At 68.6% G+C, this 55,891-nt stretch carries 53 protein-coding genes and 4 pseudogenes (1 of these 57 cut by a window edge); 25 read left to right on the forward strand and 32 right to left on the reverse strand.

The features are described 5' to 3' along the window. The 3 genes from AC4IJH_RS06560 to AC4IJH_RS06570 form a co-directional block, all read left to right on the forward strand. A protein-coding gene (locus AC4IJH_RS06560) for a TniQ family protein (RefSeq protein WP_490850574.1) crosses the window boundary here: on the forward strand, nt 1–438 show its 3' portion. The gene continues 393 nt to the left of window position 1, outside the view; the window shows 438 of its 831 coding nt (coding positions 394–831); its start codon lies beyond the left edge, outside the window; the stop codon is at nt 436–438. A 388-nt stretch (nt 439–826) separates the two neighbouring features. Next, nucleotides 827–2,194 (forward strand): glycoside hydrolase family 16 protein, encoded by a 1,368-nt coding sequence (locus AC4IJH_RS06565; protein WP_490850575.1) that lies wholly within the window; start codon nt 827–829, stop codon nt 2,192–2,194. Nucleotides 2,195–2,393: 199 nt separating this feature from the next. Next, nucleotides 2,394–3,053, forward strand: a complete 660-nt coding sequence (locus AC4IJH_RS06570; protein ID WP_490850576.1) for a hypothetical protein — start codon at nt 2,394–2,396, stop codon at nt 3,051–3,053. Nucleotides 3,054–3,189: 136 nt separating this feature from the next. On the opposite strand, the gene AC4IJH_RS06575 is transcribed toward AC4IJH_RS06570, so the two are convergent. Further along, on the reverse strand, nt 3,190–3,681 hold the full coding sequence (locus AC4IJH_RS06575; protein ID WP_490850577.1) for a DUF6188 family protein: 492 nt from the start codon (nt 3,679–3,681) through the stop codon (nt 3,190–3,192). 262 nt (nt 3,682–3,943) lie between these two features. On the opposite strand from AC4IJH_RS06575, the pseudogene AC4IJH_RS06580 reads away from it, so the two are divergent. Continuing rightward, nucleotides 3,944–4,195: pseudogene (locus AC4IJH_RS06580) on the forward strand (polyprenyl synthetase family protein); the annotation flags it as partial. Nucleotides 4,196–4,768: 573 nt separating this feature from the next. On the opposite strand, the gene AC4IJH_RS06585 reads toward AC4IJH_RS06580, so the two are convergent. Further along, the gene (locus AC4IJH_RS06585) at nt 4,769–5,950 is read right to left on the reverse strand and encodes an acyl-CoA dehydrogenase family protein (protein ID WP_490850578.1); all 1,182 of its coding nucleotides are present in this window, start codon (nt 5,948–5,950) and stop codon (nt 4,769–4,771) included. 461 nt (nt 5,951–6,411) lie between these two features. On the opposite strand from AC4IJH_RS06585, the gene AC4IJH_RS06590 reads away from it, so the two are divergent. After that, nucleotides 6,412–6,585: a hypothetical protein gene (locus AC4IJH_RS06590; protein ID WP_490850579.1), complete on the forward strand. Its 174-nt coding sequence runs from the start codon at nt 6,412–6,414 to the stop codon at nt 6,583–6,585. Nucleotides 6,586–6,663: 78 nt separating this feature from the next. After that, nucleotides 6,664–7,380 carry an SDR family oxidoreductase gene (locus tag AC4IJH_RS06595; protein WP_490850580.1) on the forward strand — a complete coding sequence of 239 codons (717 nt, stop codon included), beginning with the start codon at nt 6,664–6,666 and terminating at the stop codon, nt 7,378–7,380. Nucleotides 7,381–7,531: 151 nt separating this feature from the next. Here the strand turns inward: AC4IJH_RS06595 and AC4IJH_RS06600 are convergent, their stop codons facing one another. Both AC4IJH_RS06600 and AC4IJH_RS06605 read right to left on the reverse strand, forming a co-directional pair. Further along, nucleotides 7,532–7,726: a hypothetical protein gene (locus AC4IJH_RS06600; RefSeq protein ID WP_490850581.1), complete on the reverse strand. Its 195-nt coding sequence runs from the start codon at nt 7,724–7,726 to the stop codon at nt 7,532–7,534. Between the two features lie 178 nt (nt 7,727–7,904). Beyond that, nucleotides 7,905–9,131 (reverse strand): cytochrome P450, encoded by a 1,227-nt coding sequence (locus AC4IJH_RS06605; protein WP_490850582.1) that lies wholly within the window; start codon nt 9,129–9,131, stop codon nt 7,905–7,907. Nucleotides 9,132–9,383: 252 nt separating this feature from the next. Between AC4IJH_RS06605 and AC4IJH_RS06610 the strand changes: the two genes are divergently transcribed. Then, on the forward strand, nt 9,384–9,755 hold the full coding sequence (locus AC4IJH_RS06610; protein ID WP_490850668.1) for an NUDIX domain-containing protein: 372 nt from the start codon (nt 9,384–9,386) through the stop codon (nt 9,753–9,755). Nucleotides 9,756–11,091: 1,336 nt separating this feature from the next. Next, nucleotides 11,092–11,661, forward strand: a pseudogene (locus tag AC4IJH_RS06615) (transposase); the annotation flags it as partial. Between the two features lie 127 nt (nt 11,662–11,788). Here the strand turns inward: AC4IJH_RS06615 and AC4IJH_RS06620 are convergent. From AC4IJH_RS06620 to AC4IJH_RS06645, 6 genes are all read right to left on the reverse strand, one after another. Then, nucleotides 11,789–12,142 (reverse strand): TNT domain-containing protein, encoded by a 354-nt coding sequence (locus tag AC4IJH_RS06620; RefSeq protein ID WP_490850583.1) that lies wholly within the window; start codon nt 12,140–12,142, stop codon nt 11,789–11,791. Continuing rightward, nucleotides 12,139–12,582, reverse strand: coding sequence for an Imm63 family immunity protein (locus AC4IJH_RS06625; protein WP_490850584.1), 444 nt, complete (start codon nt 12,580–12,582; stop codon nt 12,139–12,141). Before AC4IJH_RS06625 ends, AC4IJH_RS06620 begins: the two co-directional genes overlap by 4 nt. Nucleotides 12,583–12,763: 181 nt before the next feature. Next, entirely contained in the window at nt 12,764–13,600 is an 837-nt protein-coding gene (locus AC4IJH_RS06630; RefSeq protein WP_490850585.1) for an LLM class F420-dependent oxidoreductase, read from the reverse strand. Nucleotides 13,601–13,971: 371 nt separating this feature from the next. After that, nucleotides 13,972–14,670, reverse strand: a complete 699-nt coding sequence (locus AC4IJH_RS06635; protein WP_490850586.1) for a flavin reductase family protein — start codon at nt 14,668–14,670, stop codon at nt 13,972–13,974. Between the two features lie 325 nt (nt 14,671–14,995). After that, on the reverse strand, nt 14,996–15,835 hold the full coding sequence (locus AC4IJH_RS06640; protein WP_490850587.1) for an SDR family oxidoreductase: 840 nt from the start codon (nt 15,833–15,835) through the stop codon (nt 14,996–14,998). A gap of 42 nt (nt 15,836–15,877) precedes the next feature. Beyond that, entirely contained in the window at nt 15,878–16,675 is a 798-nt protein-coding gene (locus AC4IJH_RS06645) for an MFS transporter (protein ID WP_490850588.1), read from the reverse strand. A gap of 391 nt (nt 16,676–17,066) precedes the next feature. Here AC4IJH_RS06645 and AC4IJH_RS06650 point away from each other — a divergent pair, with 391 nt between their 5' ends. Continuing rightward, nucleotides 17,067–18,404: a cytochrome P450 gene (locus tag AC4IJH_RS06650; protein WP_490850589.1), complete on the forward strand. Its 1,338-nt coding sequence runs from the start codon at nt 17,067–17,069 to the stop codon at nt 18,402–18,404. 1,600 nt (nt 18,405–20,004) lie between these two features. Beyond that, complete coding sequence (locus AC4IJH_RS06655; RefSeq protein ID WP_490850590.1) at nt 20,005–20,880, forward strand: class I SAM-dependent methyltransferase; 876 nt, start codon at nt 20,005–20,007, stop codon at nt 20,878–20,880. 20 nt (nt 20,881–20,900) lie between these two features. Here the strand turns inward: AC4IJH_RS06655 and AC4IJH_RS06660 are convergent, their stop codons facing one another. From AC4IJH_RS06660 to AC4IJH_RS06670, 3 genes are all read right to left on the reverse strand, one after another. After that, the gene (locus AC4IJH_RS06660; protein WP_490850591.1) at nt 20,901–21,686 is read right to left on the reverse strand and encodes a glycosyltransferase family protein; all 786 of its coding nucleotides are present in this window, start codon (nt 21,684–21,686) and stop codon (nt 20,901–20,903) included. Next, nucleotides 21,683–22,534, reverse strand: a complete 852-nt coding sequence (locus AC4IJH_RS06665) for a transposase family protein (protein WP_490850592.1) — start codon at nt 22,532–22,534, stop codon at nt 21,683–21,685. The genes AC4IJH_RS06660 and AC4IJH_RS06665 overlap by 4 nt, the downstream gene beginning before the upstream one ends. A 491-nt stretch (nt 22,535–23,025) precedes the next feature. Continuing rightward, nucleotides 23,026–23,208 carry a hypothetical protein gene (locus tag AC4IJH_RS06670; RefSeq protein WP_490850593.1) on the reverse strand — a complete coding sequence of 61 codons (183 nt, stop codon included), beginning with the start codon at nt 23,206–23,208 and terminating at the stop codon, nt 23,026–23,028. 14 nt (nt 23,209–23,222) lie between these two features. On the opposite strand from AC4IJH_RS06670, the gene AC4IJH_RS06675 reads away from it, so the two are divergent. From AC4IJH_RS06675 to AC4IJH_RS06685, 3 genes are all read left to right on the forward strand, one after another. Next, the gene (locus AC4IJH_RS06675) at nt 23,223–23,948 is read left to right on the forward strand and encodes a dienelactone hydrolase family protein (RefSeq protein WP_490850594.1); all 726 of its coding nucleotides are present in this window, start codon (nt 23,223–23,225) and stop codon (nt 23,946–23,948) included. Between the two features lie 1,336 nt (nt 23,949–25,284). Continuing rightward, entirely contained in the window at nt 25,285–25,773 is a 489-nt protein-coding gene (locus AC4IJH_RS06680; protein ID WP_490850595.1) for a DinB family protein, read from the forward strand. Nucleotides 25,774–26,057: 284 nt separating this feature from the next. Further along, nucleotides 26,058–26,960, forward strand: a complete 903-nt coding sequence (locus tag AC4IJH_RS06685) for an META domain-containing protein (RefSeq protein WP_490850596.1) — start codon at nt 26,058–26,060, stop codon at nt 26,958–26,960. A 504-nt stretch (nt 26,961–27,464) separates the two neighbouring features. Here the strand turns inward: AC4IJH_RS06685 and AC4IJH_RS06690 are convergent. Further along, nucleotides 27,465–28,106: a gamma carbonic anhydrase family protein gene (locus tag AC4IJH_RS06690; protein WP_490850597.1), complete on the reverse strand. Its 642-nt coding sequence runs from the start codon at nt 28,104–28,106 to the stop codon at nt 27,465–27,467. 228 nt (nt 28,107–28,334) lie between these two features. On the opposite strand from AC4IJH_RS06690, the gene AC4IJH_RS06695 reads away from it, so the two are divergent. Together AC4IJH_RS06695 and AC4IJH_RS06700 are read left to right on the forward strand one after the other, a co-directional pair. Continuing rightward, entirely contained in the window at nt 28,335–28,877 is a 543-nt protein-coding gene (locus tag AC4IJH_RS06695; RefSeq protein WP_490850598.1) for a hypothetical protein, read from the forward strand. A 603-nt stretch (nt 28,878–29,480) separates the two neighbouring features. Then, nucleotides 29,481–30,263 carry an acyl carrier protein gene (locus AC4IJH_RS06700; protein WP_490850599.1) on the forward strand — a complete coding sequence of 261 codons (783 nt, stop codon included), beginning with the start codon at nt 29,481–29,483 and terminating at the stop codon, nt 30,261–30,263. Nucleotides 30,264–30,354: 91 nt separating this feature from the next. Here the strand turns inward: AC4IJH_RS06700 and AC4IJH_RS06705 are convergent, their stop codons facing one another. The 3 genes from AC4IJH_RS06705 to AC4IJH_RS06715 form a co-directional block, all read right to left on the reverse strand. Beyond that, nucleotides 30,355–30,492: a hypothetical protein gene (locus AC4IJH_RS06705; RefSeq protein ID WP_490850600.1), complete on the reverse strand. Its 138-nt coding sequence runs from the start codon at nt 30,490–30,492 to the stop codon at nt 30,355–30,357. A 213-nt stretch (nt 30,493–30,705) separates the two neighbouring features. After that, the gene (locus tag AC4IJH_RS06710) at nt 30,706–31,026 is read right to left on the reverse strand and encodes a branched-chain amino acid transporter permease (RefSeq protein WP_490850601.1); all 321 of its coding nucleotides are present in this window, start codon (nt 31,024–31,026) and stop codon (nt 30,706–30,708) included. After that, a complete protein-coding gene (locus AC4IJH_RS06715) occupies nt 31,019–31,762 on the reverse strand; it encodes an AzlC family ABC transporter permease (protein ID WP_490850602.1) in 744 nt (247 codons plus the stop codon). The genes AC4IJH_RS06710 and AC4IJH_RS06715 overlap by 8 nt, the downstream gene beginning before the upstream one ends. A gap of 81 nt (nt 31,763–31,843) precedes the next feature. Here AC4IJH_RS06715 and AC4IJH_RS06720 point away from each other — a divergent pair, with 81 nt between their 5' ends. Both AC4IJH_RS06720 and AC4IJH_RS06725 read left to right on the forward strand, forming a co-directional pair. Next, on the forward strand, nt 31,844–32,284 hold the full coding sequence (locus AC4IJH_RS06720; protein ID WP_490850603.1) for an Lrp/AsnC family transcriptional regulator: 441 nt from the start codon (nt 31,844–31,846) through the stop codon (nt 32,282–32,284). Nucleotides 32,285–32,793: 509 nt separating this feature from the next. Further along, entirely contained in the window at nt 32,794–33,309 is a 516-nt protein-coding gene (locus AC4IJH_RS06725; RefSeq protein ID WP_490850604.1) for a prepilin peptidase, read from the forward strand. On the opposite strand, the gene AC4IJH_RS06730 is transcribed toward AC4IJH_RS06725, so the two are convergent. The 4 genes from AC4IJH_RS06730 to AC4IJH_RS06745 all read right to left on the reverse strand — a co-directional run bounded on the left by AC4IJH_RS06730 (nt 33,281) and on the right by AC4IJH_RS06745 (nt 36,349). After that, nucleotides 33,281–33,682, reverse strand: coding sequence for a hypothetical protein (locus tag AC4IJH_RS06730; RefSeq protein ID WP_490850605.1), 402 nt, complete (start codon nt 33,680–33,682; stop codon nt 33,281–33,283). The two genes, AC4IJH_RS06725 and AC4IJH_RS06730, sit on opposite strands and share 29 nt — an antisense overlap. Then, on the reverse strand, nt 33,679–34,452 hold the full coding sequence (locus AC4IJH_RS06735; RefSeq protein WP_490850606.1) for an SDR family oxidoreductase: 774 nt from the start codon (nt 34,450–34,452) through the stop codon (nt 33,679–33,681). Before AC4IJH_RS06735 ends, AC4IJH_RS06730 begins: the two co-directional genes overlap by 4 nt. A gap of 556 nt (nt 34,453–35,008) precedes the next feature. Beyond that, a complete protein-coding gene (locus tag AC4IJH_RS06740; protein ID WP_490850607.1) occupies nt 35,009–35,482 on the reverse strand; it encodes a GDSL-type esterase/lipase family protein in 474 nt (157 codons plus the stop codon). A gap of 258 nt (nt 35,483–35,740) precedes the next feature. Further along, nucleotides 35,741–36,349 (reverse strand): aromatic-ring hydroxylase C-terminal domain-containing protein, encoded by a 609-nt coding sequence (locus tag AC4IJH_RS06745; RefSeq protein ID WP_490850608.1) that lies wholly within the window; start codon nt 36,347–36,349, stop codon nt 35,741–35,743. On the opposite strand from AC4IJH_RS06745, the gene AC4IJH_RS06750 reads away from it, so the two are divergent. Beyond that, a complete protein-coding gene (locus AC4IJH_RS06750; RefSeq protein WP_490850609.1) occupies nt 36,348–37,256 on the forward strand; it encodes a hypothetical protein in 909 nt (302 codons plus the stop codon). The two genes, AC4IJH_RS06745 and AC4IJH_RS06750, sit on opposite strands and share 2 nt — an antisense overlap. A 474-nt stretch (nt 37,257–37,730) precedes the next feature. Here AC4IJH_RS06750 and AC4IJH_RS06755 read toward each other — a convergent pair whose 3' ends face one another. After that, the gene (locus tag AC4IJH_RS06755; RefSeq protein WP_490850610.1) at nt 37,731–38,402 is read right to left on the reverse strand and encodes a TetR/AcrR family transcriptional regulator; all 672 of its coding nucleotides are present in this window, start codon (nt 38,400–38,402) and stop codon (nt 37,731–37,733) included. Between the two features lie 151 nt (nt 38,403–38,553). Between AC4IJH_RS06755 and AC4IJH_RS06760 the strand changes: the two genes are divergently transcribed. The 5 genes from AC4IJH_RS06760 (at nt 38,554) to AC4IJH_RS06780 (ending at nt 44,593) form a co-directional block, all read left to right on the forward strand. Beyond that, nucleotides 38,554–39,480, forward strand: a complete 927-nt coding sequence (locus tag AC4IJH_RS06760) for an NADP-dependent oxidoreductase (protein WP_490850611.1) — start codon at nt 38,554–38,556, stop codon at nt 39,478–39,480. Between the two features lie 632 nt (nt 39,481–40,112). Further along, nucleotides 40,113–40,655 (forward strand): hypothetical protein, encoded by a 543-nt coding sequence (locus tag AC4IJH_RS06765; RefSeq protein WP_490850612.1) that lies wholly within the window; start codon nt 40,113–40,115, stop codon nt 40,653–40,655. Nucleotides 40,656–41,408: 753 nt separating this feature from the next. Further along, the gene (locus AC4IJH_RS06770; protein ID WP_490850613.1) at nt 41,409–42,779 is read left to right on the forward strand and encodes a TolB family protein; all 1,371 of its coding nucleotides are present in this window, start codon (nt 41,409–41,411) and stop codon (nt 42,777–42,779) included. A gap of 140 nt (nt 42,780–42,919) precedes the next feature. Then, a complete protein-coding gene (locus AC4IJH_RS06775) occupies nt 42,920–43,099 on the forward strand; it encodes a hypothetical protein (protein WP_490850614.1) in 180 nt (59 codons plus the stop codon). 354 nt (nt 43,100–43,453) lie between these two features. Continuing rightward, the gene (locus tag AC4IJH_RS06780) at nt 43,454–44,593 is read left to right on the forward strand and encodes a methyltransferase domain-containing protein (protein WP_490850615.1); all 1,140 of its coding nucleotides are present in this window, start codon (nt 43,454–43,456) and stop codon (nt 44,591–44,593) included. A gap of 235 nt (nt 44,594–44,828) precedes the next feature. On the opposite strand, the gene AC4IJH_RS06785 is transcribed toward AC4IJH_RS06780, so the two are convergent. Continuing rightward, the gene (locus tag AC4IJH_RS06785; RefSeq protein WP_490850616.1) at nt 44,829–45,416 is read right to left on the reverse strand and encodes a TetR/AcrR family transcriptional regulator; all 588 of its coding nucleotides are present in this window, start codon (nt 45,414–45,416) and stop codon (nt 44,829–44,831) included. A gap of 70 nt (nt 45,417–45,486) precedes the next feature. On the opposite strand from AC4IJH_RS06785, the gene AC4IJH_RS06790 reads away from it, so the two are divergent. After that, entirely contained in the window at nt 45,487–46,380 is an 894-nt protein-coding gene (locus tag AC4IJH_RS06790; RefSeq protein ID WP_490850617.1) for an NADP-dependent oxidoreductase, read from the forward strand. A 97-nt stretch (nt 46,381–46,477) separates the two neighbouring features. Then, nucleotides 46,478–47,599: an FAD-dependent oxidoreductase gene (locus tag AC4IJH_RS06795; RefSeq protein ID WP_490850618.1), complete on the forward strand. Its 1,122-nt coding sequence runs from the start codon at nt 46,478–46,480 to the stop codon at nt 47,597–47,599. Between the two features lie 36 nt (nt 47,600–47,635). Here AC4IJH_RS06795 and AC4IJH_RS06800 read toward each other — a convergent pair. The 9 genes and pseudogenes from AC4IJH_RS06800 to AC4IJH_RS06840 form a co-directional block, all read right to left on the reverse strand. Further along, nucleotides 47,636–47,845, reverse strand: a pseudogene (locus AC4IJH_RS06800) (MerR family transcriptional regulator); the annotation flags it as partial. Between the two features lie 53 nt (nt 47,846–47,898). Further along, nucleotides 47,899–48,420: a hypothetical protein gene (locus AC4IJH_RS06805; protein WP_490850619.1), complete on the reverse strand. Its 522-nt coding sequence runs from the start codon at nt 48,418–48,420 to the stop codon at nt 47,899–47,901. 192 nt (nt 48,421–48,612) lie between these two features. Next, entirely contained in the window at nt 48,613–49,206 is a 594-nt protein-coding gene (locus tag AC4IJH_RS06810; RefSeq protein WP_490850620.1) for a YbhB/YbcL family Raf kinase inhibitor-like protein, read from the reverse strand. Nucleotides 49,207–49,312: 106 nt separating this feature from the next. Continuing rightward, nucleotides 49,313–49,511 (reverse strand): annotated as a pseudogene (locus AC4IJH_RS06815) (hypothetical protein); the annotation flags it as partial. Between the two features lie 478 nt (nt 49,512–49,989). Beyond that, the gene (locus AC4IJH_RS06820) at nt 49,990–51,099 is read right to left on the reverse strand and encodes a hypothetical protein (RefSeq protein WP_490850621.1); all 1,110 of its coding nucleotides are present in this window, start codon (nt 51,097–51,099) and stop codon (nt 49,990–49,992) included. 2 nt (nt 51,100–51,101) lie between these two features. Then, nucleotides 51,102–52,169: a hypothetical protein gene (locus tag AC4IJH_RS06825; RefSeq protein ID WP_490850622.1), complete on the reverse strand. Its 1,068-nt coding sequence runs from the start codon at nt 52,167–52,169 to the stop codon at nt 51,102–51,104. Between the two features lie 700 nt (nt 52,170–52,869). After that, nucleotides 52,870–53,325, reverse strand: a complete 456-nt coding sequence (locus tag AC4IJH_RS06830; RefSeq protein ID WP_490850623.1) for a hypothetical protein — start codon at nt 53,323–53,325, stop codon at nt 52,870–52,872. 767 nt (nt 53,326–54,092) lie between these two features. Further along, a complete protein-coding gene (locus tag AC4IJH_RS06835) occupies nt 54,093–54,887 on the reverse strand; it encodes an NAD(P)H-binding protein (RefSeq protein ID WP_490850624.1) in 795 nt (264 codons plus the stop codon). A 264-nt stretch (nt 54,888–55,151) separates the two neighbouring features. Further along, on the reverse strand, nt 55,152–55,715 hold the full coding sequence (locus tag AC4IJH_RS06840) for an EF-hand domain-containing protein (protein ID WP_490850625.1): 564 nt from the start codon (nt 55,713–55,715) through the stop codon (nt 55,152–55,154). Between the last annotated feature and the right edge of the window lie 176 nt (nt 55,716–55,891).

A 55,891-nucleotide genomic window follows, 5' to 3' on the forward strand; every position in this document is an offset into this window, starting at 1 on the left:
GAAGGGGTCTGCCTGCGGCACCAGCGCTGGCTCCACGGCGGCGACCAGCACCACCTGGACGCGCTCCCCGAGATACTCCACGCCGACCTGCGGCACCGTCGGCTCGTCCGCCGCAGCACGGCCCCCTTCATCGCCGTGGACTACCTGTGCGCCCGCACGATCACAGCGAACTGGTTCCGAGCGTCCGAGCCACCCACCCTTCGGCAGCGCTGGACCCGACGCCTGGACGCCCTCGCAGAGGACCCCTACGGAGATCCCCACCGCCCCACCGAGGACCGCATCGAACTCGCCACCTACCCCGAAACCGTCGCTCTGACCGGCCTGTTCGCCTCACCCCACTGGCACGAGCGCAACGACCTGCACACTGAAGCCGCACGCCGCCTGGCGATCGAAACCCAGGCCCTGCCGCCCGACCTCACCGCAGGCCGGCCCGGCTAGATGTGCTGTCTACGGAGGTTGGTGCCGCGTTCGTGCGCCCGGTGCATGGGACTGACCCACCGGTACGGCGACGGCGGCTCCCCGCTGTGCCGCTCGTGCCAGAAGCCGGTCCGCGCCGCACAACGCAAGCCGATGCCCACCTGACCGTCGCTCCTCCCGGAGCTTGCGGCCGAGCAGCGGCACCAGGGCCATCGCCGCGTCGCACGCCTTGCATGCCCGCGCGCCGGGTCGCTCCAGTGTGGTGAGCGCTTCGTCGAGATTCAGCTCGGGTTCACTGCGGCTGTCCTCCAGGCACTTTCGCCGAATGGACCGGCTGAGTGGTGGAAATTCGAGGTTCTGCCCACCGTGGGAGGGCACACAGTCGTCCCCTGACAGGTGGTGAACCCCGGTGTCCGTCCCTCATCGTCCGGCCACACTCTGCACGGCCCTCTTCCTCGCCCTGGCCGCAGCGCCCGCCGCACCGGCGAGCGACGGGGCGGCGCAGCGCGACCCCCTGCTGGTCCAGGACGCTCTCACGGCCTACAAGGACGACCGCACCCCCGGCGTCCGGGTGACGCTGAATGTGCGCGTCCCCAAGAACAAGGACGGCACGAAACGGTGCGTCGAGGTACTGAAGGTGGGGGTGGCGGTGCGCGGAGCCGAGCCAGGGGACTGGGACTACCACCCCTCGATCGATAAGAAGACCCGGATCTGCTCCGACGACGCCAACAAGGTCTTCACCACCGAGCCCAAGAAGGCCCCGACGAAAGCGACGTACTTCGGCTACTACCAGGCCCTTAAAAAGAAGGGGGAAAAGTGGGAAAAGTACTGGTACCCCCTCAGCAACGCGGCGCCTCTGACCGTGACCCCTACACCGGACACCGGCCGTAAGGAGGTATTCAAAGAGGAATTCAAGGGCTCGGAGATCGACCGGAATCGGTGGAACAACACCAAGAGCGGCTCCTACAAGTACTTGAGCCCCAACGAGGCGGACCACGGCACCACCAACGTAGAGGACAACAAGCTGGACCGGATCACCCCCGACCAGGTCAAGGTGGGGAACGATCAGGCGAGGTTCACCGCCGTACCGGGCGGCGCACCCCTGCCGCAAGTGGTGAACCCGAAGACGGAAGAGGTCCTGGAAGAGAGCTGCCTGGACAGGAAAAACCGGCGGAACGACGCGGGCGTTACTGAGAGTTGGAAAACCGGACTGCTGACGACCCAGGATTCCAACGATCACAGCGACGACTTCGTGTTCCGGCGCGGCTTCACGGTCAAGCGCGGCGACTACGTGGAGACCCGAGTCGAGATGCCCACCCAGGAAGATGCCTACCCGACAGGCGCCTGGCCGGCTCTGTGGACGTGGGGTGCCCGCACGAAGAGCAAGGAGCCCGGAAAGTGGGAAGGGACTAGTGGTGAGATCGACTCCTACGAGTACCACCCGGGCCCGCGCTCGGGGAACCACCCGGGCCACCCGAACCGGCTGGAGCTCACCAACCGCCTGTGGAATCCCCATCCGACGGCGGACTACATCAACGAGCAGGACATCAAACCGGGCACGTACGTGACCATCGGCACGTACTACGGCGAGAAGTCGGTCAAGTGGTACGTCAACGGCAACGAGGTCTTCGCCGACGAGAAGGGCGTGCCCGAAGACTGGAGGGGCTTCCTGATCCTGAACCTGTCCGTGAGTGGCGACTGCTTTGGCCGACAGCCCAAGGCCGAGGACAGGGGTGAGATCGGCTTCTCCGCCGACTACGTGCGGGTCTATCGCTGAGCGACCGGCTCTACCGGTGCGCATGAGGAAGGGCCTTCGCTGCGGTGATGCCGGCGGCGAGGGCCCTGCGCTTTGTCCAAGGGGAGGGGGCTGCTTCGCTCGATCCACCGCCGCGCCACCACCCGCCGCTCACGCGGCACCAACCTCCGTAGACAGCACAGCTAGAGCTCGCACGGCAAAGCGGCGCACAATGATCCGCATGACAGCCGCATCCCCCGCTTCCCGCCTGGTCACGGCGGCCGCCCGCGAGGTCCTCCGGCCGCTCGGTCTCCAGCGGCGCGGAAGATCACGCACATGGATCGATGACCACGGCTGGTGGCTGGGCATTGTCGAGTTCCAGCCGGGCCGGAACGACGGCAGCTATCTGAACGTCGGCGTGATGTGGTTGTGGCAGGACAGAAACCATCTGGCATTCGACGTCGGCGGTCGTGAGCCCGGATTCGAGCGGTTCGTGAACCCCACCCAGTTCGCCCTCGACGCACAGAGCCTCGCGCGGCGGGCCGCCGACCTGGCGTTGGAGAACCGGGCCAGGTTCATCGATCTGCTCTCCACCGCCGACTTCCTGACGTCACAGAAGCCTCGCCCCGGCTACTTCTGGGACAACTACCACGCCGGGTTTGCCGCCGGACTGACCGGTGAGATCGCCATCGCACGGCGACGCTTCGACCACGTCCTGGCCGAGGATGCTTTCGCGCCTTGGATGGTCCAAGCTCAGGAGTCCGCCCGGCAACTCCACGGCCTGGCAGGAGACCCCGAAGCCTTCCGGGACTGGGCGACGGCAGCCGCCACCTCCTGCAGGCAGCAACTCAAGCTCCAGACGTGGGGGGCAGCAACGACCAGCGGCAGCTACTGGAGCTAACTCACGTGCCGAAACTGCCACGCTGGGTGAGAATCCCAGCGGTGACGTCTCAGTCGAGCTGACGCACCACAGCTCAGAGCCAACACAGCCGCCATGATCGACGAGATACCCGATCCTCCAGATCCGATCCTCGATCTCAGGACTGGTCACCCTCGATCTGAGTCTCACCCAGACCTGACACCTCGCAGGTCAGGGCACATTCAGATGACGCGCTGGATGAGACGGGACAGCCGAGGTCGCCTCCCGGCAGGGACACGAACCGCCATCCTCTGGGGCCTGTGATCTGCCACGCCTCGAACGCCGCATCGGTTGGACACGTCAGATGCGCGCCATCCTCGAACACCATCCGAAGCGTGCCGGACTTGAAGGCGACCGCAGAGACAACCTTCGTCCCGAAGAGCGGGAGGGCTGCGGCCACGTCCTGAGTCTCCGGCACCAGAAGCACGCCGGGATTGGTGTGGGCCGGCCCGAATGAGAGCCGAGCAGGCGCTTCGAGTTGAACTTCCCAACCTTCGTCGAGGGTCAGCGTGAGGCGGTAGTCGACAGTGATCCCAGCAACGCCCCACCCTCGGAGATTCAAGATCCATCGGTCATCGTGTTCGACCGGCTCTGCTCCGGTGTTTATCACCCCACCATGGTGCAAGACCCAGCCGAGGACAACGGACGGCCATCAGAGATTCCGCCGAAGCCACGTCCGTTGAGAATCCGGCGAGGATTGCTCTCGATCCACTTGGCGAACCAGCAGCTCAGGCCAAGATCCAGAGACATCTCCGCTGCGACGGAACAGCGCCCCAGCAGCATCGCTCGCTTATCGCTCATGTGAGTGGACGGGAACTGGCCGAATTCGGGTGTTCGAGTGAGGGTGATGGCGGACTTGGACAGCCTGGGAGGTCTTGCGCGGCTTCGTCTGTGCTGGCGGCAAGCGTCTGCGCCCCGTGCTGTGTGTGGCCGGCTGGCAAGCTGCAGGAGGCCAGGACGGCATGAAACCCGTCCTCAAGGTCGCGGCATCGCTGGAAATGTTCCACGCTTTCGCCCTCATCCACGACGACATCATGGACCGCAGCGCCACCCGCCGCGGCAGGCCGACCATCCACCGTGCCTTGGCCGATTCGCACGCCGACGGCCGCAGCGCCCGGGCCGCTACTCTGCGGTCTCTACAGCGACAACATGGCGACGCCTGCCCTCGCCTCGAGTGTCCATGAACTGGCCGCTCAAGGTCACCGGGCGGAAGAACTATCCAGGGCGCGAGCGACGCCGATGATGCGCCGCAGCAGCTGAGACCCCTTTGCCAAGAGCCGCCCGCCATCATCGATGAGACCCTCCAGCTGAGCTCAGGCCAAGTAGTAGCCGTCAGCTTCTTTGGTTACGCGCGGCTCGCCTTCAGCGAACAGTTCAGCGAGGGCATCGAGGTCGAATACATTGCCTTCGAGTCCGGCCTTGACTGTCATGAGCGTCCCTTTCGCACTCCGCCGCCACGGCTCAAGGCTCGCCTGGTTGAGGGTAGTTACCAGCCATGGTTGGCCATGGCCCCCTCCATAACGCAGCGCCACGGTAGCGTCAGAGACTGCTGAGCGGCGTTTGGAGATCAGAGGAGAGGCAGCGGTTCTCGGTAGAGATTGCATTAGTTCCTGCCGCAACGCCGAGCGCGGGTCGCAGCACGGGCCGGCTCGTCGGCTCCCCCCTTTCGTGCCGGTGCACATTCGCCGACCTGTTGGTCACGGCGTCAGGTCGAGAAATTTCCAGTGTGCTTGGGGTTGTGCGCCGCTGAGCCATTTCCCGCAGTTCTGCAGGACCGTGGGGCTTGAGGTGATGTGCTGGGTACCTGTGCCGAGATCGCGCAGGAATCGGTCGATCGGCCCACGCCGGATCGCTGCCGTCCCCGCCCATCGGTGCACCGTCCGCCCCACGTCCTGCACGGTCCACGTCGTGTGGTTGAGCGCCAGCCTGAGCAGCGTGTCCTGCTCGGTACTCGTCACCTCGCCTGCGTCCAGGGTGACTTCGATGCCTTGCCACACCTCAGTCGCCCACGCCCGCGCCGAACGAAGCTTGGCTTCGGCGGTCGCGTACTCCGCGTGGAACTGCGCGGTGTCGACGGCGGCGTTAGGCGTGCCGGATTTGGCCGCGGCGACCAACTTCAGTTCATCGAGCAGGCGCCGCCCCACACCCAATGCCCAACCGGTGTGCCCGATTGCGGCCATGTTGACCAGGCCGAGGCGATAGATCGCGCCACCGTTGGCCGGGGTGGTCGTTGTGGCAAGATACGTGTGCGTCGCCGGGACATACACATCGGCACAGTGGTAGTCGATACTGTGCGTCGCACGCAGCCCGAGCACGTCCCAGTTGTCGACGAGTTCCACCTGCGACTTCGGCATCGCCAGCACCCGCAGCTCCCCGGTTCCCTCGACCTGGATCGCACTGTGGATATGGGTGGCGTGCGCTATACCGGAGGCGAACTGCCAACTTCCGCTCACCAGATAGCCGCCCTCCACCGGGACGGCTCGGCCGGGCCGGGTGCCGTGCCCGGCCAACAACGCGTGGCCCCCGCCTGCGACATCCGGAAACAAGTCGGCCACCGCAACGGTATCGAGATAGGCCGCAGTGGTGCCGGTCGTCAACTGCAGCGCCATCATCGTCCAACCGGCCGAAGCGTCGTGGTAGCTGACGCGCTCGACCGTCTCCATCAGTTGGTGCGGGGAGAACTCGTAGCCGCCGAGGTTCTGCGGCAGTGCGGCCCCCACGACCCCAGCGTCCAGTAATGCCCGCGCGGTGTCCTCGGTGAGTCTGCCGAGTTCCTCGGCCGCGTCCGCGTCCGCGTCAAGCACCCCGCCGAGTGCGTCAATCCGCTCGATCATCGCGGGAAATTCGGGGCTGACATGCAATCCGTCCGAGACCGCCATGGAAGGTCGCTCCTCGCAAGCAGTGCTGAGTTAGCGTCACATCACGCGCAGGGCCGTACCACTCTGCAGCCCGCACCAGGATATCTGCGCTGAGGTGGGGAGTTACAGCTCCATTTTGCATTCTGAGCCCCCTTCGAGGTACTTGGCCATACTCGGTGCCGCCCAAGTGCGGCTGTGATCATGAATCGCCGCTCGGCCCGCCTCGCTCGATGCCGGCCGCCCATGTCAGGCACGGGAGCCAACGAACTGCCGCCGATGGCCCGTTAACTGCCAGATATGCGCGGTTGTTGGGCCGTGCATGATCAAGAAGGCGGTGCTCACGGCCGTGGCCTCCACCACTACAGCGCCCGTCCGCCGCGAACGCGGTGCTCACGACGCCCGTGTCCGCATCGGCAACTGCCGTCACTCTGAATGGCGTTCCGCTCGATCGCCCGCATGGATGGTGGTGAAAGGGAAACGGCATGGACGGGCGGGTCGGGTGCCGGTCGGCAGCTTCGGTCTTCGGCTCCGCACTGCCCGTGGCCGGACTGCGGCAGCGCACCGCCTCGGGGCCGGCCTCGGGCGGCGATGTGCTGGTGGGCGGGCTCGAAGTCGTCCCGCACCCAGGCGGGATGCGGTCGCGTGCCGCGGTGTAGCGTGCGCCGGGCGCGGCACGCCGTACCGGGCGGGCGGTGCCGCCGGCAACACTGGTCGAGCCCGGATCGGAGCATCGGATGCGTGGAAGAACGGTACTGGTCACGGGAGCCACGCGAGGGATCGGACTGGCTGTCAGCCGCCGCCTCGCGGATGAGGGGGCCGAAGTCCTGGGGATCGCCCGGTCCGCCGCGTCGGGCGACTTCCCCGGCAGGGTGGTGCCGTGCGACCTCACTGACGTGGCGCGCACGCAGGCGACACTGTTGGCGCTCGCCCGCGACCACCAGGTGGACGCGGTGGTCAACAACGCCGGTATCGCGCTGCCCGAGCCGCTGGGCGAGGTCGGCCTGGAAAACCTCCAGAAGGTGCTGGACCTCAACGTGCGCGCTTCGGTCCAGGTGACCCAGGCCTTCCTGGACGGCATGGTCGAACGAGGCTGGGGCCGGATCGTCAATGTGGCCAGCCGGGCGGTCTTCGGCGCACGGGGACGCAGCAGCTACTCCGCCGCGAAGAGCGCACTGGTTGGGCTGACCCGGACGTGGGCACTGGAGCTCGCCGACCGCGCGATCACCGTCAACGCGGTCGCGCCCGGCCCGATCGAGACCGAGCTGTTCCGCAGGACCAGGCCGGTCGGAAGCGAGGCGGAGGCCCAGGTGCTCCGGTCGATCCCGGTGGGCAGACTCGGCCGCCCGGAGGAGGTCGCCGCGGCCGTCCGCTTCCTGCTCAGTGACGACGCGGGCTTCGTCATCGGCCAGACCCTCTGCGTGGACGGCGGCGGCAGCCTCCCCGGCCGCTGAGATTCCCCGGCATCTGGATATGGCCGTGGCCTGTTCAGCACGGCGAAGGCGGTGACAGCAGAGTGGGCCCCGCATGGCGGGGCCCGAACTGCTCGTGCGGAGCCACTCCCGAACGAAGCCGTCAGGAGGGGCGGGGCAGCGGTGCCGTGAGTCAGTTGGTCACGTACTGGACCATCTGGCTGCAGATGCCGACGAAGTTCCATCCACCGTCTCGGTCGCCGGTCCCGAAGATGTAGTACGGCTCGTTGCGTCCGGGCTGAAGGAGCCACCGGAGCGTCACCGTCTTGTAGGGGCCGACATAGTGCCCCTTCTCCTTGCGGAGTTCGTCAGCCTGGGCGATGTCCATGGGGAGGGGCAGCGGAATGACGCGGTCCTCGAGCCACGGCTGCCGAACCAGTTCCTATGGCGTTACGCTCCACAGAACGAGAGCCGGAGCCAGCGGTAAGGAACTCGGCCGCCGGAATGCCCACAAGACAGGCCTTAAAGGCACCTCCTCACACAAGTGACGCGCTCGCCCGACGGTTCTACCGGGCCGTTTCCGTCCAGGTGACCGGCAGTTCGTGGACGCCATAGACATTCATGTCGGTCCTCAGTTTCACCTCGCCGGCAGGGACGGCGAGCTCGAGGGTCGGGAAGCGACGCAGCAGGCTGGCGAAACCGGCGCGCATCTCGATGCGGGCCAATTGCTGGCCGAGGCACTGGTGGACGCCGTGGCCGAAGGACAGGTGACCGCGGGCCTTGCGGTGAAAATCCAGGGTGTCGGGGTTGTCGAAGCGCTGCGGGTCGCGGTTGGCAGCCAGCAAGGAGACAACGACGGTCGATCCCTTGCCAATTGTTTCCCCACCCAGCTCGATGTCCTCCGTGGCGTAGCGATAGAAGACATCGGCAACGGACAGGTAGCGCAGGAGTTCCTCAACGGCGTCGGGCAGCAGATCCGGATTGGCGCGCAGTTCGGCCAGCTGCTCGGGATGCTCCAGGAGCGCGAAGGTGCCGAGCCCCAGCATGTTGGCGGTGGTCTCGTGGCCCGCGAGCATCAGCAGGAAGGCGATGCCGATCAGCTCCTCGATGGTGAGGTCGTCATGGCGGGCCAGGTCGGACAAGATGTCTTCGCTCGGGTCGGCGCGTTTGCTCGTGACCAGATCGCCAAGGTACGTGGTCAGGCCGGTGTACGCGGCTATCTTCTCCTCCAGCGTCACCTCCTTTTCCATGAACTTGGCGAAGTTTCCCTGGAAGGTCTTCCGGTCCGCATAAGGAACACCCAACATTTCGCAGATCACCAGCGCGGGCACCGGCAGCGCGAACTCCTCGATCAGGTCGACCGGCGGGGTCAGGCGCGCCATTTTGTCCAGTTGCCGCTCGGCGATGTCGGCGATGTGCGCTTCGAGTTGCTTCATGCGCTTGACGGTGAAGGCGCCGGTGAGCTTGCGCCGCAGCCGGGTGTGGTCCGGCGGGTCCATGCTGATGAACAGGCCGGGCTCCTGCGGGGAAGGTTCGGTAGCGACGGGCATGCCGGGTGTCTCGTACGGAATGTGGAGTATCCCGATGTCCTGGCGGGAGCTGAACCGGGTGTCGGCCAACAGCTGACGCACGGCCTCGTAACCAGTAACGAGCCAGCCCTCGTGACCATCGGGGAAGACCAGGGGACTGACAGGGCGAGCCTCACGCAGCCGGGTGATGCCGCGGGGCGGGTCGAAGGGACCCGCGTCCCGCTCCATGGGAAGACTGTTCGGCAAGGCAGCCATTTCACTCATCGCATTTCCTCTCCTGGCGGTCGTTACGGCCACACTCGCCGACGGACCAGACACACGACTGTCACGGCCCTGACACCGACCACGCCGGAGACATGGTCGGTGTCAGGGGCCCGGTCGGTGTCCATGGAGGGTTGATGATGCTGGGGTGGTGCGCCGGGGTGAGTTGGCTGATCGTGCGTGGCAGGCGTTTTCGCCTTCAATCCCCCATGACCGGCCGCACCCTTCGAGAACTGCGATGGCGTACACGCCCCCATCTGGCCCGTCTCCGTCGACGGCGTCGTCCTGGACGCGCAGAGCCGGGTGCTGTTGCTGAAGAGCGAGTGCGAGGAGTGGGCACTGCCCGGCGGGCGCCGGGACCCCGACGGCCGCACCCCTGCGGTCATCCTGGCGCGGGATGTCAGCGGAGAGTCGGGGTGGAGGGTCAAGGCCGGTCCGCTACTGGACGTACGGGCCTGCCGACTGCTCCCGGAGACGATGCCCGAACGCCGTATCGCGCTCAGCGCCTACGGCTGCACCGTTCTGCCCCGACCCGGAATCGGCACTGAGCTTGATCATTATCTTCCGGTTCGATTCCAGACGGCGTCAGACCGGTTGACCACCTTTCGGAGTTCGCGGGCACTTTGACGCGTCATAGTCAGCATCACGCTGTCGAGGAGAGCGCGGGCATCGAGAGGATTACCGCAGCAGTACCAGTGCACGTTGCCCCACTCGTAGTCGTGCCGCAGATCGCGTTCGGGCTGGTGGACGTATTCCCTTCCACCGGCACACGGCCGCGCCGACGTCTCCTGGCCGGAGATAGCTGCGGGTGCGCTCGAGACGGATGATCTCGGACAGTGCGCACGAGGACAAGCCGTCGATGACCGGTTTCGCACCTGGCGTTCGGCGGCGGCCAGGGGTGCTGGCACGGAGATGCCCTGGCCTTCTACGCGGCATGGACCTTTCGGTTCGTCACCATGCCGTCCATGGCGCCACGATCCCCCACAGCGTCTCGAACGGGTTCGCTCACGTGGGGATTCGCCGGACGTGCAGGTGGCCTTCTGTGACTCAGCACTATGCCTGGCCGCTCAGCCACGCTAGTTGGTCGGCCAGAACGTTGTAGTCGACCTGCGCATGTGAGCCGTGACGCGTGAGTTGGAACCTTGCCAATATTGCTGGACCCGTGGCCTGTCAGCACTGGAATCGATGATTGAGATGATTGAGCCGAATCGCCGGGCGCGACCACAGCGGAGCGGGCATCGTCGGACCCGTGTTACGGCCTGTCCGCGCAAGCTACCGATCTCACACCTCATCTTCCGATTTGCGCCGTCTGGGACACTTGATTCCATGCACGGTGCCCGACCACACAATTCCACGCCATCACGTTCCATGCGGCTTGCCGCCTGGATCTTTCCCATAGACCTTGACGGTCATCAACGACAGTCCTGGTCCCAATGGACGAACTGGCGAGTGTTCCTGCTGCTCCTGGCGGGGCCCTGCATGCTGATCGGGGCATTCACCGCCCGAGGCCCCGGAGTAACGTGGTGGGAACGAGGTGCCCTCGCTGTAGCCGGTGCCGCCATATCCGCGGTCTTGGTTCGTGTGGTGATCGGGTACCGGCAGCTCACGGCCTCTGCCCGGCAGAGGTCGAAGGCCCAAGATATAGGCGCGGGCCGGTGACAAATCCCGTCCGTGTCACAGCCCTGGAGATATCGGCTGCCGTCCCGTCGCCCGGCCAGCGACGAGCCAGCAAGGATGTACGTCCATTGGATGTCCAGCCCGGCCCTGATGCAGTAAGTCATCCGGCCGGAGGGCCTGACTCTGAGGCCGTGGTCCTCGGCTCCGCAGCGCAGAAAGTCATGAACCCGGCGTCGCGCAGCATTCTCAGCACAGCGGGCTGGGAGGTATCCCACTGCTTCAACGCGGATTCCGGGACGGCCCACCTCAAGGTCACGCCGGGCGCTGCTGCGCAGTGCCTTCGAACGTCAGCCGGTTGGCCCTTCGCAGGGCAGCCCGTGGATATGGCCCTATTGCCGGAGAACGTTTAACCGTTTCGCTTCCTGGTAGCCGTCGCGGCGGCCTGACCAGCAGATCCATCTCGCCTCCGACCCGCACTGCCACCCACTCGCTTTCGTCCTGGCCGTGGGGCAGGCCGCTGACAGCCCTCGGTTCGTCCCGGTCCTGGACGAGATCAGGGTTCGTGGCCTGGTCGGATGTCCGCGCACCCGGCTCGACGCGGTCGCCGACGACAAGGCGTACTCCTCCCGCGCCAACCGTGCTCACCTGCGAAGGCGGAACATCGAGGCGGTCATCCCGGAGAAGGCCGACCAGGCCGCGAACCGCAAGAGGACAGACCGGCGGGGCGGACGGCCCGTCCGTTGCTCACAGCTCCGAGCTCTACAAAGATCGCAACACGGTTGAACGCCGCATCATCAAGATCAAGGTGTGACGCGGCCTCGCCGCCTGCTACGACAAAGCCCCCGAGGGCTACTTCGCCGGACTCCATCTCCGCGCAGCGATCATCTGGGTCCGAAGCCTTCGAACCAGCAGATGAGCACGGCACCTACCGCCATATGACATCGCCACCCCTTGACCATGGTCCATCCGACGATCGCGCATTGGCCACGCGCAGGAGAGCCGAGGAAGCCAATCGGCTCCGGTTCATCGGCAATCGGCTCCGATCACCGCACGGGTTCCTCACGGATATAGCCCTGGTCGATGAGCCACTGCACCGAGATGCCCTCCGGGAGCATGAACTGCGTTCCACCCCCGGGCTGTTCGAACCAGGGAGCGACCTTGCCTCCCTGGATGAAGCCGTACTTTTCGGCGTCCTCCTGCGTCCATGGTCGGATCCAGGTGTACACGTGGTATCCGCACCCCACATAGAGGGGAGGCAGGGAACGCTGGGCGAACGGCGTTCCCTCGGGGTACGCGAACCTTCCCAGCGGGCTCCCGAACCGGTCCCACTGTTCCACGTCCCCCGCCGACCGCGCCTGCTCCTGCTCGCGCCCACGACCGCGCCGCCACAGCCTCATGCCCGTCCCCCAACCGGATAGGCGTCCACGTCCTCAAGGCGTACTCCTGGACACTGCTGCGGGATCTGCGCCCGGAACCTGTCCGCCCACTCGGGCCGGACCAGTCTCAGCAGCTGGATCTGCTTGGCCAGCCACCCCACGCGGGTGTCGCTGCAGCCGGACAGCAGACCGCGGTGGTCGAGCTCCCAGCGGGAGGCGGCGTCACGGGTGGTGTACAGCGCCGCCCAGTACAGAAACTCGTCCAGGTCTCCGGCTGTACGGCGCTCCACCACCTCGTTGCGTTCCACCACCACCCAGTGGACGGCGCCACCGCGGACTTCGGCATGGGGAAAGCCGGCATCGCGCGGGCCGTTGCCGACGATGTCCGCGCCGTCGAGCCCTTCGATGCCCGACAGCATGTTACGGACGGTGGCGTAGACACCCTCAAGAGTTGTCGTCATGCAGACGATTATTCCATCAGGTGTGGGCACTCTCGGTGTGGACCCCACCACATGGCAACTGGCGTGCACTTGCTCCGCCCCGGTCCGCGACTCGTGGACCACTGGGGCTCAAGCTGCGCGAATCGATCGTCTTGGTCCGAAGCCTCCGCCCCGCCACGCGCACACACCTCCAGACGGGTCCTTACGACGCTGACTCTCCCTCGCCGTCGTAGTCGATCAGGGCAGCCAGTTCGTCGAGCTTCCGGAGCATGGCGGACTCCGCCATGCTCTCCAGATGAAACGTCGCATGGTCCGCCCCCGCCGCGGCGTACTCGTCCAAGACGCCCCGTTCCGGCTCGGCCCCCACGCTGATGATGACGTCGGTCCGCCCCTGTTCGGCCAGCGACTTGCGTACCCGCCGAACCTCCGCGGGTGTGGCACTGACCGGGAACCAGCCGTCACCGTGCGCGGCTACCCGGGCCAGGGCCGCGGGGCTATGGCCGCCAATGTAGAGCGGCGGGTGCGGCCGCTGGATGGGCTTCGGCCACATGTGCATCGGGCTGAAGCTGACGTACTCGCCGTGGAATTCGGCCGTGTCCTGGGTCCAGATACTCTTCAGGGCGGTCAGCTGCTCGTCCAGGAGACGGCCTCGCGTACGGGGGTCTACGCCGTGGTTGCGCATTTCCTCCAGATTCCATCCCGCCCCCACCGCGAGGATCGTACGGCCACCGGAGAGCAGGTCGAGGCTGGAAACCTCCTTGGCGGTGTGGATGACGTCGCGCTGGACCAGCAAGGCGATGCCGGTTCCCAGCCGCAGGGCCCGGGTGGCCGAGGCGGCGGCGGTCAGAGCGATGAAGGGATCGAGCGACCGGTAGAACTCCCGCGCAAGCGCTGTTCCGTCGGGTGCCGTTGTCCCCTGGGGGATGTGAGAGTGCTCGGCCACGAACAACGAGTCGAAACCCCGTTCTTCCAGCGCGCGCCCCAGCACATCGGGCCGGATGCTTTCGTCGGTAACGAACGTCGAGATGCCCAACTTCATATCGCACCGCAACCTCGCAACTGGCGCTGCTATTCCCCCAGTTCCCGCCGATCCGCACACAGCGAATGCCCTCATCTCGGCACGACCGTCCCGACAGGCACGCGCCGACCCTCGGTGCGATCGTGCCCGGACTGGACCGGAGCCGCCCACACCCGGCCGGCCGTCAGGTGCGCCCGCGTCTCGGACCGAGCCCACAACCAAGTGGGGCTACCAACTCCTAACCGAACGATCCTGGATGCCGGTGCTCTTGCTCGCCAGTGCTCCGGCCGGTACGCAGTCTCGTCAAGCGTCCCGAGTTGGCGGTGCAACCCGGCGCCGGGCCCCTCCCGGGCACGGCGATCCCACGTAGTTCACGCGGACAAGGGCGGCTCTTATCGGTTGGGCTCGGTGCCAACGAGCGCAAGTTCCGCGGCAGGCTCCTCGGAGCTGTGGGGTGTCTGGGTGCGGTAGGAGTGGCCGAGTTCTGGACCGAGTCCGAAATAGTGGCGGAAGTTGTAGATGAGGGGGCTCCAGGCGGCGGGGTCGATGTGGTCGGTGCCGGGAACGACGATGCGGGAGTCGGCGTGGACCTTGCGTACAACGGCCTCGACGATGACGAATCCTCCGGAGACGTCCGGCTGCACCCGCTCGGCACGGGCCTCCAGCTGGATGGGGCACTCGGCGACGCGAGGCGGCCGGACCAGGTGGGAGGGTTCACCGGTCAGGCCGGCTGCGGCGAACTTGTCCGGCTCGAAGCGGCAGCCCTTGGCCTTGGTCGAGGGCACTGGGTTCCGGCCGGTCAGTGGCGCCAGCCGCTCCACGACCGGCCACTGGGCGGGAGCCGGCAGGCTGATCACCAGGTCGGGTCTGCTGTCGAGGTTGTACGCGGTCTGCCCTTCGCGGCCCAGTCCGATCACAACCGTCTGTCCGAGTGCCCATGCGGAGGATATCGGGGCGAGGTTGAACGAGCCGTCCTGATTCTCTGTCGACAGGAGCACCACTGGCGTCCCGAAGTACAGGATGCTCGGCTCGATCTCCAGGTGGGTGACGGCTGTCTCCACGGGCAGGGTGCTGGGAGGTGCTGTGTTCATGGTGGGCAGCCTAAGAACCGGTCGCTTCGGCAGGGACCGAAGGGTGTTACGGGTGGCAATTGTCCGCATGGACACGGGGCGCGCACACGGGCCGGCCCCGGTCCGGCCTCCGTGGCGAGGACTCCGCCCGGACCGGGGCAATGGTGGGCGCGGGCGCGACGGTCAGGCTTCTCCCCCTGATCACAGTGCCGGTGGCTCGTTCGTGTCCCCGCCCGCGGACACCTGACGGGAAGTCATCTGGCGCATGCGGGCGGGATCGCAGTCGGTGGAATTTCTGATCTTGCTTCTGCTGGGCCGCCGGGCGGCTGGGCATGCGCGTCGGGTATCAGGAGGTGGTGAAGTCGCTGATGTGGTCGCTGGCCCAGGTGGTGAAAGGACGGGCGCAGTGGCCGGTGAGTTCTTCGACGGTGCGGGTGAGGGTGACGGGCTTGCCGTCGTTGGATTCCCACCAGTTCAGCAGGGCATCGGCGTAGGCAGCGGGGATGTAGTCGGCCATCTCCTGCTTCCATGCCTCGCGGGTGACGTGGTTGATCGAGATGGGATGGCCGGTGATGGCGGCGAGCTGGTCGATCTGCTCGGCGAAGGTCAGGGATTCGGGGCCGGTGAGAGTGAACTGGCCGCCGTGGTGGCGCGGGTCGGTGAGGGCAGCGTGGGCGGCTTCGGCGACGTCCTTTTCGTGGATGGGATCACTGTGGGCGCCGGGGAGGGGCAGGCTGACGGGCCGGCCGGTCTTGATGGGCCAGGCCCACCCTCCAGCGTTGGAAGCGAAGGAGCCCGGCCGCAGAATCGTGGTGGTGATCGGCGAGGCAAGCAGCGCGCGCTCCACGTCGAGGTGTGACGCGGCGAGCGGGTCGCTCTCGGGGTCTGGGCCGAGCACGCTCGATGAGGACAGCAGCACGATGTGGCGGATTCCGGCCTGGTGGGCGTGGTCGACGAAATCGGCGATGCGGTCGGGGCTGGCGTAGAGGAAGACGGTGGTGACGTCGGCCAGGGCGGCGGGGAAGGTGCCCGGGTCGGTGAGGTCGAGGCGGACCGTCTCCACACCGTCGGGCGGGGTGAGCTTTCCGGGGTTGGCGGAGCCGACCCGGACGGGCAGCCCGTCGCGGTGGAGCAGGGTGGTCAGGTGGGTGGCGACCGCGCCGCGGCCTCCGGTGATCAGAATCATGAGCTTGGTTCTTTCTGCTGGTCGGTGCTGGTGATGTGTGGGTCAGTGGTGTTGGGGCTGGGCCTTCCTGGGGAGCAGGCGGACCAGGCAGCAGCAGCCGAGGGTGATGCCGGCCACGATCAGGAGGCTGCGGGTCATGGCGTGGGCGGGGCCGGGGATGTGGAGGTAGACGGTGGTGACAGCGGCGGCGCCGAGAGCGTTGGCGAGCTGCTGTACCGCGGTCAGGGATCCAGCGCCGGATCCCGCTTCGGCGGGGGTGACATCACCGAGGGTGATGTCGTAGACGGTGCCGAAGCAGGTGCCCATACCGAGCCCGATCACCAGGACGGCGGGGATGATCGCGGCCGGGCTGCTCGCGGTACCGGCGGTGTGGACAGCGGCCCACAGGCCGAAGGCGCCGGCCAGGGTGGTGAGCAGGCCGATCAGGATCAGGGTGCGGCCGAGGCGGCCGATGAGCTGGTGGCAGGCGATCGAGGCGATGACGATCCCGGCGGCCATGGGCGTGCTGCCCGTCAGGGCGGTGCGCAGGGGCGAGTAGCCCAGGCCGCCCTGGAGGTACAGGGAGATCACGTACAGCAGCCCGGCGACGGCCGCGAAGAAGGCGATGCCCAGGATGAGGCCGGAGACGAAGCCCCGGTTGCGCAAGAGTGAGGGCTGGATCAGCGGGCTGGGGGCAGTGGCCTGGCGGCGGGCGAAAAGGGCGAAGAAGACGGTTACGCCATGCGGGAGATCGTCAACGCGCTGCTGTACCAGGTCCGGACCGGCTGCCAGCCGTAGTCCGAGTGGCGTCGATGTTGATCGTCCGTGGCCAGGCAGTGGCGTACCCCGCGCGGAACACATGGGCCGGACGCCCCGGACAGCCGCTTCAGCAGCCGCGGGCCCTCCTCGGGCAGCACCTCGGGGTGCTCACGGGGCCGGTCAAGTGCAGGCAGGATCGGCGATGTTGCGTCAGCGGGCACGGTCTTCCACCCGGGTCACGGAGTGCCGAAAGCTCCATGCGCTTGCAGCCCAGACCTGTCACGTTCGGGGTTGCACCGCTGCCCTGGCAGATCGCCAAGAGCCGGACGTCACGCCATGACGCCACCGAAGTCCTGGATCGCAAACCAAGCGATCGCGAACCGACCGAATCTCGCATAGGCGATGTTTGCACATTACATGAAGTGGAACGGGTCAGTTCAGACGAGTTCAGAGGTTCTCATGTGAACTCGTGTGAACTTGTGAGAGGTGCATCGTGAGTGACGGCTCCACGTACCCGGCCTATCCCCAGGACCGTTCCTGCCCCTATCACCCTCCCGCCGCCTACCAACCCCTGCGCGAGCAACGTCCCCTGGCCCGGGTCACGTTCTACGACGGGAGCACCGTGTGGGCGGTGACGGGCCACGCCGAGGCCCGCCGGCTGCTCGCCGACCCCCGCCTCTCCTCCGACTCCCGCCACCCGTCCTTCCCCATACCGACCGCCCGCTTCGAGAAGTTCCGGAACGTCGTCACGCCCCTGCTCGGCGTCGACACCCCCCAGCACCACCACCAACGTCGCATACTGATCCCCAGCTTCAGTGTGCGGCGCATCACGGCGCTGCGGCAGCCCATCCAGGCCATCGTGGACCGGCAGTTGGACGCCGTCCTCCGGCAGGGCCCTCCGGCCGATCTCGTCTCGTCCTACGCCCTGCCCATACCGTCCAGGGTCATCTGCGCGCTGCTGGGAGTTCCGTACGAGGACCACGCGTACTTCGAGGAGAACTCGCGCCTCATGCTGCGCGGAGGTACGTCCGACGAGGCGGCCACCGCCCGGAGCAACCTGGAGTCCTATCTGACCAACCTCATCGCTCACAAACAGTCCCGTCAGACCCACCGGTCCCGCATGGCGCGCGCAGCCACATCTCGGTCCAACGAATCCCATGAGTGCAGCGCATCCAGGTCCGCTTCCAGCCCTCTTTCCCAAACCGGCCACATCGACGGGCTGTTGGACCAGTTTCTCATCCAGCACATCACAGCCGACAACGACCCGAGCGGGTTGCACGACCCCGCCGTCGATGCCATCGATACCGACGAACTCGTGCCTCTTGCCATGGTCCTGCTGGTCGCCGGTCACGAGACCACCGCGAACCTGATCTCGCTCGGGACCTACACGCTCCTGGAACACCCCGACCGGCTCGCCGCCCTGCGCGCTGTCCCCGCCCGCTTCCCCTCCGCCGTCGAGGAGTTGCTGCGGTTCCTGACCGTCGTGGACGGCATCTACCGCGTGGCCGTCGAGGACATCGACGTAGCGGGCCACACCATCCGCGCCGGGGACCCTGTGGTGCTCGCCTCGTCCCTGATCAACCGCGACCCTACCGTCTATCCCTCCCCCGACGCCCTGGATCTGGGCCGCCCCGCCCGCCACCACCTCGCCTTCGGCTACGGCATCCACCAGTGCCTGGGCAAGAACCTCGCCCGCGCCGAGGCCGAGATCGCCCTACGGTCCCTCTTCACCCGCATCCCCGGCCTGCGCCTCGCCGTCCCGCCCGACGAGATCCCGTTCAAGCCCGGCGACTCCTTCCAGGGCGCCATCGAACTCCCCGTCACCTGGTAGGTCACCTCACAGCCGCCGCACCCAGCACCACAGACCGGACGCCAGACACCGAACCCCGCACACCGCACTCAGACGTCGCATGCCCCGGAACACGCCCGGGGCGTGCGCGTAGTTGCGTGACGTCCGGTTCCTGAGTACGCCTCGCCAGTGGTCGGGTCCCGGTGATGGGCGGTGACGAGATTGCCGCGGCCCTTGGGAACCCGGAGCAGGGCATCGTCCACATGACATGGCTCGCCGTTGGGCAGCAGCTCGCCGACGGTGTGGCAGAAGCGGTCGAGGACGACGCTGAGTCCGGTGCAGTGCCGTTCGGAGTTACGCCCGCGCCGCCACCCGGCAGCAGACAGCCCCGACCTGGCCGAAGCGCGCCGACATCCTTGCTCCCCATCAGAGCTATCCGCACCGGCGCTGGAACGAAGGCCGGCACAACGTAGCGGGCTTGTTCCGGGAGATCGCCGCGCCGGGCTTCCCCGGCAGCGAGTCCACGGTCCGCCTCTACGTGTCCACGTACCAGGAAGCCCTGGATACGGGTCTGCCTCCTGCTGCGGCTCCTCGACACTCGCCCGGCAAGCGGTGCCGACGGCGGGAGTGGGCCAGCTGCCCCACACAAGAGGGCGAGATAGCCAGTGACCGCCGGTTTCAAGAGCCGCCTGTCAGTCTCCCCACACGGTGGTGGGCAGCGCGCCGCGAAACATCTCTGCCGCCTGTGCCGTGCGTCGGGCATTGCGGCTCCCTTGGCGGCACCCCCTCACCACCAGCCTCAACGCCCACGAGGTGTACCTGAACGACGAGTTCGGCTATGCGTACGCCCATGAGCCGCGACCTGGTACACCGGCCGACCGAGGGCGGCTGCGGCCCGGTCGCGCACTCTTACGCGGACGCGTGTCCGGCCAACGGCGGTAGCGCGTTCGTCGTGCTCACGGTCGCCGCGCCGACGTCGGGGCGATCCGGTAGCGCAGCGAAGCCCGGAATGCGGCCCGCGGCGGAGCAGCCACGACGCGGTGGCCGAAAAGACGGCCATTCGACGGCTGTTCACGTTGCTGCCGAGCGCCTGCACCTGAACCGGCCGAGCACGGAATTGTCCCGAGCCTGCGTCGTAAACCGCACGAGCCGCATCGCCATGCCGCCGATCCTGTGCCCGCGCGGATCAGGAACCGCCCGTCAGAGGTCATCACCGTGATGGCCATGCGGCGGGTAGGCCGGGAGTATCAGCGAGGGCGTCAGGATCGCCGGGACTGTGCCGGCCCAGGCGGGTCGCAGCACTTGAGTGGTTATTCTGCGAGCGCTCGGCGGAGTCGTAGTGCTTGAGGGCGGGGTATCCGATTCGAGGGCTTCACGATCGGACGGGTACGCGGTGCGCACCGCTCCACATTGCGCAGAATCTGCACCTGCTCCTCGGGAGTGAGTCCCTCCAAAGCAGCGGTGGTGATGTGCTCCCGCGGATCGTCGAAGCGGGCGGCGTACGTTTCCAGCGGGCTCGGCGCGGGCAGACAGAGCAGACGCTTCGTCAACTGCCCTTCCCAGGGCCGGAGTTGACTCCCGAGTTTGGCCTAGCCATCCGTCCCATCCGCCGTCAACAGACTACCGATCCGGGGGAAGCGGGATGAGTGATGCCAAGGAGGTCCGCGAGACGGATGTGGACTGGTCTGAGGAGGTCACATCGCTGGTCCGGGCGTCGCGGCGGGACGCTGCCTGGATGGCCGAGGTGGCCGCACGGCTGGCGCCCGGCCGCGGACTTCTGGTCGACGTGGGCTGCGGCGCCGGGGGCATGGCGTTAGCCCTGAGCGAGGCTGCTGGCTCGGACGCGCGGGTGGTGGGTCTGGACGGGGAAGAGGCGCTGCTGGCGCATGCTCGGCGGCTGGCGGCCGAGCGCGGGTTCACCGGCGTCCAGTTCGCCAGTCTTCGCCTGGAGGACGGGGAGGAGGCGTTCCACGAGGCGGTCGGTGGTGCCCCGGACCTGATCTGGGCTTCTCATGTGGTCCATCACACCGCCGACCAGCAGGGGACCCTTAATATGCTGGCCACGGCACTCGCTCCCGGCGGCCATCTGGCGATCTGCGAGGGCGGGCTGCCGATGCGGTTCCTCCCATGGGATGTCGGCCTCGGCAGGCCCGGCTTGGAAGCTCGGGTGGAGGTGGCGCAGGATCGCAGGTTCGCGCGGCGACGCGAGGCTCTACCGGGGGCAGTGCCGATGCCGTACGGCTGGTGCGGGGCGTTGCGACGGGCGGGACTGCGCAACGTCATGTCGGTTCCTTACGTCATCGATCACCCAGTGCCTCCCGGTGGCAAGGTGATGATCGATGTGCTCGATGCGCTCAGTGCGCATGTAGCCAAGCTGACCGAAGACGATCTGTTGGACGAGGACGACGCCATTGCATGGGGCCGGCTGCTCGACCCCGGCGATTCTGCCTGGCTGGGGAGACGGGACGATGTTCATGTGCGCTCGCTCCGCCAGGTAGTCACCGGCGAGCGTGCATAGAGCGGTCGATAGACCGCCGGCTATCCGGCCGGATCGTCGTCTTCGGGGTGAGTCCAAGGCATCTCGTGTTGCATCACGAGCTGGCGCAGTGCCGCTGCACGGGCGACGATCAGGCGCCCGAGCTCCTCCCGTCGCCCCAGGTCGGCGTGGTACGGCTGTGCTGTTGTCTGCTCTGCGTGCTGGCGATAGAGCAGGCTGGGTGCGCGAATGAAGTATCCGTCGGAGACAGTACTGGCGGCGAGCAGCAGTCCCGTGCCCTCCACACCGGGGAGTGCCATCCAGCCGCCCAGGGCCAGTAGCAGGCAGCGGCGTAGGCACAGCGTGCCCGGCACCACCGGGGGGTGCCCGTCGGTCTCCACCCAGTGCCGCAGCACAGCATCTCTTGTGATGGGGCCTTGCGCAGGCGGCTCCCATCGCTTCGTCGACCCGTCGGGGAGCAGCGAAAGTGCCTGCGAGGTCACCCAGCCCAACTCCGGGTACGTGGTAAGAATTTCGATGTCCCTGGCCAGTGCCCCGGGAAGGAGCGTGTCGTCGGCATCCAGGCTCCGCACCAGCTCGCCCGCCGTGCGGGCCAGGGCCAACGTGCGGGCAACCGCCGGGCCTCCGGCACGCCCGGATCCTGGACTGATCCGCGGGTCATGGGGAAGGGACTCTGCAATGGTGCCTGTCTCGCCGTCCTCTTGGACGACCCACTGCCAGTCCCATCCATGGGGCATTCGCTGATCGGTTACGGACGCGGACGCCTCGCTCAGAAACCTTGAGTAGGGAGCGTGAGCGGCAGTGATGACGGAGATCACACGGGTCATGGATATCCTTGGGTCCAGGCTGAGTTGGCGACTGGAGCGGCCGGTGCCGGCTGGGTGAGAGTGACCAGGCCGGGTTCGGGCTCGGCGAGGATGTCCCGGTCGGCCAGGCGTTTCACCTTGGCGCAGACGCTCTCGGTGTACCGCGGCTCGGTGCCGATACTCAGCATCCGGCAGACCTCCTTCACGCGGAACCCGTGCCCGACCTGTTCGAAGGCGGCGAGGACTTCGCGGTAGCCGGGCGGCAGCGGCTCGGGCGGTTCGATGCCGTCCTCGGTGGCCAGTCCTGGCATCGTCGCGCGGGTGATGCCCAGGCGTTCCAGGGTGCGTTCGACGGCGGCGAACTGTCCAGCGAGGAGCACGATCTGCTCACGCAGCCTCCCGGCCGTCTCGCATACCCACTGCTGCCGGGCCTCGCTCCTGTCCAGGAGATGCCTCACCGGCGCTCCTGCTCGTCGGGGCGCGGGAGGTGGGGCGGGCGGGGCGCGCCAGGTCGCGGTGAAGGTGCGGGTGAAGCGGAGAAGCACGAGGTCACTCATGGACCAGTCGATCCACGCCAGCGAACTGGCCGGCCTGGTCTCGCAGTCACGCACGAGGCGCCGGTGCAGCATGACGGTGCCGAGAGTCTGCTCGACCACCCATCGCTGCGACTGCGGAGTGAACCCTTTCGCCCCCGGTTCGCGCTGGACGATCTCAACGTCGATGCCGAAGCGACTGCCATGCTCCACGACGACCTCCTTGAATCCGGCATCCACCCACACCTTGGCCACCGTCGGCACGCTCGCGCCGACTCTGTCCAGCAGGGCTGTCCCGATGGCGTAGTCGTGCACACTCGCCGCGACCACGATCACGACAAGACCAGGCCGATCACCTCGGTGGCGATGCCTCTTCTCCGCCCTGGCCTCTTTTTGCCCGGATCCCACCCGCTCGTCCCCTTCGGTGCGTTGACCGAGGCCCTGACGGTCTGCGAATCCCTCACGATCGCGGTGGAGTGTGATCGGCCCAGGTGAGGTCGGCAAACTCTTTGGGGACGCCCCAGATCCTCCGCCCGCCCCACAGAGCGGCAGGATGGCGCCCGGCGGCCTACAAACCAACCACCATAGAAGGCCCTTCCCCAACCACTCACCTCCCCGGTGCGGTGTGCCCCTTGGCTACCGCAAAATTCCCACCACTCGCAGCGCACTGAGCGCCCCAGGGCACCTTCACGAATACAACAGGCGCGTGGACCGGCGTACGGTCTTCACTCCGCAGCCGCGTACGCATGCCGTGCGGCGGCGCTCTGTCGCCGAGGTGCTGTCTCAGGAGCGTGCCCTTTCCTCTATCCGCGACCGGCACGGCCGCCTCAGGCAAAGTGGCTGTGGGTCAGACAGGACTTCCTCAATAAGGTGGCGATGGCCAGCGCCTGGTTCGCATCGGTGTCGACGTGCTCCACCAGAGTCAGAGCCTCCCACAGTGCCACCCACGGGCCCGTACCCGCGCTGTTCTGCCGACAGTGAAGATCGGCCCGACCGAGTTCAACGATCATTACAGTCCGGACTCATGACGACGATTACCACGCGCACAGTCGAGTACCCGGCCGACGGCCGGACGATGATCGGACACCTCGCACTCCCCGCCGGTGTCGACCGCCGACCCGCAGTCCTGATCGGGCCCGAGGGGACGGGCCTGAACGACTTCCAGCGGCGCCGGGCCGACGCCCTCGCCGAACTGGGCTACGTGGCGCTGGCCTTCGACATCAACGGCGGGCGCTGGTTCACCGACCCGCAGGAGATGCTGGCGCACACGACCCCGCTGCTCGCCGACCCCGACCGGATGCGGGGCATCGGCCACGCGGCGCTCGAAGTGCTGCGCGCCGAACCGCGGACCGACCCCGACCGAATCGCCGGTATCGGCTACGGCACCGGGGGCGCAATCTTGTTGGAACTCGGGCGCGACGGCGTCGACTTGCGGGCGATCGGGACCATCAACGCACTGACCACGGGCCGACCGGGCGAGGCGGCGCGCATCAGTTGCCCGGTATGGGCCGGGGTCGGGTCGGAGGACCCGATCATGCCGCCCGCGCAACGGGACGCGTTCACCGCCGAGATGCAGGCCGCGGGCGTCGACTGGCGCCTTACGGTCTACGGCGGCGCCCTGCACGCCTTCCACCACCCGCCGGTCGACCAGACCGTGCTCCCCGGCGTCGGCCACCACCCACAGCACGCTCAGCGAGCCTGGCGCGACGTCGTCGACCTGCTCTCCGAGTGCCTGCCCGTAACGGAGTGAGCTGGAGCGTCAGAACCTCCGCCGCCGTCATGACACGACAGCGGCGACAACGACACGGAGCCGGAGAGCCTGCACCACGACCTGGCACCCGAGCGATTTTGACGCCGCGCCGGATTGTGTCGAGGCCAAGGTTGTCGAGCCACACACCGACAACGGCGAAGGCGACGTCGCAGGGCACGTGGGGCGTGGGGCGTCGCCGAGGGCACAATCCATGACGCGTACGACAAGACGCAGCACGTCACCGACGTGCTGTGGCCGATGCGCCAGGGCGCTGCTGCGGGATCGGCTACGGCACGAGCGATCCGTTCTCGGCAGTCCTGCTCGGCCTCGGCGACGACGGCCGGCTGTACGCGGTCGGCAAGTGGCGCCACGACGCACGCAAAGGCACACCGGCAGGTGACGGATGCCGCGCGCTCCCGTGCCGTGCGCGAGCGGCTCGCCGCCCTCGACGGCACGCCGGAGTGGACGTTCATCGACCGAGGGCGGCGATTTTCCTCGTACGGCTCCGGGCCAACACGGGCAGCGCGACGCAACTCAGGCCAGCACCAAGACCCTTGACTCCATCCGCAGCGTGTCGACCACCTTCGCCTCCGGCCTGCTCCGCAGCCACCGCTCGTGCGCCGGTCTGCTCACCGCACCCGGCCCGCGCCCAACACGCAGGCGCTGGACCCGCAGCGGAAACGGTGGTGACACATGCCAGAGTACGAACAGCCTGCGCCGCGGCCCGTATAGCCACGCACCGACGCCAACGCTGCTGAGCCTGGGCTTCCTGGTCGAACCAGGCCGCACCAACCCGCCACCTCCCCCTTCACGGCCCCTGGCGCAGCGCGCGCCCACGACCGATTCCTTCAACTGACGTCGATGCACGTCGCGTTGGCGGCGTGTGGTGCGTGCAGCGTGATCCGACCAGGGTTGCTCGTTGTCGGTATCGACCGTGGATGGGGGCGACCATCTGGGACGGACTCATGTCGTCTGGCGAGGTAGAGTTGTGTCCGGCAGGGCCTCTGCGGCAGCCCGGACGCGAAGTCCGAGGAGAAGCCGGTCTTGCCGTCTCGGTGGCCGGAATGCTGGCCGTCGACGACATCCCTGCCGGCCAGGAATCCCCGGCCGGCATCCGATTCGTGCGCGACACCGCATCGGTCGGCTCGGCCCCACTGGCCCGCAAGCAAGCGAGACCGTCGCCGCCTCCTGGCCGTCTCGCTGGATCCGGCGTCATCGCCCGCCGCACCGAAGCTGGGCACCATCGCCTCAATACGGCCGTTCGGCCGGAGACACCAACAGCCCAGTCGACCGGAATCGTGAACTCCCACGCTGTCCACGGAAGGAAACACACGACATGAACACCCCGACTCGTATCACCGATTGCCCCGAGCGCCAGATGTTGGAATACATGCTGGACCACACGCGGGCCGAACTGATCGATACGGTGCGCGGCCTGTCTGAAGCAGAGTCCCGCCGCCGTCTCGTCCCGTCCATGACGACGTCGATCGGGCTGGTCAAACACGCCGCGTTCGCAGAAAGGAAGTGGTTCCAGCACATCTTGGGAGGTTTGCCGGAATCCGAATGCGACGGCGCGATGGTGGGCGAGGCCAGTTTCCTGGTGGGCGACAACGAAACGGTCGCCGACGTGATCGCCGAATTCGAGCGCGCCAGCAACCGCGCACGAGCGATCGCCGCGGACATCGACCTCGACGCCACGCGACAGCACCCTGCCTTCGGCGCCGTCAGCCTGCGATGGATCTACCTGCTCATGATCCAGGAATTCGCCCGCCACGCCGGCCACAGCGACATCCTGCGCGAGCAGATGGGCTCCCGCCGGACTTGAGACAGGCCGCCCGGTCAGCGCCTGGGCTACGGGCCCCCACATCCGCGATCTGCGCAGGTGACAGGCCATGCAGCGACAGCAGAACTATCACCGCCGCCCGCGCCGCCACTCGCCGTGGGCCACGCAATCTCTCCCGCAACACGGCGAGTTCGCAGGGCCCCTCGTCCGCGACGGCCTCATCTCCCGTTATGCGCAAGGTTTCTGGATACGCGCGCAGTTCACCTCTACACAGATGACGGCCGTACGCCGGGAACCGGAGTCCATCCCGCCTCGTTTCCCCTGGCATGGGATTACGACGTACGGCAATACCGGCTGCCGCCCTGGTCCTGCTGGCGCTCGCCGGGTGCGGCACCGATACCGGCGGCCGTGCCAAGGGAGGTGAGAGCAGCGCTGCCGAGCCCTCCGAGGCGACATCCTCTGCCACGTCAGCGGCTCCCCGTACGCATCCCCTCGTCGGTACCCACTGGAATATCTACAGCGTGACTCTGGCGGGTCCCGACGGCGGGATGACCGATGCGCCGCGCGGCACGGCGTGGCTGGAGCTGAACAACGACGGGACGGTGTCGGGCAGTTATGGGTGTGACGCCTTTCGCGGGTCGGCGACCGTACGCGGCGCCACGGTGACCTTCGGCGCATTCGACATCACCGACCGCCGGTGCGACCGCAGGGCCGAGGAGTTCGACCGCTATCTCAAAAGCGTCCTCACCGGCACCCTCACCGCCAAGCCCGTTGTCTGGTCGGACTCCAAAGAGGTGCGGTTCTTGGTGAAGAAGGGCGGGGCCGAGGGGATTCAGGTGGAGGCCGGGCGGCCCGTACCGCTCATCGGCACCAAATGGCGCGTCAGTTACGCGAGTCGCGGAGACAGCAATGGGCCGGACCTTGCCGCGGGTGACGAGGTGTACTTCACGCTCGACCGCGACGGTACGGTGCGGGGCAAGGCCGGATGCAACATGTTCTCCGGCGATTACACCGTCGACGGCGATGTGCTCACCTTCTCCGAAGTCGCGGCCACCACCCACGCCACCTGCTCCGAACAGGTCATGAGTGACGAGGCCATGGTGCTGGAATCCTTCGCCGGGCGACAGCGGCTCTCCCTCGGCCATGCTTCCCTGAGCACCGTGACCATTCCCTATACCCCGATGTCCAAGGGGTTGGGCGCTCGGGCATTCGAGCCGCCGCGCGGGTGATTCGACCAGGGTCTGCCCGGCCCTGATCCACCGGCAGACCCTACTGAGCCTTTCGTGAGTGCTGTGGGTGGTGCAGGGGCTTCGGCGGTGGGAGTCTCGGCGTGTCTTCTGCTGCGCAGCCCGTGGTTTCCGACGTCTGCGTTCCGCCGCTGACGCGACCGCAGTCGGCCGGGGCCCGGCCGACTGCGCGCGGCCGAACTGTTCGGGCAGAGCCGCTCTCACGCCGAGATCGCGGGGATACGGACATCCGTGCCGAGAGCGTGCGGCGGTGGCAGCGCCGGTAGGAACAGGGCCGGGGCCGGGGCCAGGCGCTGAGGCGACGTCCGGCCGGCGGGCGGCCGCCCACGCTGGACAACGTCCCAGTCGGCCAGGTGCGGGCCGTATTGGAACAGGGCGCTCGGACGCTCGGGGTCGACGCCGATCCGTGGGCCCTGGAGCGCGTCGGAGTGGTGGAATCTGGACGGCGCGTCACCTCACCACAGCACAAGGGCCGCTGATGCGGCGCTAGCCGAGATTCTGAACCTCATCGTCCGCGTGCGTGCCGAACTCGGCGACGCGCACCTCCGCGATGTGCTCGTACCGGCTGATCCGGTCGGTCCACTCCACGTCGACGCCGAACGCCACCTGCGCGAAGCCCACCCGCCCGACGGCCTCGGCCAGGCCCGGATCGCCAGGGGCCAGCAGCCGCACCGGCGCGTCAAGCGCCACGGTGTGCGGCGGCACGAAGTACTCGTCCGGCAAAACGGTGCGCGCATGGACGAGCGCGCCGACAGCGACAACCGAGCCGGCCCCCAACCGCGCGCGCTGCAGGACCGTCGCCGCGGTTGCCACATAGACGCACCTGCCGACCTCGCAGCCCAGCAGCGTGGCATGCGGCCCCACAAAGACGTGGTCCTCGACAAGCACCGGCTGATCGCCGACGACCGCGGACCCGCGCAACACCGCGTTCTCGCAGATCACCGCCGCCTCCCCGACTTCGATCCGAGACCCCTCGGCATCGAGCACCGCACCGTACATCACCCGCGCCCTCGGCCCCACGCGGACATCACCGACGAGCGTGGCCGTCGGGGCGACATAGGCGGTGGGATGGACCTGCGGTTCATGCCCGCGATGCCGGATGCGGATTCCCTGCGCTTCAGCGATCATGAGCGGATTCTCACCCGCCCGGCCGCGAGCGCGCTGGCGGATTTCCGACATCGCGTTCGTCGAGACATGTGCCATTCCCGATCTGAGGCACTACAGGGCGAACGTTGGCTGATGCGACACTAGAGACTCCCAACGCCTCGCACGCAAGGGGTTGTTGTGCGGGGCTGGTGTTGTCGACTTGGCGGCACTGCAATGGTGGTGTCAGTGGTGCCTACTACCGTCGGCGGTATGACCGAACCTGACGGGACGTACGACCCGACCCGGCACCCCGACCTCCTCAGATGGCTGGGTGAGCGCCAGGGCGCCCACGACAGATGGGCCGCACAGACCTCCTTCGCGGGCGTGCTGGACTTCACCCCGGCCTCCTTGGGAATCCTGGACGATCTGATCCGGGAAACCGCGAACAGCATGGAAAAGGTCACCGACCAGCGCATGAGCCCCTTCATCCAGGGCGCGATCTGGTACGTGGGAGAGGTGTTCTGCCGCCACCAGCAGATGGTGTGGAAGTACATCCCCGACATCATCAGCGGGAAGATCGAGCCGTTCTTCGACCCCGCAGGAGAAGGCCCCCTCGATCACCCCTGCGTCGGCGTCGCCGGTGACCCGGAAAGCTACCTGTACCCGCTGAACATGCTCCGCGGGATCCTCCTCACTGAGGACGAGGTGGGCAACCCGGTCGCACGAACGCTGCCGTCGATCTTCGCCAACCCCTTCGACGAGGACGACGAAGAAGACGGCGAGGAGCTGGACCCGACCGGCGGTTGGGGATGACCCCGGCCCGCACTCCGATGCCACCCGCCCTCGCCGGGGCCCGGCCCTGGTCTCGCCCGCCCTCGTCGACCTGTTCGGGCTCGTGCTGCCGGGCCTGGCCTGGATGGAGCTCGCCGGGTGGAATGCCGCCCAACCCGATCCGAGGGGATGGGCTGCAGCCGCAGGTAGACCAGAGTGACCAGCACCCGGTCGACGAAGACAAGCCGGTGCTCCGGTCCAGCGCCAGCCGCACGCCGACGGTTGCGGCCTCGCCGTTCCCCCAGAACCGACTCGTACCGCGCCGTCCAGAGACCAGCCAGCTCCTTGAGCAGATCGCCAAGATGCGCACGACCAAGGCCGCAGAAGGCAGGATGAGACAGGGCCGGGCAGGCCGAGAAGGACGCCGCGGCGTGCAGTGCGTGCACCGCAGCGGCGGCCTCCCCCAATCGGGGGTGAGGGCGAAGTCGTGGCCGGTGCTCCACAGGTGCCGGATGGCGTCGGGGGCCTCGCCGCAGGCGCGGGCCAGGGCGGCGGCGGTGGGCCAGGTGGGCATGCGTTCCCCGGCCAGGATGTGGCTGACGTAGGAGGGGGGACGTCGGCGGCATCGGCCAGTTCCCGTACGGGGTGCGGGAATCCCTGCGAAGACTCGCCACCGAGGCGGGACTCAACTCCTACGAGATTCCACGGGATGTCCTTATCGAGAGCGAGCCGTTCAGTCAGGAGAACGGGCTGCTCTCCGGAGTGCGCAAGCCGTTGCGACCGGCCCTGACGAAGCGTTACGGCGAGCGTCTCGAAGCGCTGTACACCGAGTTGTCCGACCGCGCAGCCGACGAATTGCTGGCACTGCGTCAGGCCGGCACCGGCCAGCCCGTACCGGCGACCGTGCTCCGGGCTGCGCAGGCGCTTCTTGGGCAGGAAGACGGTAACGTGGATCCGGGCTCACGTTTCCTCGAACTCGGCGGTGACAGCCTCACGGCGCTGTCGTTCTCCCAGTTACTGAAGGAGATCTTCCACGTCGACATCCCTGTCGACGTGGTCATCAACCCGGTCCGGACCTACAACGTGGTCAACCCGCACGAGGACGGCATCTCACTCGACACGTTCGTCGACTGGCTGAGGACAGCCGGACACCCGCTGACACGTGTTCAGGATTACGCCGAGTGGCTCGACCGCTTCGAGACCGCCCTGCGGAGCCTGCCCCAGCGCCAGAAACAGCATTCGCTGCTCCCCCTGCTGCACGCTTTTGCCGAGCCGGAGAAGCCGCTCCCCGGATCTGCCCTGCCGGCGGACCGCTTCCGCGCGGCGGTACGGGCCGCAGCCCTCGACGAGGAGAACGACATCCCTCGTCTGTCACCGGACCTGATCACCAAGTACGTGGCTGATCTCCGGATGCAGCGCCTGCTATGACGTAGCCGATGCACGCTGCGGAATCCATCATCGCCGGCCTGCGCGGTGGGGCCGGTGGCCTTGCCGACGACTCACATTCCCGGGACGTCCGTCAGGTCTTCTCAGCGGTGTCGATCAGGACGGAGCCGCCGTCGACACGTACGACGGCGGCGACTTCGAGCACGCGGTCGTCGGCGTCCAGGCCGGTGGCCTCGACGTCCAGGACGCAGGCGGCGTCAGGCCGGAGCATCCGGTGGGCCCAGCGCAGCCCCACCAGCGTGGCAGTCCGGTGGGCACGGGGTGCGACCGCAGTAACCCCGCGGCCCACGAGGCCTTTATCGGGAGCGGAGCCCGGTGTTCTCCAGACCGCCACGCGACCGATCTCACGATCGCTGCGTTCCTCACGCGGGCCCGCTGCGCGCCGATCCTCCCCGGCCTCAAGACAGGGGGTCCCCCGGGGGAATCACGCGAAGAAGGTGCTGACCAGGGTGACGTGAACGGCGGTGCCGCCCAGCACGCTCAGGACCGCGTTGCGTCGCCACAGGTGCAGGGCGAGGGTCGCCGCCAGGGCCAGCCCGGTGGGCGCGACGTCGGGCAGCGCCAGTTCGCGCAGGGTGTAGAAGGTGAGGATGACCATCACGCCGACCGGCATGTGGCTGCTGAGGTAGTGGACGGCGGAGCTGGCCCGCAGCGGGGCCAGGGCGGCGAACGGCACGGCGCGCAGCGTCCAGGTGATGGCCGTGCAGAGGGCTATGGCCGCGATCAGATAGGGGGTGTCAGGCACGGGTCGGCTTCCTCTTCGCGAGTATGTGGCGGGCCAGGAGCCCGGCGGTGAACAGGCCCAGGGCGGCCAGCAGCATCTGTCCGGGCACCAGCACGCGGGCGATCAGCGCGCACATCAGAGCCAGGACGGCGGTGGGGATGTCGCGGCGGACCCTGTAGGCGTCGACGGCCAGGACGACGAACAGGGCGGTGAGCGCGAAGTCCAGGCCGTGCAGCCGGGCCGGCAGCAGAGCGGCGAACAGCGCGCCGGCGGTGCCGCCGGCGACCCAGTAGACCTGGCACAGCGCCTGCAGCCACACGATCCGCCTGCCGTTCCAGGACTGCGCCGCCTCGCCGGTGGTCAGGGCGTATGCCTCATCCGTCAGCGCGAAGGTGCTGTACGCCTTGCCCATACGGCTCTTGACCTGCCCCAGGGGGAAGGACAGCGCGTAGAAGACGTGCCGGAAGTTGACCAGGAACGCTGTCAGGGCCACCTGCGCGAGCGGAGTGGCGGCAGCGACGAGACCGACAAGGAGGAACTCCAGCGATCCGGCGTAGACCAGAGCGGTGATGGTGGTGGCCCACCACCAGGCCAGGCCCGTCTGCGCGACGAGCACGCCCAGGGCGAGGCCCAGGGGGAAGAGGGCCAGGCCCACGGAGCTGGAGTGCTTCAGGGTGGCCCGGAAGTCGGACGGGGAGCGGGTGGGGGCGACGGGTGGGGTGGAGATGTCTACGGTTCCGAGCCGTGTCGCGTTCATGAACGTAATCGTAGGTCTCTTCGCACGTAATATGGTTTCTACTTATTCCCTATATCCCGGATCTTGAGCAATGGAATGCCGATGGACAGCGTTGACCGCGACATTTTGTTCCACCTGCGTCAGGACGGGCGTCTGACGAACGTCGAGCTGGCCAAGCGGGTCGGCCTCACCCCGCCGCCGTGCCTACGGCGGGTCAAGCGCCTGGAAGACGCGGGCATCATCACCGGATACCGGGCACGCATCGACCCCACAGCCGCCGGGCGGGGCTTCGAAGTGATGGTCGCCGTGGAGATCAGCGTCAACGACCTGCAGACCGTGGAAGAGTTGGAGACCGCGATCGCGTCGTACGACGAGGTCCTCGAATTCCACCGGCTCTTCGGCCGGCCCGACTACCTCATCCGGGTCGCAGTCGAGGACCCGGCTACCTTCGAAGTCTTCCTCACCAGCAAACTCATGGGACTTCGGGCCGTCGCACGCGTCGACTCCCACCTGATCATGAAGAAGATCAAGACCGACGACTGACGCCCCCTCCCCCGCGGCACGGTACGAAGACACGGCTGCCGGACACCGCACCTCCGGCCGCAGCGGGAAACGTAAGAACGGCGAACTACCGTCACCCGCACACCGGGCAGTCAGTCACCCCTGGAGTCGCGGTAGGGAACGCGTACTGACCGCCGTCGCGGCCGCGTTCGGGGCGGGCGCGGGGCTGTTCGTACCGCAGGCCGTGTACCGCCTGGCGGTCACCGCGGGGCGGCCGTGGCGATCCGCCTGCCCCCAGGGCCATTCCCTGGCGGGCGCGGCGAGGGGCTGGATCGGGCTCGCGCGCTGTCCGACGGCTGCCGGGCGGTGCGCCGGGTCCCCGTCGCCGCCCGGCGCTTGCCGTCCCTACGGGCCCGGGCGGATCGCTGCTCCGCTCGGCACCGCTGCGGTGTGCGCCGCGTTGGCCGCGGCGGTCGGAATGCGTCCGGAGCTGGATGGGTGGCTGCTGCTCACCCCCCTTCGCGGTCGTCCTCGCGAGGGAAGACCACGCCGTGCAGCATCTGCCCGATGTGCTGACGCTCCCGACAGCCGGCGCCGGGGTGGCACTGCTCGGCATCGCCGCGCTGTTGCCCGGGCACCGCGGGACCTGGCACACAGCGGTACGGGGATCGCTCGCCGCGCTCTTCCTCCTCCACTTCCTGATCCATCCCGCCAGTACGGGATTCGGAGACGGCAAAATGGCGCTCGCCGTCGGAGCGGCTCTGGGGTGGTACGGCTGGGCCGTCCTGCTCACCAGCACCTTCGCGAGATTCCTCTTCGGCACGCAGCACGCAATCACGAGGACCCTGCTGCGCCGAGCGGATCGGAAATCGGCCCTGCCCTGCGGACCGTCTCTAGTGCTCGGCGCACTGACCGGACTGCTCCTGGGAGGGGTCGGCCCTCCCCGAGTGTTCGTGAACAAACTGATGGTCCAGGGGTGCTCTGACGTGCCTTGTGACGCTGCTCCTCAAGATCACGGCGTGGCCACGCTGTACCGCGTCAACTCCCCCGCCGGGTCCGGCCGGTGAGCACCAGCAGCACCAGCGGGATCACGACCGCCGCCGTCAATGCGGTCAGCAGCGGCATGCGTTGACCGGGCGTGAGGTGATGCAGCAGCCGAATGTGGATCACCAGATGCGGCAGGGCGAAGGCGAGGTACACCGCGAGGCCGGTGCGGATCATGGTCTGTCGCATGGTGACGGCGCCGACGCCGAGGACCACGGAGGTGGCCAGGCTCATGGCGCCGTAGTCCATCATCAGATGGGCGTTGTACGGCATCCGCATGCCCACCCAGGGGATGTCGAAGAATGAGCGCGGGGACAGCAGCGCCCAGCATCCGACGATGAACTGTGCCGCCGTCAAGAAGACCAGACCGGCGCGAAGCTGGCTGCGTACGCTCATACGAGCCGTCCCGGGACCGGGCCGATAACCGCCAGGTACCGCTTGAAAGTGATCCGGCCGGCGGCGTACTCGGGAGCGGGTTGGGCCCCTTGCCGGCAGGCGCGGACGGCGGCGCCGGGCGTCGGCACCGGGCGGCGCCGACCGAGTGCTCTCGCCCAGGCCCGTGCCAGGTCGGTGGCGGTACGTACCCCGGGCCCGTCCATGTCGCCCGCCGGGCCTTGCGGTTGCGCACCGGCAAGGGAGGTGAGGCGGTCGGCCACTTCGCCGATGTCGACGGGCTGGAAGCTGCCCCGGGCGGGCATCAGGAGCGCGGGCAGCCGTCGCTGGAAGGGTCTCGTCCAGGCGACCAAGTCGCGGAACCGAGTGGCGCGTTGGACCGTCCACCGCAGTCCCGAATCCCGCAGGAGCCGTTCGGACTTTGGCTTTGCGCGGTGGTGGGGCAGGCTCACCCGGTCGACGCCGACGACGGAGGCGTACATCGGATGTGGGCGGCCAGTACGCAAGGTCCCCGCCATGAGGCTGCGAGTGGCGCTCACATCCGTGTGGTCGTTGCGGGTGGCGCAGTGGATGACGGTGCTGGTTGCGGTGACGGCCTCGTCCAGGCCGTCCCCGGTCAGCAGGTCGCCGACCGCCCAGTCGAGCCCTGCTGTCTTGGCGGGCCGTGGGCTGCGGCTCAGCAGGCGGACGGCGTATCCGGCGGACACGAGTCGGCTGATCGGCGCAGTGCCGAGTCTGCCGGTATCGCCGGTCACCAGGATCGGGTTCGTCACGGGTTGCGACCTCCGTGGGGTGCGGACCCGGCGTTGCCGGGTCCCGCGTAGCTGTCAGGTTCACCCGCTACGACGGGACAGCCACTCCCGGATGTGACATCCGGGCCTCGAACGCCGACCCGTCGCGGCTGGCAACGATGCGCAGGCCACTGCCCCGGCCGCCGCGTCCGCCACCAGCGCGCCGATCAGGACGGTGCCGACCAGCCGAGACCGGCGGACCCGCCATTCACCTCCGACACCGAGGCCGGGTCGGCATGCGTGCTCGCGTGCCTTGTGCTCGGCCCGCTCGGGGCACAGCGGCGTCACGGCGGACGTTGCCCAGTGCCTCCTGTACGGACTGTGTGTGGTGGCGGCCGAAGCGCTGGAACACCGGGCCGGCTGGCCCGTGTTCGCGACGATCGCGCAGCTCGGTCGTGGCGATCGGGACCTTCCCGTCGCAGGTGTGGTGGTCCTCGGGCCGGCTGTCTTGCCAACGCGCCGCCCGGCCCGGGGCATCGGCGGGCCGAGTGGCGAAGCTCTCGCGATCACCGGTGTCGCGGGCGATCGCGAGACAGAGTCACGCGACCAGGCTCAGCCAGGCCGCCGCGAGTGCGGCGTGGCCGGCCGGCGTCGGGTGTACGCCGTCGGCGGACCAGTGCTCCGGTCCGGTCAGCGCGGCGAGTTCGGCGAACATGCTGTCCGCGGTGAGCAGGTGCGCGCCGTACTGGCGGGCGAGTTCGCGCACGGCCTGGATCTTCGGGTCCAGGTCGGCCCGCCACTTCTTCCGGACCTCGACGTCGATGTGCGCGTGTCCGTGTCCGGCCTCGATGCTGCCGCTGATGGGCAGGAGGAACGGCTCGATGAGGATCAGTTCCGTGCCTGCTTTCGCCAGGGGCGCGAGCAGGCGGTCGTAGCCTGCCGCGAAGTCCTCCGCGGGGATCACGTAGCCGTCCGGGTCGAGGGTGTGCCAGCCCATGTCGTTGGCACCGACGAGGATCGACACCACGTCCGGGGCGCGCGTCGAGCACGTCCGCCTGCCACCGGGCCTCAAGGTCCATCACCTTGTGGCCCCCGATGGCGGAGTTCAGCCAGGTCACGGGCCGGTCCGGGTGCCGGAAGCCCCATTCGCCCGCAATGCGCAGCGGATAGCCGAACCCGAGGCCGTCTTCGCTCTCCAGCCGCTGGCTGTCGGTGATGGAATCGCCGGTGAACATCACCGTGGTTCCCGGGCGGAGGGTGATCGTCATGTGTGCTCCTTGTGAGGTGGGGTGAGGAGAGAGAAGGTCCGTCAGGGAAGAGGGGCGGCGGCTCAGATTGCCGCATGGCCGAACCACTGGTCGGCGGCCCGCTCAAACGCTTTCCGGTCGACGTCGCGCGCGCCCGCCCAGGCGACGATGCCGTCCGGCCGGATGAGCACGGCGCCCAGACCGAGGTCGTTCTGCGCCGTCCCGGCCGCGTAGCGCAGTCGGCTCGGCCGGTTCGTCGCCGCATCGCGCAGGCGGCGGTCGGGGCTGAAATCGAGCGCGACGCCTCGTCCGTCCTGCAGCAGCTCGCCGAGGCGAGTGCCGTCTTCGAGGCGGAGGTCAGGGGCGTTGCGGCCGACCAGCGGCTGCTCGCTGCCGAGGTCGTAGCGGAGCGACGATCCCGCCACCTTCTCGTACACGTGGGTCGTTCCGTCACGGGTCCCGAGCAGGTCGCGCATCACTGCCTGGAGCGCCTGGCCGTGGGGGTCCGGCCGCATCACCGCCGCCTGGGCGCGCGTCCAGTCGAGCACCCCGGCGCCGATCGGGTGCCGCTCGCGGGTGTAGGTGTCGAGCAGCCCGTCCGGCGCGTACCCGTACGAGGTCGAGGTGTCGCCGACGGTCTTCCAGCGGCTGGTCGACGGACCCGACGTGTGGCCGGCCGGGATGGCCCACATGGTTCGCGCCCAATTCGCCGAAAACGACGGCGACTTCGACCAGGTCCGCACCGACGTGCGCGCCGCGCTGGACCGCTTCGCCCGAGCGGGCGACCGCTGGGGCCTGGCCAAGGCACTGCCCCTGCACGCGCTGGTGCGGCAGTACGACGGCGATCTCGACGGCGCGCTGGCCGACCTCAGCGAGGCCAAACGACTGGCCCGCGAGTTCGGATCGCTCAGCCTCAGCGACGAGATCTTCGTCGACCTGCGCCTGATCGATCTGCACGTACGACTCGATGAGACCGCGCGGGCGGCTGAGACGATCGCCGTGGCCCGGGAGCGCGTGCTGCGCTCGGCGTCGCCCGAGATGGCCGTTCTGCTCGACGCACGGGAAGCCACTCTGCGGATGCGCACCGGCCATCTGGCCCAAGCCCGCGAGCTGGTCGAGTCGATCGAGGCCGGGCTGTCCGAACGGGCCCTGTTCGGAGGTGACCAGGGGCAGGCACTGATCGGCGCGATGCGGGGCACACTCAGTCTCGAACTCGGCGACGGGCCGGGCGCCGGACAGGCACTGGGCCGGGCGTACACGGCGGCGGTCGCCAGCGGGGACATGCCGATCGTGGCAACGGTGGCGGTGACCGTGGCCGGCCTCGCCGCGCTGCACGGGCAGAACCGCGACGTCGCTGTCCTGCTCGGCGCGGCCGCCCGTCTGCACGGCGCCCACGACCGCACCGATCCGCAGGTCCGCACGCTGAGCAGCCACAGCCGGACCGCGCTCGGCGACGAGCGCTTCACCAAGGCGTACGAAACCGGCTGGCAGCTGGACACACCGGCGGCCCTGGCCCGCACCGATCCGGCGCGCCTGCGCTGCGCGTCGCCACCCGCATCATCTCCCGGGGCGGACAGCGCTCAGACGCTGCGGCCGTAAGCCCGCAGTACGAGCGGCACGAAGACCACCAGCCGCGTCCGCAAGCCCCTCCAGGGATCCGCCGGTTTCATAAGGCTCGTAAGGCCGCCGGGTCCTGTGGCCTGCACTGACTCTCGCTTCATAGGCGGTGGTTACGAAACGTAGGGCGGCCGGTGAGCGGCTGCCTCACCATGCGTAAGACCCGGGTTGTTCTGGCGGCACAACCGCGCGAGCCAAGGGCGCTGTACCGCGCGGCGGTTGCCGGACCGGCACCGCAGAGACACGCGGAGGGTCGATTTCGTCGCGCTGCTCATCATCAATACCGTCAGGCATGCGGCGTGCTGGGCGCACTGGTTGCCGCTCCCCTGCGGCCGTCGCCAACTACCGCGGCACTGACTTCGTTGATTTCCAGGCGACGGCTGTGCGGTGGCGGGGTCTGGGGAACATCCACGTCAGGGGCGCGTGCCTCCGGGCGGACGCTGCCGGTCAACCGGCTCAGTGGGGTGGTGTGTAGAGGTCGTCAAGGCGGAGTGGCGCGGGCTGGGGCAGGGGCGTGCTCTCCGTCGGGCGGCAGGACTGGAGGAAGTAGGCGAGCAGGCGGCGGGATGCGGCCATGGAGGCCGCCGGGGACTCTCGCACGACGCCGTTGTTGGCCAGGAGCAGGAGGGTGACGTCGCTGGGGTCGAAGTCCTTGCGCAGCTGTCCGGTGTCCTTCGCACGCTGTACCAGCCGGGCGAGACCTGCCTCGGCGCGGGCACGTTCACGATGGACGTCGGGCGCGTCGGGAAATCGGGAGAGGAACGCGGCGCTGAACCCGCGGTCCTGGGCCTGCATCGTGCACACCTTGGTGAGGACGTTGCGAAGTCCGTGCCAGGGATCGTCGTCCTGAAGAGCCTCGTCGAGGGCTGCGACGCACTGGCTGAGTTGTTCGGAGAACGCGGCGGCGATCAGCGAGTCGCGTGTCGGGAAGTGCCGGTAGAGGGTGGCGGCACCCACGCCCGCCCTGCGGGCGATTGCGCTGGAAGGTACGTCGGTGCCGTTGAGGGCGTATGCCTCGCGGGCGGCCTGCAGGAGCCGGGCGCGGTTGTGCCGGGCGTCGGCTCTCTGCCGCGGGACAGGGGTGTCGGAGGCGGAGGAGGGCGGGTTCCGAGACAGTTGAGCAGGCATGTCTCTCACTTAACCACAAATGGAAGGGGTCGTTCGTTTAGCGGATTAGCGTGGCCTGGTGCCGCGGTGCCTCGCGGTCGGCTCTCTGCCGCAGAGGTGAGCGGCTGCGAGTTCTCCTGCCGAACGGCGTGCGTGTGTACGGAGGTTGTCCGTGTTTGCTGTGCAGTACCACCGCTATGGCGGTTCCGAGGTCCTTGGCGTCGAGGAGGTCGAAGAGCCGCACGCCGGGCCGGGTCAGGTCCGCATCGCGGTGCGTGCCACCGGCGTCACCCCTGCTGACTGGTACCTGCGCTCAGGGATGCTGCGGGACATCGTCACCGTGGACTTCCCCCATATACCCGGCATGGATGCCGCGGGAATCGTCGACGAGGTGGGAGAGGGGGTGACCGGCACCGCCGTGGGCGATGCGGTCTTCGGCCTCGTCCCCTTCGTGGATCAGGGAGGCGCCGCGGCCCAGTACGCCGTGCTGGAGGCGTGGGCGCCCAAGCCTCAGTCATGGTCGTTCGAGGAAGCGGGCGGCGCCGCGGGCAATATCGACACAGCCACACGTGTACTGGACGCACTGGAAGCCGCCGAAGGCATGACCTTGTTGATCGATGGTGCCGCCGGAGGCGTCGGCACCATCGCCGCGCAACTCGCCCGGGCCCGCGGCCTCACCGTGATCGGCACCGCGAGCAAGGGCAACCACGGCTTCCTCGACCAGCTCGGCGTCGTACCGGTCACCTACGGGGCGGGGCTGGCCGATCGCCTTGCCCCACTGGCTCCGCTCGGTGTCGATGTGGCTCTGGACGCGGCTGGTAAGGGCTCACTTGCCGAACTGGTGGCCATCGTCGGCGACCCGCACCGCGTGGTGACCATCGCGGACTTCGATGCCGGCCGACACGGAGTGCGGTACTCCCGCTCCGAAGCGGGAGAGTCGCCGGGCTGGGCAGGGCTACCGCTGGCGGCCGGCCTCGCCGACCACGGCCGCCTCACCGTCCCGCTGCACGCCGTCTTCCCGCTGAAGGAAGCCGCCACAGCCCATGACGTCAGCGCCACCGGCCATGCGCGCGGCAAGATCGTCATCACCGTGCCCTGACACGGCAGACGCTTCGGCCCGCACTCAGCGGCCCTCAGCAGGGCGGCTACAGCTGCGGTGGCCTTCGCCGGCGCGCCCCGGGCCGGACCGCACGCGGCGCTGGCCACCACGGCCGCACCGACCCGAACTGCCATAGCCCGCACTACCGGTGCCCGCCTTCGGCCACTGACCGGTACCCGCCGTCGGCCGCTGATTCGCCGTCAGCGGCTCCCCTGTCGCGCAGGGGCCGCACACCGCCGGGCAGGTCCGGCAGAGACCGGCCCAGCTACCGCACGCTCGTCAGCTGGACCGCGACGCCCTCCCCGCGCTCTTCCGGCGCACCGGCCCGGCCACGGATCGCAGGAGCGGCACGGCGGTCGGCGGTCGGCGGCACGGCGGTCGGCGGTCGGCGGTCGGCGGTCGGCGCAGCGGAATCCGGCAATGGTCCCGGCCGACAGGTCGGACGATCTTCACCATGGACACCCGCCGACGACCGGCGCGAGCACCCCGCCCGCCCCGCACACCAGACCCGTGACCCGCGTACTTCATAGTGCACAGGTCTCATTGCTCGCTCCGGCTTCCGGGACGCGGTTCGCTTCGCATGCCCGAAACACCGCCGAAAAGGTCTGGACCAGCGGGTAGGGTCGCACGTCATGAGCACAACACCGTCCGGCATACGCCGCGTTAGTCTCCGCGCCGCCCTCACACTGGGAGCGGCCTTCACCGCCGCCTGCACCACAGCCAGCGGGCCGGGCACGGACGTACACCAGGCACACACCGCCGGCGCCTCGTACGCCCGCAAGCTCATCGACAACCGCCCTACCGCCAAAAACGCACCCGACCTCGACCGGCTCACCCTCGACTGCGCCGACGAGGCCGACCAGCGCGAGGACCTGGGCGAGCCGGAGTACCGGCGGGAATGGATAGAAGGGTGCGAGGGACAGGCAGTCGAGGCACAGAAGGAGGTGGGCTTCAGGGTTATGGACGCGCTGGTCGAGGAGCAGCAGGAGCTCAACTCGCACCTTGTCGGCAAGATCGCAGACGCCGACTGCCCCCGGCTGGCCAAGCCCGGATACCACCATGTCGACCAGCGAGCGAGTGAGCGGCAGCGCAAGGCGTGGATCGATGGGTGCCTCTCCCGTGTGGCCGACCTGCAGCGGGAAGTGACCGACACCGATAAGGGTGGCAGCCGGTGAACGCCCCCCGCCGGATCACCTCGCGCCGCCTCACTGCCGTCGTGGTCCTAGCCGCCGTGTTCGCGTCCGGCTGGTTCCTCGGCCAGCCCCTGAAGCCTCAGGGATGCGAATGGGACGAGTTGCTCGCCCGCTTCGGGACACCCCGGTACAGCGACCGCCTTGAGGCCACGGCGGTTACCGGGTGCGGCGAGCGCCCGCGGATCCGGGCCTGGTTCGAGGGCGACTGGCGCTGAACGCGAACCGGCCCGAGCACGGCATCGCCCACTTCAAGAACTGGCGCGTGCTCGGCAAGGTCCGCACCGGTCCGACGTGGGCGACCGCCCTGGTCAGGCCCCTGCTCGTCCTCACGAACCGCGAAGTTTCCCGGTGACCGACGGTCTTCACCGAAGTCATCCGCCCACGACCAGCACGAGCATCCCGAACCCCGCTCACACCAGACCCGTGACCAGCAACTTCACGATGCACGACCCGGGCACCGTCATCTCAGAGGACCGGCTGTGGCTCTCGGAGCGCCCCGTGGCCTCTGGCCCACGCACGATCTGCGTGGGCCAGAGGCCACGGGCGCTTCGTCCGATGCCGTCACACCACGGGGCAGGTACGGCAGCGAACGGAGGCTCCTCTCGGCCCCGGCCCGTGCGGCAGGTCTCCCGCCCCCCATCCGCATGGCGGCATGGCTGATTCCTGCGTTGACCGGTGGGTGTGCGGGGGATTGGCTTGCCCCGCCCGGCACGGCTCGTCGAACAGGGGGGAACCATGCGTCCTTCGCGCCTCACAGTCGCCCTGACGGCCGTGGCGGGGGCCTGCGCCCTCACACTTCCCCCGGCCACCTCGGCCCTGGCGAATCCCAGCGCGAATCCGAGCGCGGACATTCCGAGAGCGGACATCCGGCGGGTCAGCGTCGCCTCCGACGGCGCCCAGGCCGACGCGCGTTCCTTCGACGGGGCTCTCAGCGCCGACGGGCGGACCGTCGTCTTTTACAGCGAGGCGCGCAATCTGCTGCCCGGGGCGGCCGGTGACCCCGGCCTGCAGCTGTACGCGAAGGACCTGCGCACCGGACGGGTCGACCTGGTCAGCGCCAACCCGGACGGCACGCCGGGCTACCAGCCCGGCTATACCAATGAGGTGAGCGCGAATGGTCGGTTCGTCGTCTTCGACTCGCCTTCCCGAACCCTCGATCCGCGCGATGCCAACCCCGGCATGGACATCTTCGTCCGCGACCGGTGGAAGGGCACCACCGAGCTGATCACCCGTCAGCCCGCAGGCGCGCCCAAGAGCGACAACTTCTTGCCGTCCCTCAGCGCCAACGGCCGCTATATCGCCTTCACTTCGACACGCGAGGACCTCGTACCCCAGGACACCAACAAGATGGCGGACGTCTTCGTCCACGACCGGCGCCGGGGCACCACGCGGCTCGTCAGCGTCGCCAGCGACGGCACCCAGGGCACGGCGGCTTCGTCGGACGCGGCCATCAGCGACGACGGGCGCCGGGTCGCGTTCGTCACCGCGGCCCGGAACCTGTTCCCCTGGCCGTCCGGCGCGCGAGCGCAGACCCCACCGCCCGAGACCCGCCGTCCACGGCCGCCCTACCGCTCGCTCGGCGTCCACGACCTGCGCACCGGGCGGACCGTGGCGGGCGCGGTCAACCCGGCCGGAATACCGGCCGAGGTCTCGTACGACATAGACCTCTCCCCCGACGGCCGGTACGTCCTCTTCAGCTCCAACCACGCCATGGTGCCCGGCGACAGCACCAAGTGGTGGAGTTTCTACGGCCATGATCTGCGCACGGGCCGCTACCTGCGGCTGGGCTCCCTGCCGGACGGCACCCAGCCGACCGGGACGGTACACGGCGAGGGTCTCAGCGCGGACAACCGGACCGCCTACTTCACCGCCAACGCGTCCAATTTCGTCCCCGACGACACCAACGACACCTTCGCACGCGACCTGGCCGGCGGAAAGGTGACCCGCCTGAGTACGAAGCCCGACGGCAGCGAACTCGCCGAGCCGTCGTACGGAGCGACGGTCGACCGCACCGGGCGCCTGGTGGCCTTCAACAGTGACAGCCCCGAACTGGTGCCGGGCGACACCAACGGCGTGCGGGACGTCTTCGTGCGGCGCCAGCGCTGACACGCGCACGGCCCCAGACCCGGCGGCCCAGCCGGCGTGCTTCTCCGTCCGAGCGGCTGAACTCCCGCTCAAGAGCCACGGTCTCCTCGTGTCGCTGGCGGCACAACTTCGCGAGTCAAGGGCCTTGTACCGTGCAGCGGTTGCCGGACCGACACCGCAGAGGCACCGTAAGGGTTGATCTCGCTGCGCTGCTCATCATCGCGGCACCCGCTCTCGCAGCTTCCGTACGGAGTGTCGTTCCCCTGCTGGCCCAGCTCGCCACTCTCTACTACGCCCACCAATGGCTGCCCTGGACGGGGGCCCCGGGCCGCTGGCGGTGATGCCCGCTCTGGTGGTGATCGAAACGATCGGCGGACTCGCACTGAAGGTCAACGACACTAGCCGAAACGCCAGTTGCTCGATCACGGTCGACTCTACGTGCTTGCTCAGCACCCTGCCGGGGCGTCGCCGACGGGCCGCTGCGAGGCATCGCGTGACCGCCGCCTACCGGGCCCCGGCGGGCTGCGCCATGATGAGGCGTCCGCAGCAGCGTGAGGGAGGCGAGGAGCATGGGCAAGCACGAGAAGCCGCCCGCCGATCCCGGCACGGGCAAGCCCCCTCCCGGCAACAGCGACGGGAAAGTTCCCGAGCCGCCGCCCAGCGGCGGCAAACACAAGAAGGGGTAGCACAAGCGCGTGCCCCCTTTCGTTGACCTGCAGCAGCGCGTGGCGAGCGTCATGGAGGAGCGCGGGGCCTGGCCCGAGCGCTCCGGATGGATTCGCCGCGCCATAGAGGACCTGCCCCGCCACCGCTTCGCCCCCGCCCGGCTCTGGCACTGGGACGGCCACGCCTACCTGCCCCTGGACCAGGAGTTGGACGCGCAGCGGTGGGCGGCCGAGGTGTATGCCGACCCCGATGTGGCAGCGGTCACCCAGGTCACCGGCGGCCTGCCCACCTCGAGTCTGTCGTGCACCGCCATCGTCGTCGACATGCTGGACTCGCTCCTGCCCGAGAAGGGGCACCGCGTCCTGGAGTTGGGGACGGGGACGGGCTGGAACGCGGCCCTGCTCACCTGGCGTTCCGGGCCGGGCTGTGTCACCAGCGTGGAGGTCGATCCGCACCTTGCCGCCGCCGCGCGCCGCCGCCTTGCTGCCGCCGGCTACGCGGCGAGTGTCGTCGTCGGCGACGGTACGGCAGGCTGGGCGGCCGCCGCCCCCTATGACCGGCTCATCTCCACCTACGCCGTCGACCGCATCCCGTGGGCGTGGGTGGCACAGGTGCGTCCCGGCGGGCGGATCGTCACCCCCTGGGGGCAGCTGGGGCATGTGGCGCTCACCGTCGCCGACGACGGTGCCTCGGCCAGCGGATGGGTGCAGGGCCTGGCCCAGTTCATGCCCGCCCGTGGCAGCGCCCGCCCCCGCGCCGACTTCCCGCAGGTACGCGGCAGCGGGGCCAGCGACAGCGAGCGGCCCTTCCCGCGCGATCTGGAACCGCTCACCGGCGTCCACCTGCGCTTCGCGCTGCGCGTGGCCCTGCCCGAGGTGCAGATCACCACCGCGCGGGACGCCGACGGCCTCAACGCCTGGATCCACGACGGCGACCGCTCCTGGGCCACGCTCTCCGCCCTCGGCGACGGCAAGACCGTCGCCGACCAGGGCGGGGCCCGCCGCCTGGCCGACGAACTCGAAGTGGCCTGGGACGCCTGGAGCGCGATGGGCAGCCCGGACGTGTACGACTACGGCATGACCGTCACCGACCACGGCGCCACCCAGTACATCTGGGCCAACGCCCCCCTCACGGGCCCCCGTTGGCCCCTGCCCGCCCACCAGCCCTAACCGGCCCCAGACGCCGGCAGGCGTCCTGCGGATCGTCCCCGGCAGCCGCCCGGACATCGAACCCGAGGCGCCAGTCCAGCTCGCCGGGGCACACGCTGCTGGTCACGACAGGCAAGCCGAAGCTCCTCACCCACGACGGCGTGAACCACCTGCCCGAGCAGATGAAAGCCGCAACCAAGCGTTCAGCGACTCGTAGCAGCCCGACCTGCTCCTGCCCTGCCCTGGGAACAGTTCCTCACGCAGGTCGAGCAGGGGAAGTGGCCGCCCAGGCCGCCTCGATCATGTGGAAGATCTCGTCCACCGCGGCCTGCGGATCGGCCGCCTCGCGGGCCAGCGAATAGGCGTCGATCACGAACCTCGCGATCGCCCGGCAGGCCGTGGTGGCCCGGGACAGGCCGAGATCGGCAGCGATGGCCGTCGCCAGGGACTCCGCATGACGCAGCCTCATCGACTCCTCGTACTCCCGCAGGGCCGGTGATGCGTCGATCATGCGCCAGATGGGGGCGGCGCCGTCCGCCGTGCAGTGCCGCACCAGGGCGTGGATCTCGCGGTGCAGCGCGGGGATGAGCGGCTCGTGCGGTGCCCGGCCGGTGGCCGCCTGCGTGAGGCGTTGCTCGAAGTTGTCGTCCTGCTCGAACACCAGGGCCTCTTTCGAGGCGAAGTGGGAGAAGAGCGTGGTGACGGCCACGTCGGCCTCCGCGGCCACGTCACGGATGCCCACCGCTTCGTACCCGCGTTCCAGGAAGAGCCGCAGGGCGGTGTCGGCGATCTTCTGGCGGGTCGCGGCCTTCTTGCGTTCACGGCGTCCGGGCGGCTCGGTCATGCCCTGACACTACCAAATACAAATCCGCAACCGTTTCGAAACGCTAACCGTTAGTGTTACGGTCGGCCGCATGAAGACAGTGAGCTTCGCCGAATTCGGCGGCCCGGACGTTCTGCACCTCACCGACGCCGAGAAGCCCCACGCGGGCCCCGGCCAGATACGCATCGCCGTGCGGGCGGCGGGCGTGAATCCCGTCGACTGGAGGATCCGTGAAGGCCAGTTCCAGAAGGTCCGTCCGATCGAGTTGCCCGCCGGCGTCGGACAGGACGCTTCCGGGGTGGTGGACGAGGTCGGCGAGGGCGTCGACGGGGTCGAGGCCGGCGACCGCGTGTTCGGGCGAGGCTCGAGCACCTATGCCGAGTTCGCCGTGCTGTCGTCCTGGGCCCGTATGCCCGAGGGGCTGGGCTTCGAAGAAGCTGCCGGGTACCCCTCCGTGGTGGAGACCGCGCTGCGCATCATCCGCGAGGTCGGTGTGCGGCCCGGGCAGACACTGCTGGTCAGCGGCGCGTCCGGGGGCGTCGGATCGGCAGTGCTGCAGATCGCCCGCGACCGTGGCATCACCGTGATCGGCACGGCCAGTGCCGCGAACCAGGACTATCTGCGCAGCCTGGGTGCCCTCGCCACACCGTACGGCGAGGGCTGGGTCGAGCGGGTACGACAGCTCGGCCAGGTCGACGCGGCGCTCGATCTGGCCGGCTCGGGCGTGATTCGCGAGCTCGCCGAGCTGACCGGGGACCCGCGCACGGTGGTCTCCATCGCCGATCTCGGTGCGCCGCAGCTCGGTGCCCACTACTCCGGCGTGACCGGGAACGTACCGCAAGCCCTGGCCGAGGCCGTCAGCCTCATCTCTCGGGGAAAGCTCCACATCCCGGTCGAGAAGTCGTACCCGCTCGCCGAAGCCGCGGCCGCGCACATCGACAGCCAGGCCGGCCACACACGCGGGCGCCGGGTCCTGGTCGTCTGAGCCGTCTCCTGCACGGTTGCACGGCCCGGCGAGCTGAATTCCTTCCCAAGATCCTGCCGGGGCGCACCCGGCAGGTGCGCGACACGCAAGGAGCCCCATGCGCACTCCTGTCACGATCATCGGCGCCGGACTCGGCGGCCTCGTCCTGGCCCGCGTCCTGCACCTCCACGGCATCCCGGTCGCGGTCTACGAGGCCGAGCCCTCCCCGACGGCGCGTTCGCAGGGCGGGATGCTCGACATCCATGACCGCACCGGCCAACTCGCCCTCCAGGCGGCCGACTTGATGAACGCGTTCCGCGACATCGTCCTGGAGGGCCGCCAAGCGATACGGCTCCTCGACCGTCGCGGAACCGTCCTTTTCGACAAGGCCGACGACGGCACGGGCACAAGCCCCGAGGTACAGCGCGGCGAGCTGCGGCAGATCCTGCTCGACGCACTCCCCGCCGGCACCGTCCGGTGGGGACACAAGGCCACCGGGGTCCGCGCCCTCGCCGCAGGCCGCCACGAGGTGACCTTCGCAGGCGGCACCACCGCCGAAACGAGCCTGCTGGTCGGCGCGGACGGCGCGTGGTCACAAGTCCGACCGCTGCTCTCCCACGCCACACCCGAATACATCGGCCGGTCCTTCGTCGAGACCTCCCTGTACGACGCCGACACCCGCCACCCGGCCACCGCGAAAGCGGTCGGCGGCGGGACACTCGTCGCGTTCGACCCGGACGGCAACGGGAAGTGGCTCGTGGCTCACCGCGAGAAGGGCGGAACCCTCCACGCCTACATCACACTGACCAAGCCACAGGACTGGTTCGACACCATCGATTTCACCGATGCCGCCGCAGCCACCGCGCGGATCGCGCAGGAGTACGGCGGCTGGGCACCGGAACTCACCGCCCTGATCACTGCCGGCGAGACCGCACCGGTCCTGCGCCCCCTCCACGCCCTGCCCATCGGGCACCGCTGGGACCGGGTGCCGGGCGTGACCCTCCTCGGCGACGCCGCCCACCTCTCGACCCCCAACGGCGAAGGCGCCAACCTGGCCATGCAGGACGGCGCCGAACTCGGCCAGGCCCTCGCCGCACACCCCGACGACATCGAGACCGCCCTAGCCACATACGAACAAGCGCTGTTCCCCCGCAGCGCCGCAGCCGCCGCCGAAGTCGCCCACCACCCCACACCCCAAGCGATGATCAACTTCTTCACCCGAGTCGAACGGACCGCATGAGCCACTCGTCGTGCGGGACGAAGGGCAGGCGGGTGGAGCGGACAGCCAGCCGTGCCAGTCGCACAGGGCGGCTCCCAGCAGCTCCGGCCCACCCGCCGCCCGCGCCTGGGCGAGCAGTGAGGCGATCCACTCCAGCAGGCAGCCGCCCAGCCTGAGTTGGTGCGTCGGCCGGGCGTCGCGCACGACGGCCTCGTCGTAGACGCGGTACGTACCCCGTCCCCGCCTCGGGGCTCGGGCTCGGGCTCGGGCTCGGGCTCGGGCTCACCAGCCTCTAGACCCGGACTTCGCGGGTCACCGATTCAGGTCTGTGGCCGGCGGGTTCGTGTGATGTCGGTGCCGAGGAGATCGAAGAGGTGGAGTTGGACGCCGCGGGTTATCTGGACGGTTGGTGGGTCGGTGACGCTGCCGATCCTCAGGGTGAGTTCGCTGAGGTGGTAGAAGATCATGCGCCCGGTGGGGCGGACCCGACGGTTGTCCGGGTGAAGGCCGGTCATGGTCTGGTCGCCGCCGAAGCCACCGATGCACGGCTGGTGCGGGCCTTGGCCGGCACCAGCCGCAGTATCCAGGACGGCCAGAGCACCCCGGGCAGTTTCGCCGCCCGCTGGCGCACCCCTTCTTCGGTGAGCGCGGGAGCCGCGGCTTGCGAGCTCGTACCCCCAGCTGTGGCACTCGATCAGCTGCCCCGGCCAGGCCAGCGCCTGCGCGACCTTGGGGTCTTGCAGGCGCGAGGCCAGTGTAGGGACCGCCGTTTCGTCATCACGGGCTCCTGCTGAAAGGGCGATTTCCGCGTGTGATGAGCACAGCTTGTGGCTGCGGATCATGAGCAGATTGTCCCGATGGGGTTTCCTCGGCGGTCGCTCTGAGCAGCGCCTGCCGTCATCGGCCTTTCAGGCGCGGGGACAGCAGGGTGTCGTGGATGGTGCGTTGGTTCAGTGCTGGCCTTACGGCGGGTTGCCCGCCGGGCGGATGGGGAGGCGGAACGGCAGGGTGGCGCGTAGGCCGGCGCGGCAACGCTATGACTCGCCGGTGATCCTGGCCGAGCCGATCGTCGCCGCGACGATCTCCCGGGCGGCGGTCCGGGGCGATGAGCTGGAGTTCAGGTTGGTCAGCGATGCCTGGTTCAGCGCGTGGACGACGAACTCGTAGGTGTTCACCGTCGAGGGCGAGCACGGTCCCTGGTAGCCGTAGAGGTTTGCGCTGCCACGGTAGTAGACCTGCCTGGCTCCCGCCGGGGTCGAGGGCCGGTATGCATGGTCGACGTTCTGGGGGAGCGAGGTCGCGCTCGCGGGGATGTCGTAGATGACCCAGTGGATGAGGTTGGAGTTGTCGAGATCGCGCATGACGATGGCGTAGCTCTTGGCGGCGGTCGGAGCACCCGACCAGACCAAGGGAGGGGATTCGTTCCTCTTGGCGGGGTCGCTTCCTCCGCCGCTGGTGCACTCGTGGACCTTGGGGATGACGCCGCCGTCGGCGAATGCGGTGCTGGACAGGGCGAACGCGCTCCGGGTTGCCGACGGCGCCGACGAGTTCGCCGAAGCGGTGGTCGGCGAGAGGACTGCGGCCCCGGTGATGAGCAGAGCGCACAGCGCAATTCTTGCACTTCTCACTGGAAGCTCCCGAGGATACTTGTGGCCGCTTAGGTGTCCATGGCGCGAGAGTGGTATTCGTGCGGCGGAACCAACGTATGCATCGTGGATTCTGATGTCATGTCACTTATCGATCTGAGCGAGGTACTTTTCTCGCCTTGGGCCTGCTGTCTCGGACGGGACTGTCAATTTGACGGCCCTGGTGCGCATTCAATGCCACTCGGCCGCTCATCTGACATGCGGTCCATTCGAGTCTTGGTGTTGACGCCCTCGGTCAGGCCGTTGCCGTACGGCAGTGTGAGTGCGGCGATCACGGCGTCGTGGTCCGGAACGTGGCTGCGTGCCTTGCCGTCGATCCGCGCCGCCACGCGCCAGGGCTGGGCGCAGATGCCGCACCCTGACGGATCGAAATCGGCAGCAGTAGGCGGGCCGGCCCCGGGCGGCTCTCGTGGACGACCTGGCAGCCCGTCGTCGCCGAGGCGTAGTCGCCCGAGTAGTGCGCCGTCCCGTGTACCGAACGAACCCGGCGCCAGGGCTCTGACCCGTCGAAGTCCCTCAACCGCAGCAGGTTGAAAGGGACTTCGCGAGTCGCCCCGTCGGCATACCGAATCGACGCCGTGGGGGTGTTGTGCCTGATCATGCGGAAATGCTCGACCGATGCTCATGATCACGCGGAAGTGCTCGCGAAATCGCGGAACCTAGAGCCGACTAGATGTTGACGATGTGCACGGTCCCCGAGCGCAGTACCAGGAGAAAGTCCGGTATGTGGCTGCGTACTTTGCCGACGGAGCCCCGTTCGTCGTCTCAGCCGAACCGCAGGATGCGCGGGGCGAAGGTGCCCTCGGGACCGCCGGCCCGGCCGACCGACCACACCGTCCCCGTGCCCGGCACCGGAGCCAGCCTCACCACCGAGGAGAGGCCCTCTCCGGCCACCGCCGGTTCGTAGTGCTCGGTGAACGACTGTCCGTTCCAGGCAAGGAAAGCAGGCCCGGGGACAAGCGGCGGATTGCTGCCCGGCGGGCCCCACTTCATCGAGCCCGACACCGCGACCCAGGCCAGCCCGCCGGACGCGGCGGGCGTCAGTGAGGTGACCGACCCGAAGGTGGCAGGCATGGTGACCCGGCTCCACGCCTGCCCGTCGAAACGGACCAGCAGGGGCGGAATCGGCCGGCCCGGCGGGCCGCCGATAAAACCGGCCGTGCCACCCGCCCACACCTCCGTCGGCGAGACCGCCAGCACACTGCCCACCGCCGACCGCGGGAACCCGTTGACGATCGTCTGCTGCCACGCCTGCCCGTCCCAGTGCGACACAGCCGCACCCGAGTTGGTGGCGCCCGCGGCCCAGACATCGTCGGCCGCCAGGACGTGCAGGCCGTACACCGATCCCGGCGGCACCGGCATGTCCCGCCAGCCGCGCCCGTCCCAGCGCAGCAGCACCTGTGCACCGTCCCGCGAACCGATCAGCCAGGTCTCACCGCCGCCGGCGACGACTTTGTCCAGCCGGACTCCGCGCGGCGGCCGGCTCTCGCGCCAGGCGGTGCCGTCGAAGCGGAGCAGGCGGGCGCCGCGCGCCGAGTCGCGGCCCAGCGCCCAGAGTGCGGTCGGTGAGGTCGCGGCAATGGACAGCAGTTCTCCCTGCCAGCCGACCCCGGGCAGACGCTGGCGCTGCCACGCGGTTCCGTCCCAGCGCAGCACCAGCGGGAAACCCGGCGCCTCGCGGCCGACGGCGTCGGCACCCACCGCCCACGCCCGGTCCGGTGTGAGCGCCACGGCCTCGTTCAGCCCGGCCTGCGGGCGTACCTGTGCCGGGAGGGGAACGCGTTGCCAGGACTGGGTTTCCGCCGCGGCCGAGGTCATGAGGGTCACGATGGTCATGGCGACAGCGAGGGCCGCGACGAGAAGTCTGCGTGCCATGGTCAGCCTCCCAGCCGCTCGCTCATCAGGTTCGGTTTCGAGCCGTAGATCTCGACGGTCCCGAAGGACAGCAGCGAGAACCCGGACCTCGCCAGCAGACGCGGTTTCACGTCGATCGCGTTCGTGCGCTCCGGGCCGTAGGAGAAGGTCGTACGGGAGCCGCCCACCCGTGCGTACTTCGACTGGAACGCACGGTCGCTGCGCACCGGCAGCCACAGCGCGCCGTCCGGACCGCGCACCATACCCTCGGTGTGGGTGGCGCCCAGCGATGGGTAAGTGGTGCGCCAGGAGCGCCCGTTGAAGGTCATCAGGTAGGTACGAGTCACGCCGTCGGTGTACTGGCTGCCGCCGAGCGAGACCCGGCCGGACCGTTCGAGCAGCACCGTGTGCACGTTGCTGTTCGGCGGCAGCGGCACCTTCGCGTCCCGCCACCCCGTGCCGTCCCAGCGCAGGATGGCGGACCCGGTGCTGGCGTCCGCCCAAGCCCAGACGTCGGTGGCGGTACGCGCGGTGATCCCCATCACGTAATACACACCGTCCGGGGTGGACTGAGTGGTCCAGCGGGAACCGTCGTAGTGCAACACCTTCAGCCCGGTGTCGTCCTCACCGACCACCCACGCGCCACCCGGTACCGCCGTGAAGTCCTGGTAGACGCTCAGGGTCTGCGGCAGCGGCACGGCACTCCACCCTCCCGCCGACCGTCGCAGGATCTCCCCCGCACCCCCGCGGTTGTGGAAGATCCACACTTCCTCGCCGACGAACTGCACCTTGCCCAGCCAGCCCAGCTCACCGGCGCCGGGGAAGGTGGTGTCCCGGCTCCACGCCGTGCCGTTCCACCGGTACAACATCGGCCGCAGTCCATCGGTGGTGTGCTCGTACCCGGTCGCCCACGCCTCGCGCGGCCCGCGGGCGGCGAGATCCTTCACGGTCACCGGCGGGGCCGCCGCCGGCACCGGCAGCACCGACCAGCTCGGCGTCACAGCCGCGGCCGGCGACACCATCACAGGTGGCGACACCACCGCGGCACACACGATCACAAGACAGACAACAACCGCACGGAGACCGTTCACGAGACCCCCAGAACGCGAAGGTCGCACAGGCTATTGGCGTTCACCCACCCGCGGACAGGCAGCATTCAGCCGATCACAGTTGGGCGTAGCTTCTGTCGTCGGTGCCGTCGTACTTCTACCGTGGCGGCGGGGTGGAGATTGGCCCATGGTGTCGTTGCCGGAAGAGCTCCAAGCCCGGAAGGCCGTGCCTCGACAGCGGTGGACGAACTTGACGCCGGAGCCACGGAGTTGGCCGTTCGGCTGGAGGAAGCGCGGGAGGATCTTTCGCGGTTGGAGATCACGCGGGAGACCCTCGCTCAGGTGCTGGCGGAGTGGTTGTCCGGCACTGCGGTGCTGCTGCCTGCCTGGCGGTGCCGGTGTACGGCGGCGGCACGGAGCTTGTCCTGGAGGTCCAGTTGGCGCATTGGCCGTTCGCGCGGGACGAGGACTACGGCCGGGGTATCCGGCGGTGTATCCAGACGGCTCGGGCGAGATCAGTAACCTGCACCTCACGGCCGCGCTGGCGTTCGCCGACCGGCTGGCGGGGCATGCCGCCGTGATCCGTCGGCTCGCAGAGTCCCTGTCGTGACAAAACGGAGCGTTCCGGGCTTTGGGGCAGCTCCCTTGGGAAAGCAGCCGAGCCGGAGGGATGTTGAGCTGGTAGCCCTGTCGGGTTCGCCCCGCACCAGAAGTGCGGGGCGAACCCGACAGCCATGCTGCCCTACGCGTTCGTATACAGCCTGACAAGAGCCAGGTCGCCCCTGCCGCCGCTGAAATCGAAGGATCGCGCTTCGCCCCAGCCGCACACCCACGGGCTGTAGTCGGTGTCACCGGACTCCGGGAACTTGGCACGCACGCGCACGCAGTCCCCGTCCAACTTGGTGTCCTTCACCCAGCCGCTCACGTAGACCTTGCCGCTCTTGCAGAAGACTTTCCACTCGGCGTGACCGCCGTCGATGCTGGCCTTCCTCTTGTCCGGGCACGTCCCCATCGTGCCCGGCCCGCCGCTGGCCTCGGTGCGGCCGCCGGTGTCAGCCGTTGCCGTTCCGGCAGCGCTCAGCGAACCAGCGGCCATGAGAGCGACGGCGCCCACAAGAGCCGCCTTCCTGCGCAGGTGCGTGTTCCAGCGCGTCGGCTCCAGTCCGCTGACGCGCGCGTCCCGATGCGTGTCTCGCATAACAGTTCCCCCGTTCAGTACGGTGTGTCTCCCCGTATACAGCTGATCACATCCGCCAGACCGGCCACAGCACGGCCTGCACCGTTGCTGACCATGTCAGCGGGGTGATCCTGCGCCTCACCGTTCCAGCTGAAGCAATGCTTCAGCAGTTGGTGCCGGGAGTGGTCACTCAACTTCCCCAGTCGGAGCGATCACTTCCCCGCCCCACTAGGGGCTGTCGTCAAAGTCCCGTCGTGCGCCCGGAGGGCGGGCCTGGCGGCGTCTGGCGAGTGCGATCGCAAGGCGGAGGGTCGCCCCGGTACTGGGTGTACCGGGGTGAGCCCGACAACGCGGCGAGCGTGCGTGCCAGGCGTCGCCAGGCAGACGGGACTTTGACGACAGGCCCTAGACCTCCCGCACCCCTCCCCCACCACCTCCAGGGCACCGGTAGGTGTCATCGAGCTGCCGCACGGTGCGGCAGAGCCCATGGTGCAGCCGAGGCCCGGAGGCTCCGTCGGCATCCCCGAACCACACCTGGCTGGCAGGACACACCAGGCCATTCGGCTGTCAGTGATCAGACGGCGAGTGTGAGGGCGCGGCGCATGCATCCGCTGGGGCCTTGAGCGCGCGTTCGCGCCTCTCTGGGTTGCTTCCGCCGCCCGCAGGTCCGCGGGGAGATGCGCGACGACATCTACGAGGCCTTCCGTGCCCTCGGGCGCGCGCTCATCGATAGGTCTGTGCTCACGAAGAGCAGTACGTGGGTGGGTGTTGGGCAGGCAGGTGACGGCTCATAGGGCGGCCCAGTCGGCGCCGGCGGCGTAGTCCTCGAAGGTCCGGGGCCTCTTTCCGGTCACCTGCTCGACCGTATCGGTCGGTGCGTGATTGCCCGCGTCTCTGAGAGCGCGGAATGCCGCCACTGCGGGCTCGGTCTGTGCACGCGACTGTCCGAGGGCCTCCTGCGCGGCGAAGTAGTCCTCGTCAGTCCCCAGGTACCGCACCGGATGGCCGACGTGGCCCGCGATGATGTCGAGTGCTTCGGCGTATCCGAGGGAGCGCGGTCCGGTCACCTCATAGCAACGACCGGCATGGCCAGGGGTGGTCAGTGCGGCCGCCGCGACCGCGGCGATGTCGTCGGCGTCGACGAACGCCTGCGTCAGGTCGCCGAGCGGGATCGCCAGTTCGCCGGCCGCGATGGCCTGGCGGAAGAAGCCCTCGTCGAAGTTCTGGTTGAACGAGTCCGGCCGCAGGATCGTCCAGGCCGCCCCGGACGTCTCGACGGCCCGTTCAGCGGCCATCAGCCGTTCGTCGCCCATCGCCTCGATGCCCATGCTCGACAGCAGCACGATGTGCTCAACGCCAAGCGTGGCCGCACGCTCCGCGAAGGCGGGATCGGGCACCCTGTTCGGCGCCATCACGAAGGCTTTCGTCGCCCCCTGCAACGCGGCGTCCCAGGTGGCCGGTTGCTCCCAGTCGAAGCGCACCTCACCCGTACGGGACGCGGCCCGCACCGGGTACCCGCCCTCGCGCAGCTTGCGCACCAGTCGCCGCCCGACCCGCCCAGTTCCTCCCAGAACCAAGATCATGTCTTCACCCCAAGACTCGATGTGACAGGACCGCGGGGCCTCAGCAGCTCCCCCAACACGGAGGCGGCGACGGACTCCGGTTCCCTCAACCACGCCGGCGGATGTCCGCTCCGCGATCCGAGCTACCCACGGCGGAGATTCACCCTTCCACACAGGGATCGTCCAACGCGGCCCCGGCCCGCGCAGACAGGGCCAGCTCAGCTCTCGCCTGTGCGTGGTGCCCGGCCCCGGGGTCGGGCACCACGCTCAGTCGGCGCCTGGCGGCTACAGCCCCAGCCCGCCGAACAGCCAGTTTTTGCCCGGGGCCTGCGGGTCCTCGCTGGTGTAGTACTCCTCGGTGGCGCGGCGGATCTCCTCGCGGTCGAGCGTGCCGTTGCCGTCCAAGTCCAGCTTGGCGAAGGCCACCTTGAGGTCTTCGGGCGAGGCGCCCAGCGTCTTGGTGTACATGGTGAGGAACTCTCCCTCGTCGATGACGCCGTTACCGTCGGCGTCACAGATGTCCATCCACGCGTCCACCATCACGCTCAGGCGCTGCAACAGCCCTTCCCTGTCGTTGGCCACGGCCTTGCGCATGCCGGAGACGAACTCGCCGCGGTCCAGCAGCCCATCGCCGTCGGCGTCCATGGCGGTCAGATCCTTGGACCACAGCTCTGCGAAGGCGTTCTTGAGACGCGTGATCTTCTTTGCACCGCTCATGTCGAACGCGGCGTCGAGCCGGTCGGCGAGAGCGAGCAGGTCGGCCTCGATCAGCTGACCGTCCCCGTCCACATCCAGCATGGCGAAGGCGCGGCCCAGCTTGTGGTCCAGAACTCCCGTAGCAGTACCCATCGTTTCTTCTCCTCGGCTTCCGCTTCCGCGACACAAAGATCACCCGATCGTGATCACACGAGGAAAAGCGATCGACCGTCTGCTGTGATGCGGCTGCCACACAAGCAATTTGATGAACAGTCAGCAGAGGTCTGCCGCACCATGACGACCAGCACGACAGCCCATCCGTGTCTGCC

This window comes from Streptomyces sp. UF-297, from assembly GCF_058245575.1.

Excerpts from the sequence above, each read along its gene's own strand:
- AC4IJH_RS06570 (WP_490850576.1), top strand. The coding sequence starts at position 2,394 with ATGACAGCCGCATCCCCCGCTTCCCGCCTGGTCACGGCGGCCGCCCGC.
- AC4IJH_RS06585 (WP_490850578.1), bottom strand. The coding sequence starts at position 5,950 with ATGGCGGTCTCGGACGGATTGCATGTCAGCCCCGAATTTCCCGCGATG.
- AC4IJH_RS06590 (WP_490850579.1), top strand. The coding sequence starts at position 6,412 with ATGGACGGGCGGGTCGGGTGCCGGTCGGCAGCTTCGGTCTTCGGCTCC.
- AC4IJH_RS06595 (WP_490850580.1), top strand. The coding sequence starts at position 6,664 with ATGCGTGGAAGAACGGTACTGGTCACGGGAGCCACGCGAGGGATCGGA.
- AC4IJH_RS06600 (WP_490850581.1), bottom strand. The coding sequence starts at position 7,726 with ATGGACATCGCCCAGGCTGACGAACTCCGCAAGGAGAAGGGGCACTAT.
- AC4IJH_RS06605 (WP_490850582.1), bottom strand. The coding sequence starts at position 9,131 with ATGAGTGAAATGGCTGCCTTGCCGAACAGTCTTCCCATGGAGCGGGAC.
- AC4IJH_RS06620 (WP_490850583.1), bottom strand. The coding sequence starts at position 12,142 with ATGAGGCTGTGGCGGCGCGGTCGTGGGCGCGAGCAGGAGCAGGCGCGG.
- AC4IJH_RS06625 (WP_490850584.1), bottom strand. The coding sequence starts at position 12,582 with ATGACGACAACTCTTGAGGGTGTCTACGCCACCGTCCGTAACATGCTG.
- AC4IJH_RS06630 (WP_490850585.1), bottom strand. The coding sequence starts at position 13,600 with ATGAAGTTGGGCATCTCGACGTTCGTTACCGACGAAAGCATCCGGCCC.
- AC4IJH_RS06635 (WP_490850586.1), bottom strand. The coding sequence starts at position 14,670 with ATGAACACAGCACCTCCCAGCACCCTGCCCGTGGAGACAGCCGTCACC.
- AC4IJH_RS06640 (WP_490850587.1), bottom strand. The coding sequence starts at position 15,835 with ATGATTCTGATCACCGGAGGCCGCGGCGCGGTCGCCACCCACCTGACC.
- AC4IJH_RS06645 (WP_490850588.1), bottom strand. The coding sequence starts at position 16,675 with ATGTGTTCCGCGCGGGGTACGCCACTGCCTGGCCACGGACGATCAACA.
- AC4IJH_RS06655 (WP_490850590.1), top strand. The coding sequence starts at position 20,005 with ATGAGTGATGCCAAGGAGGTCCGCGAGACGGATGTGGACTGGTCTGAG.
- AC4IJH_RS06660 (WP_490850591.1), bottom strand. The coding sequence starts at position 21,686 with ATGACCCGTGTGATCTCCGTCATCACTGCCGCTCACGCTCCCTACTCA.
- AC4IJH_RS06670 (WP_490850593.1), bottom strand. The coding sequence starts at position 23,208 with ATGATCGTTGAACTCGGTCGGGCCGATCTTCACTGTCGGCAGAACAGC.
- AC4IJH_RS06675 (WP_490850594.1), top strand. The coding sequence starts at position 23,223 with ATGACGACGATTACCACGCGCACAGTCGAGTACCCGGCCGACGGCCGG.
- AC4IJH_RS06680 (WP_490850595.1), top strand. The coding sequence starts at position 25,285 with ATGAACACCCCGACTCGTATCACCGATTGCCCCGAGCGCCAGATGTTG.
- AC4IJH_RS06685 (WP_490850596.1), top strand. The coding sequence starts at position 26,058 with ATGGGATTACGACGTACGGCAATACCGGCTGCCGCCCTGGTCCTGCTG.
- AC4IJH_RS06690 (WP_490850597.1), bottom strand. The coding sequence starts at position 28,106 with ATGATCGCTGAAGCGCAGGGAATCCGCATCCGGCATCGCGGGCATGAA.
- AC4IJH_RS06695 (WP_490850598.1), top strand. The coding sequence starts at position 28,335 with ATGACCGAACCTGACGGGACGTACGACCCGACCCGGCACCCCGACCTC.
- AC4IJH_RS06705 (WP_490850600.1), bottom strand. The coding sequence starts at position 30,492 with ATGCTCCGGCCTGACGCCGCCTGCGTCCTGGACGTCGAGGCCACCGGC.
- AC4IJH_RS06715 (WP_490850602.1), bottom strand. The coding sequence starts at position 31,762 with ATGAACGCGACACGGCTCGGAACCGTAGACATCTCCACCCCACCCGTC.
- AC4IJH_RS06720 (WP_490850603.1), top strand. The coding sequence starts at position 31,844 with ATGGACAGCGTTGACCGCGACATTTTGTTCCACCTGCGTCAGGACGGG.
- AC4IJH_RS06730 (WP_490850605.1), bottom strand. The coding sequence starts at position 33,682 with ATGAGCGTACGCAGCCAGCTTCGCGCCGGTCTGGTCTTCTTGACGGCG.
- AC4IJH_RS06750 (WP_490850609.1), top strand. The coding sequence starts at position 36,348 with ATGGTTCGCGCCCAATTCGCCGAAAACGACGGCGACTTCGACCAGGTC.
- AC4IJH_RS06745 (WP_490850608.1), bottom strand. The coding sequence starts at position 36,349 with ATGTGGGCCATCCCGGCCGGCCACACGTCGGGTCCGTCGACCAGCCGC.
- AC4IJH_RS06755 (WP_490850610.1), bottom strand. The coding sequence starts at position 38,402 with ATGCCTGCTCAACTGTCTCGGAACCCGCCCTCCTCCGCCTCCGACACC.
- AC4IJH_RS06765 (WP_490850612.1), top strand. The coding sequence starts at position 40,113 with ATGAGCACAACACCGTCCGGCATACGCCGCGTTAGTCTCCGCGCCGCC.
- AC4IJH_RS06770 (WP_490850613.1), top strand. The coding sequence starts at position 41,409 with ATGCGTCCTTCGCGCCTCACAGTCGCCCTGACGGCCGTGGCGGGGGCC.
- AC4IJH_RS06785 (WP_490850616.1), bottom strand. The coding sequence starts at position 45,416 with ATGACCGAGCCGCCCGGACGCCGTGAACGCAAGAAGGCCGCGACCCGC.
- AC4IJH_RS06790 (WP_490850617.1), top strand. The coding sequence starts at position 45,487 with ATGAAGACAGTGAGCTTCGCCGAATTCGGCGGCCCGGACGTTCTGCAC.
- AC4IJH_RS06795 (WP_490850618.1), top strand. The coding sequence starts at position 46,478 with ATGCGCACTCCTGTCACGATCATCGGCGCCGGACTCGGCGGCCTCGTC.
- AC4IJH_RS06805 (WP_490850619.1), bottom strand. The coding sequence starts at position 48,420 with ATGATCCGCAGCCACAAGCTGTGCTCATCACACGCGGAAATCGCCCTT.
- AC4IJH_RS06820 (WP_490850621.1), bottom strand. The coding sequence starts at position 51,099 with ATGGCACGCAGACTTCTCGTCGCGGCCCTCGCTGTCGCCATGACCATC.
- AC4IJH_RS06830 (WP_490850623.1), bottom strand. The coding sequence starts at position 53,325 with ATGCGAGACACGCATCGGGACGCGCGCGTCAGCGGACTGGAGCCGACG.
- AC4IJH_RS06835 (WP_490850624.1), bottom strand. The coding sequence starts at position 54,887 with ATGATCTTGGTTCTGGGAGGAACTGGGCGGGTCGGGCGGCGACTGGTG.
- AC4IJH_RS06840 (WP_490850625.1), bottom strand. The coding sequence starts at position 55,715 with ATGGGTACTGCTACGGGAGTTCTGGACCACAAGCTGGGCCGCGCCTTC.